Here is a 55,330-nt window from a genome sequence, read left to right as displayed (position 1 = left end):
ATGTGTAAGGAATGCGGGTATGAGTCTCCTAAGTGGATGGGGAAATGTCCCGGGTGCAATGCTTGGAATACAATGGTGGAGGAACTGGAAGAGTCCAGGACACCACGACGTGGAGGTTTTACGACGTCCTCATCTACACTGGCAAGAAAAGCAGAATCCATCACAAAAGTGGAAAATATAAAGCAGTCAAGGATTTATACAGATATGGAAGAGTGCAATAGAGTGCTTGGCGGCGGATTGGTCCAAGGATCACTTGTTCTGATCGGGGGTGACCCTGGCATTGGAAAGTCAACTTTATTGCTGCAGGTGTGCAGTCAATTGGCATTAAAAAAACACCGTGTCTTATACATATCAGGGGAAGAATCTGTTCAGCAAACAAAGCTGCGGGCAGATCGTTTAGGCGTACAGGCAGAAGAATTGTTTGTCTTATCAGAAACGGATTTTGAGCTTGTTGCAAAAGCAGTAGAAGATGTACAACCGACTTTGCTTGTTGTCGATTCCATACAAACTGTTTATCATCCTGCAGTTACTTCCGCTCCGGGGAGTGTGTCCCAGGTTAGAGAATGTACGGCTGAGTTGATGCGAATTGCTAAGACGAAGAATATTGCTGTCTTTATCGTAGGTCATGTAACAAAAGAAGGATCTATTGCAGGACCGCGCCTTTTAGAGCATATGGTAGACACAGTGTTGTATTTTGAAGGAGAAAGACACCACACATATCGTATCTTACGTTCGGTGAAAAATAGATTCGGCTCCACGAACGAGATTGGTATTTTTGAAATGAAGGAAGAGGGATTGACGGAAGTAAAGAATCCGTCAGAAATCTTTTTAGAAGAACGGTCAAAAGGAGCGGCAGGTTCCACAGTTGTAGCATCAATGGAAGGTACAAGGCCCGTATTGGTGGAAATCCAGGCTTTGATCTCTCCAACAGGTTATGGAAATCCTAGAAGAATGGCAACAGGTATTGACCATAACAGAGTATCACTCATCATGGCAGTACTTGAAAAAAGAGTCGGACTGTTGCTTCAGAACCAGGATGCCTACTTGAAAGTTGCAGGAGGGGTTAAACTCGATGAACCAGCCATTGACCTTGCAGTAGCGGTCAGCATTGCCTCCAGCTTCCGTAACCAAACATCTGAACCAACAGATGTGGTAATAGGGGAAGTGGGGCTGACAGGAGAAATCAGACGGGTATCCCGTATTGAACAACGTGTGCAAGAAGCAGCAAAGCTAGGTTTCAAACGAGTGATTATACCTGCGAAAAATTTGGGAGGATGGACCATCCCAAAAGAGATTAATGTGATTGGCGTGAACACCATTGAACAGGCTCTTCAATATACTCTAGGGGGATAGAGATGGAAGAACAACGGCAGAAAGAAAAAATCATGGCAGATACGTTACAGTTTATCGCACCCGGAACACCTATTCGGGAAGGAATCAACAATATTTTAAGATCCCAAACCGGCGGACTTGTGGTCGTGGGATTCAACGATAAAGTAAAAGACATGGTAGACGGCGGATTTTCTATCAATTGTTCATTCAGCCCTGCTTATGTCTATGAATTGGCCAAGATGGATGGTGCCATTATCCTGAATGAAAAAGGGACGAAAATCCTTTATGCCAATGCGCAATTGACACCTAACTCCACCATTATTTCAACCGAAACAGGTATGAGACACCGAACAGCAGAGCGCGTGGCTAAGCAGACAGGCTGTCTTGTGGTAGCGATATCTCAGCGCCGCAATGTCATTACATTGTATAAAGGCGATTTTCGTTATGCATTGCGTGATATCGGGGTTATTTTTACGAAAGCAAACCAAGCGATTCAAACGTTAGAAAAATATAAAACAGTGCTTGATCAAGGTATTACCAATTTAGGTGCCTTAGAATTTGAAGAGCAAGTATCATTATCAGAACTCTTACAGGTGATCCACCGCATAGAAATGGTACTCCGCATAAAAAATGAAATATTAAGCTATATAAATGAGCTTGGAACGGAAGGCAGACTTATTCGGTTACAAATGACAGAACTGCTGGCTCATATTGAAGAAGAAGCGATTCTACTTATAAAAGATTATTGTCTGGATAAAGAGATGGATGCATTTCTAATATTAAGAAGATTGCAGGAGTTGGCAAATACAGAACTATTGGACGATGCTGTTATCCTGAAGATGCTAGGGTATTCTGGGTTTATGAATCCGGACGAAATTGTTCTGCCTAGAGGATATAGAGTATTACATAAGATCCCGAGACTACCGCCTCTTGTCATTGAAAACCTTGTCTGCAAGTTCTGGAATTTAAAGCATATTCTTCATGCAACCGTGGAGGAACTGGATGAAGTGGACGGGATTGGTGAGGTGCGGGCCAGAAAAATCAAAGAGGGATTAAAACGAATACAGGATCAACTATTAATAGACCGTCAAATGTAAACTGTAATATCAGTTATGTGACAAAAACCTTACAAAAGTAAATTAAAAGTTTTTTCGACGTTTTATTTAATGGAAACTGTTTATAATGATTAAAGGGAGGTGAGGCAATGTTAAGGCGTATGGTTCAATTATTCTTTTTAATTCTTGGAGGAACATTGGGGATCTTTTTCATTCCCGAGCTGTTTTCACTCTTGGATTTAGGGGATATCCCTTTTCTTACGAAGCCTTATACTGTTGCTATTTTAGGAGCAATTATATTTTTTATCCTTACTTTTTGGTTAGTGGATTATGTTGTAGGATTCATTAAATGGATAGAGGAATCTTTAGTGAAAGCGCCTGTTACCGATGTGTTATTTGGTAGTCTAGGACTTATTTTTGGACTGATTGTTGCGTATCTGGCAGTTATTCCTTTGGAGAGAATCCCTTTTGTCAGCGCCATTTTCCCTATTTTCATTACCATTTTATTAGGATACCTTGGTTTTCAAGTAGGCTTTAAGAAGCGAGATGAATTGGTAAGTTTATTTTCCATTTCTTCAAAGTTTGGAAAGAAAAAATCAGTAGAAGATGATGAGTTAGATTTATCCTCAAAGAAGCTGAAAATCCTGGATACGAGCGTTATAATTGATGGCAGGGTGGCGGATATTTGCCAAACCGGTTTTCTAGAAGGAACGATCGTCATTCCACGATTTGTTCTAGAAGAACTTCAGCATATTGCCGATTCATCCGATGTATTAAAACGAAATCGTGGTCGACGTGGATTAGATATACTAAACAGGATCCAAAAAGAATTAGCTATAAAAGTAGAGATATATGAAGGCAATTTTGAAGATATCCAGGAAGTGGATTCTAAGCTTGTGAAGCTAGCAAAGTTGACCTCTGGTGTAGTCGTTACAAATGATTTTAACTTAAACAAAGTATGTGAGCTCCAAAATGTCGAAGTGTTAAATATCAACGATCTTGCCAATGCAGTAAAGCCTGTCGTTCTTCCTGGCGAAGAGCTGACTGTACAAGTCATTAAAGACGGAAAAGAACATAATCAGGGTGTCGCATACTTAGATGACGGTACGATGATTGTAGTGGAAGAAGGCCGTGATTACATCGGCAAGCACATACAGGTCTTGGTCACAAGCGTCCTCCAGACATCTGCCGGACGAATGATCTTTGCCAAGCCCAAACAACTAGAACGGGCAGCGTTATAAGTAAATAGTAGTAACCCTTACCCTCTTAAGCTATGCTTGGAGGGTATAAGTTATTTTGTGAAAAAAACAACACCCACGGGAGAGTAAAACAATGAACTACCAAGTAATCGTACTAGCAGCAGGACAAGGAAAGCGGATGAAAGCAGGGAAAAACAAGCAGTTCATCGAGCTTGAGGGGAAACCTGTCATCATACATACCCTCTCCGTCTTTGAAGCGGACCCATGGTGTAAAGAAATTAAACTAGTCATCAATGAAAAAGAAAAAGATATATTCAAAGAACTTCTTACCCAATACCCGGTACCTAAAATAAAAGAAATGGTCCTTGGTGGAGAAGAGCGGCAGGATAGCGTGTATAATGGGCTTACATCGCTTCAAACAGCAGAAATTGTTCTTGTTCATGATGGAGCAAGGCCTTTTATTTCTCGCGACGTCATTCACAATCTGGTAGAAAAAGCGTCCAAAGAGGGAGCTGCTATTGTAGGGGTGCCTGTTAAAGATACGATAAAACGTGTTAGCGTGGCGGGAATAGTGGAAGAAACGGTGGAACGCTCCAGCTTATGGTCCATCCAAACGCCTCAAGCTTTCCGGTATCCAATCCTGAAAGCCGCGCACGAAAAAGCAAAAACAGAAAACTATTTAGGAACCGATGAAGCAAGTCTCGTAGAACGTATCCAAGTACCAGTACACATAGTACAAGGCGAATACGAAAACTTCAAACTGACCACACCAGAAGATCTAATCCTTGCAAAAGCTTTTTTACAAAAATAATTAATATTAAACCGTAAACCCCTTGAGGTTGGAGTGCAAGGTGTGAGACTCCGAAGGGAGGTAGCGGTAGGTTGAGACCCCTGAAGCGTTGTGAGGAGGCTCAAGCACCGACCCTCGGAAAGAAAACACCTGAAACGGAAATCTAAAGGAGTTAAACGGACTATACTTTTTTAAATGGAGAGGTGCACTATGTTTCGAATTGGACAAGGTTTTGACGTACATCAGTTTGCAGAAGGCAGACCACTTATAATCGGGGGCATAACCATCCCTTACGAAAAAGGGCTGCTAGGACATTCCGATGCCGACGTATTATTACATACAATCTCAGATGCATGCTTAGGCGCAATTGGAGAAGGAGATATCGGAAAACACTTCCCAGACACAGACCCGGCATTCAAAAATGCTGATTCCGCTGTTTTAATGGAACAGGTATGGGCAATAGTAAAAGAAAAAGGCTATACACTTGGAAATGTGGACTGTACCATTATTGCACAAAAACCAAAAATGGCTCCACATATCGAACCGATGCGCAAACGAATTGCAGAACTACTAGAAGCGGACGTGGAACAGGTCAATGTAAAAGCCACCACCACTGAAAAACTCGGCTTCACAGGCAGAGAAGAAGGAATCGCCGCTCAAGCAGCCGTCCTTCTAATAAAGAAATAGATTTTGGAAAACGTAATCTATAGCTGATGATTGGAGCAAATGGCGTAGACTCCAGCGGGAAAGTAGCGACATTGTTGAGACCCCCAAGCGTTGTGAGGAGGCTCAAGGTCGCCCCCAGAAAGCGAAGCCATTTGTGGAAATCATCAGCGGCGTAGTAGGAAGTCCATAGAAAGAAATAGCTACGTACTCCAGCATTTTTATGTTAAAATAATGCTTAGTTTTAAAAACCGTCCGGGCCCGAAAGCCGACGGAAAATGGAGGTAACAAAACATGACAGTTCGTGTACGATATGCCCCAAGTCCAACAGGGCACTTACATATAGGAAACGCCAGAACCGCACTATTCAACTACCTGTTTGCCCGCAGCCAAAATGGGAAGTTCATCATCCGTATTGAAGATACAGACAAAAAACGTAATATCGCAGGCGGAGAAGAAAGCCAGCTGAAATATTTGAAGTGGCTTGGAATGGATTGGGATGAAAGTGTCGATGTAGGCGGCGAATATGGCCCATACCGCCAATCAGAACGTAATGAAATCTATACTAAATTTTATAACGAGCTTTTAGAAAAAGGGCTTGCCTATAAATGTTATTGCACGGAAGAGGAACTAGAAGCCGAGCGCGAAGAGCAGATTGCCCGTGGAGAGAACCCTAGCTACTCTGGCAAGCACAGCAACTTAAGCCTTGAAGAGCAAAAAGCATTTGAAGAAGAAGGAAGAGAACCAAGCATTCGCTTCCGCGTGCCAAAAGGAAAAGAAATTAAGTTCCAAGACATGGTAAAAGGTGACGTATCTTTTGAGTCGGATGGCATTGGTGACTTTGTTATTGTGAAAAAGGATGGAACACCTACTTACAATTTCGCGGTGGCGGTCGATGATCACCTGATGCAGATTTCACACGTCCTTCGTGGTGACGATCATATCTCGAACACGCCAAAACAAATCATGATTTTTGAAGCATTAGGCTGGGATGTTCCTGTATTTGGTCATATGACGTTAATCGTGAACGAAAGCCGTAAAAAATTAAGTAAACGTGATGAGTCCATCATCCAGTTTATTGAGCAATATGAGGAGCTTGGCTATCTGCCTGAGGCTTTGTTCAACTTTATTGCCTTGCTTGGCTGGTCTCCAGTCGGTGAAGAGGAAGTCTACTCAAAGGATCAATTTATTGAGATTTTTGACACTGCTCGTTTATCCAAATCACCAGCGGTCTTTGATACAAACAAATTAATGTGGATGAATAACCAATACATCAAAACAATGGACCTGAATCGCCTTGTTGAGCTTTCCTTGCCGCACCTAGTAAAAGCAGGCCGTCTGGAAGAAACAATGACAGAGGATCAGAAGGATTGGGCGAAGGAACTTATTGGACTTTACCAAGAGCAGATGAGTTTTGGAGCGGAAATTGTGGAATTGACGGAGATGTTCTTCCAAACGCATATCGAATACGATGAAGAAGCAAAAGCTGTCCTGGCTGAAGAACAAGTACCAGAAGTAATGGTTGCCTTCCATAAGGAATTGGAAGAGATGGAGGACTTCTCTGTGGACAACATCAAAGCTGCAACGAAAGCTGTACAAAAAGCAACCGGTCATAAAGGGAAAAAGCTGTTCATGCCAATCCGTGTGGCAACAACGGGCCAAACACATGGTCGTGACCTGCCGCAAACGATTCATCTATTAGGAAAAGATACAGTTTTAGCGAGGTTGTCGAAGCTAATTGGTTAACATTTTACGTAAAACATAATATGATAGAACTAACATATTTTTAAACGAGATAACCATACTTGAATGTTGAAGAGGAGAGTAGAAAAGGTACATCCTTTCCAGAGAGAATCGCCATGGCTGCAAGCGATTCATGTGATGACTTTTTTGAAATGCACCTCGGAGTCTGTTACTAAAAGGCCCTAAAGCTTAGTAAGTGACAGCGGCAACCTCCCGTTACGAGGCTTAAGTGGGGATATGGGCCCTTTTAGTAGAAACCATATCCAAACAGAGTGGAACCGCGCCATAAGCGTCTCTGTGTCAATGACACGGAGGCGTTTTTATTTTTGATAAACACTTATGAACAGAAGAAAGGAGGTACTCCATGTTTCGCACACTAAAGGAAGACATAGAAGTGGTATTTGAACAAGACCCTGCTGCAAGAAATTACTTTGAAGTAATCCTAACATACTCCGGCCTTCATGCCGTTTGGGCACACCGGATTGCACATGCATTCTTTAAGCGAAAAATGTTTTTTATCGCAAGAGCTATCTCCCAAGTGAGCCGCTTCTTCACTGGAATTGAAATTCACCCAGGTGCCAAGATCGGCCACAGATTTTTTATTGACCACGGAATGGGAGTTGTCATAGGAGAAACCTGTGAAATTGGGAATAATGTAACTGTCTTCCAAGGAGTAACCCTCGGCGGTACAGGGAAAGAAAAAGGAAAACGACACCCTACTATACAGGACAACGCACTTATTGCGACAGGCGCCAAAGTGTTGGGATCCATCACAATCGGTGAAAACTCCAAAGTTGGAGCGGGGTCGGTCGTATTAAAAGACGTGCCTGCCAATTCTACAGTTGTCGGGATACCAGGGAAGATCGTTATACAAGATGGAGTAAAGGTGAAAAGAGATTTAAATCACCACGAAATGCCAGATCCGACAGGGGATAGGTTTGTAGAATTGGAAAATCAAATTGCCCGCTTGCAAAATGAGCTGCTACTTTTAAAAGAGAGGAAGAAAATAGATGACCATTCATCTTTATAATACATTAACACGTCAAAAGGAAAAGTTCGTCCCGCTTGAAGAGGGCAAGGTAAAAATGTATGTGTGCGGACCGACCGTATACAACTACATTCATATCGGGAATGCAAGACCGCCAATCGTATTTGATACCGTCAGAAGATACCTAGAATACCGCGGGTATGAAGTGAACTACGTTTCTAATTTTACGGATGTGGATGATAAGCTGATTAAGGCTGCAAACGAATTAGGAGAAGATGTGCCTACCATTGCAGAGCGTTTTATAGAAGCCTACCACGAAGATGTCTCTGCTCTGGGTTGCAAACAAGCAACTGTTCATCCAAGAGTAACGGAAAGCATGGACATTATTATTGAGTTTATTGAAGCATTGATTGAAAAAGGGTATGCCTATGAGTCTGGTGGAGATGTTTATTACAGAACCCGCGAGTTTAAAGAGTATGGAAAGCTTTCACACCAACCGATAGAGGACCTTCAGCTTGGAAATCGTATTGAAGTGGGAGATAAGAAACAAGATGCACTTGATTTTGTCCTATGGAAAGCGGCAAAAGAGGGAGAAATTTATTGGGAGAGTCCATGGGGCCAAGGTAGACCTGGTTGGCATATTGAGTGCTCGGCAATGGCTCGTAAATACCTAGGAGACACTATAGATATCCATGCCGGTGGACAAGACTTGTCCTTCCCGCATCATGAAAATGAAATTGCTCAATCCGAGGCGTTGACAGGAAAGACCTTTGCTAACTATTGGATGCACAATGGGTATATTAATATAGACAACGAAAAAATGTCCAAATCCCTTGGGAATTTCGTGTTGGTTCATGACATTATCAAAAAGCATGACCCGCAACTATTGCGTTTCTTTATGCTTTCTGTCCATTATCGTCATCCAATCAACTATAACGAGGAGCTGCTGCAAAGCACCAAAAACGGCTTGGACCGTATTCGGACAGCTTACGCTAACTTAAAGCATCGTTTGGACAATACGGCTAATCTTGCAACGGATGATACGGAATGGCTAGAAAAAGTAGAAGAATTTAAAAATGAATTCATTCGTGTAATGGATGATGATTTTAATACTGCCAATGCCATTTCTGTTTTGTTTGATATGGCAAAACAAGCTAACCTTTACTTAAACGGGAAAAATACTTCTGAAAAAGTGTTGCAGGCATTTATGGCCAATTTTGAAGAACTATTTTCTGTTATCGGTGTGTCCCTTACTGCTGAGGAAGAACTATTAGATGAGGAAATTGAAAGCTTGATCCAACAGCGAATCGATGCAAGGAAAAACCGTGATTTTGCAAGAGCGGATGAGATTCGTGACGAATTGAAATCGAAAAATATCATTCTCGAAGATACTGCACAAGGCACGCGTTGGAAAAGAGGCTAATATCTGAATGAGCAAAATACAAGTAGATGCTAAGCAATTAAATAGTCTAGCGCTTGCCTATATGGGGGATGCGGTGTATGAAGGATACATCCGCCATCACCTTTTGAAATCCGGAAAGATTCGCCCAAACCAGTTGCACAGGGCTGCAACAAACTATGTGTCTGCGAAATCGCAGGCACATCTGCTTCACCAACTGATGGAGCGTGAATTTTTTACCGAAGAAGAACAAGGTGTGATCAGAAGAGGAAGGAATGCAAAATCCGGTTCGGTACCAAAGAACACAGACGTGCAGACATACCGTTACTCTACCGCATTTGAAGCGCTGATTGGCTATCATTATTTAAGTGATAAAATAGACCGCATGGAAGAAATCGTGTTTACCTGCATAGAACTGGTAGACAGCAAGAGAGGTGAATAGAGATGACAAAAGAATTCATTATGGGAAGAAACCCAGTACTAGAGGCACTTAAATCTAATCGTGAAATTAACAAGCTATGGATTGCAGAAGGTGGTCAAAAAGGCTCTATCCAACAGGTCATTGCAATGGCGAAAGAAGCAAATGTTCTCGTGCAATTTGTTCCTCGTAAGAAAATTGATCAGATGGTAGAGGGAAATCATCAAGGAGTCGTCGCTTCCGTAGCTGCCTATGATTATGCGGAGCTTGATGATCTGTATAAGGCGGCAGAACAACGAAACGAAGATCCATTCTTTTTGATTCTTGATGAAATTGAAGATCCCCATAACCTAGGTTCCATCATGCGTACAGCAGATGCTGTAGGGGCACATGGCATCATCATTCCAAAACGGAGAGCGGTGGGATTGACTGCCACTGTGGCAAAAGCCTCCACAGGTGCCATTGAGCATATTCCGGTTGTGCGAGTAACCAATCTTGCCCGCACAGTGGACGAGCTGAAAGAGCGAGGACTTTGGATTTTTGGAACGGATGCGAAAGGAACGGTTGATTATACAAAAATGGATGGGTCTTTGCCACTTGGGCTTATCATCGGCAGTGAAGGAAAAGGAATGGCCAGACTTTTAAAAGAAAAATGCGATTTTCTTGTATCTTTACCGATGGTAGGAAAAGTTACGTCCCTAAATGCATCTGTAGCAGCAAGTTTATTAATGTATGAGGTTTTCCGCAAAAGATTGTCGGCAGGAGAGTAAGGGACAATGGATATTCTACTGGTAGATGGATATAACATTATCGGTGCGTGGCCGGAGCTTAGGGTCTTGAAAGATCAAGATCTCGCAATGGCCCGTGATATCCTTATTTCTAGAATGGCAGAGTACCAGGCATATACAGGCTACAAGGTAATTATTGTTTTTGACGCGCATATGTCACAGGGAATAGAGACGAAATACAAAAATCATCGCGTGGAAGTCATTTATACTCGCGAAAACGAGACTGCCGATGAAAGAATTGAAAAACTCGCTATCAGCTTAAGTGACATTCGCACACAAATCCATGTGGCAACTTCCGACTTTACAGAACAATGGGCCATTTTCGGTCAAGGTGCATTGCGGAAATCTGCTCGTGAACTGTTAAATGAGTCAAACGCTATTGAGGAAAGAATAAAAAAACGTGTAACAAAATTTACCAACGAAAAACCTTCAAAACGCATAGAATTGGACCATGAAATTTCAGCAATTTTCGAAAAATGGCGCCGAGGACAGCGATGAGTGGTTGACGGTCAATTTATGCCTACTGTATAATATTTCTATCTACTGATTCAGTCGGAGGGATAGGTGTGATAGTGAGCGATCCAAGAAATGCTAACAGGATATTAGAGCTTATGGAAGACGAACAGATGGTAGAACTTGTGCATTTAGGTGATAGTGAAGCGCTGGATTATTTAATCAACAAGTATAAGAACTTCGTTCGCGCGAAGGCTAGATCCTATTTTCTTATTGGTGCAGATCGCGAGGATATTGTGCAAGAAGGGATGATAGGTCTATACAAGGCAATCCGGGACTTTAAAGAGGACAAGTTGACTTCTTTCAAGGCGTTTGCCGAACTATGCATTACCAGACAAATCATTACTGCGATTAAAACTGCTACAAGACAGAAGCATATTCCATTGAATTCGTACGTATCTTTGGACAAGCCTATCTATGACGAAGAATCGGACCGCACATTAATGGATGTTATTTCGGGTGCTAAGGTCATGGACCCTGAAGAATTAATCATAAATCAAGAGGAATTTGATGATATAGAAGTTAAGATGGGAGAGTTGCTGAGCGACCTTGAGAGAAAGGTGCTTGCCCTTTACCTGGACGGACGTTCCTATCAGGAAATTTCAGAAGATTTAAACCGGCATGTAAAATCCATCGATAACGCATTACAAAGGGTAAAACGCAAGTTAGAAAGGTACTTGGAATTGAGAGAGATTACGCTATAAACCGTAACATCTTCCAAGTTAACGTACGGAATGGTGGCGCCTTCAAATCACATTGACTAATTATTACACCTATGTTACATTTTTAGGGACATCTATGTTTTGGTGGTGTAACACATGCAAAGTAAGGTAGCACTTGCTTGCGCTACATGCTCTTCCCGCAACTATTCAACAGTGAAAGGAAAATCACAAAGCGCAGAGCGATTAGAGATAAAGAAGTTTTGTAAAGTTTGTAATGCTCACACCGTTCATCGGGAGACAAAATAGATCACTATCTGGGGTTGGAGGTTACATGGATGGGACGTTTGACTAATTTTTTTCGTGATGTAGCTCGCGAAATGAAAAAAGTAAGCTGGCCAAAACGCCAGGAACTAACGCGCTACACAATTACAGTAGTAACAACAGTATTGTTTGTAGCAGTGTTTTTCTGGGTTATTGACTTAGGTATTTCTGAGTTGATCCGTGCTTTGATTAACTAATCATTTTAGAGCAAACAAAATTTTTTCCGTATTCCTTTTGCTCTTGAATAAGTAATGTTATATCATGGTATAATGTAAATAATACTTTCTGACAAAAAGCCCGTTCAACGGGTTTTTTCATTTGGAAAAAAACACCACGGTGTTTTAATAGTTTCACTGATTTTTATAAGGTGGTATTCTTGGCGATTAGCCTAACTTCCCCTGTTGATTGTAGTGAAGGGTGTGAGACTCCTCGAAAATGCTAGCGCATTTTCTTCGTGCGATGAATCGCTGCCTAAGCGTTCCTTGTCCTGAGGGAGGTAGCGGTAGCTTGAGACCCCTGAAGCGTTGTGAGGAGGCTCAAGCACCGCCCAAAGGATAAGCGAACACCCATAACGGAAATCAACAGGGAGTCCAACGGAATACTAATATTTATAGTCTCAAAAATAAAATGCTAGAAAAGGGAGGGACGGACACAAGTCCTAAACAATGGAGAAAAACTGGTACGTTGTTCATACTTATTCCGGATACGAGAATAAAGTAAAAGCGAACTTAGAAAAACGAGTAGAATCAATGGGGATGCAAGACAAGATCTTCCGTGTCGTAGTTCCTGAAGAAGAAGAAACAGACATTAAAAACGGCAAAAAGAAAGTAACCAAGAAAAAAGTTTTCCCAGGTTACGTTCTAGTAGAAATCGTTATGACAGACGACTCTTGGTATGTTGTACGTAACACCCCTGGCGTAACAGGTTTCGTAGGGTCAAGCGGATCCGGCTCCAAGCCAACACCTCTTTTGGATGATGAAATTGCATTTATCCTGAAGAGAATGGGTATGATGGAAAAGCAAGTAGAAGTAGACTTCGATCTGAAAGAATCCGTAAAAGTAACAGAAGGACCATTTGCAAACTTCACAGGTCACATCGTAGAGCTGGATAAAGACAAGCATAAAGTGAAAGTTTTAGTAAATATGTTCGGCCGTGAAACCCCTGTGGAGCTTGACTTTACACAGATTGAAAAATTATAATGTAAAAAAACTTGAAATAGTTTCGTAAAAATGATATTATTTCAAAGGTCAGTATGTCTCTGAAATAGAGACTATTAATAAAAAAATATTCTTTATTAAATATATAAAGAATGAGTTGAGTGGGAGGGAGAAATCCCAGATACCACATCACGGACTTAAGGAGGTGTGTCTCGTGGCTAAAAAAGTAATTAAAATGGTAAAGCTACAAATTCCGGCAGCGAAAGCTAACCCAGCACCACCAGTTGGACCAGCACTAGGTCAAGCAGGTGTTAACATCATGGGTTTCTGTAAAGAGTTTAACGCTCGTACAGCAGATCAAGCTGGATTGATTATCCCTGTTGAAATCACGGTTTTTGAAGACCGTTCATTTACATTTATTACGAAAACTCCACCTGCTGCAGTTTTACTTAAAAAAGCAGCTGGTATTGAGTCTGGTTCTGGTGAACCAAACCGTAATAAAGTTGCAACAGTTAAGCGTGATAAAGTACGCGAAATTGCGGAGACGAAAATGCCAGATCTAAACGCTGCAAGCGTAGAAGCTGCAATGCGCATGGTTGAAGGTACTGCTCGTAGCATGGGTATCGTCATCGAAGACTAATCCCATTGCTTTTGATTTAACTGCTGTTCAGGGTTGCGGATTTTGGTTTAAGGCCAATTCGCAACCTTTATTCGTGGGAGGTTATTCCGCTAAAACCACATAAGGAGGACGTTTAAAATGGCTAAAAGAGGTAAAAAGTACATCGAAGCTGCGAAACTTGTAGACCGTCAAACGGCTTACTCTGTTAACGAAGCTATCGAATTAGTTAAGAAAACAAACACTGCGAAGTTCGACGCTACTGTGGAAGTTGCATTCCGTCTTGGAGTTGACCCTCGTAAAAATGACCAACAGATCCGTGGAGCAGTAGTGCTTCCTCATGGAACTGGTAAAACTCAAAAAGTCCTAGTTTTCGCTAAAGGCGAAAAAGCGAAAGAAGCAGAAGCTGCTGGAGCTGACTATGTTGGGGATGCTGACATGATCGCGAAAATCAACCAAGGTTGGTTCGATTTCGACGTAATCGTTGCTACACCAGACATGATGGGTGAAGTTGGTAAACTAGGTCGCGTATTGGGACCTAAAGGCTTAATGCCAAACCCTAAAACTGGTACAGTTACATTTGATGTAACAAAAGCTGTTAACGAGATCAAAGCAGGTAAAGTTGAATACCGTCTTGATAAATCCGGTAACATCCACGTACCAGTAGGTAAAATCTCTTTCGAAGATACGAAGCTTGTTGAAAACTTCACAACTATCTATGAGACTTTACTAAAAGCTAAACCGGCTGCTGCAAAAGGTACATTCATGAAGAACGTTGCTGTTACTTCTACAATGGGCCCTGGAGTAAAAGTTGACGCTTCTACTTTCGTAGCTACCAAAAACTAACATATTGACACAAGATAACTAGACGGTTATAATAATCGTTGTGTTTATAAAATGATATTGTTTGTACCGTAGACAGTAGGTGCCAATTGGCTTAATTTCCTACCGAGGTGTGAATTTTTACGATATAAAGCATTGCGCTTTTAACGATAAAACTTCTGCCTCCACCTGCGTGGAGGCATTCTTTATGTACACCGGTCGGTATAAGTGGTAACCAACTTTTTAGGAGGTGTAACGATGAGCAAAGCAGTTGAAGTAAAAAAACAAGCTGTTGGAGAAATCGCTGACAAGTTTAAAGGTTCTGTATCTACTATCGTAGTTGACTACCGTGGACTTAACGTTTCGGAAGTAACTGAACTTCGTAAACAACTTCGTGAAGCAGGTGTTGAGTTCAAGGTTTACAAAAACTCTTTAACTCGCCGTGCGGCTGAAGCAGCAGACATCAACGGACTTAACGACGCATTAACAGGACCTAACGCTATCGCATTCTCTACTGAAGATGTAGTAGCTCCTGCTAAGATCCTTAATGACTTCGCGAAAAAGCACGAAGCATTAGAAATCAAAGCTGGTGTAATCGAAGGAAATGTTGCAACGGTTGAAGAAGTGAAAGCTCTTGCTGAACTTCCATCCCGCGAAGGTCTTCTTTCCATGTTGCTTAGCGTCCTTCAAGCTCCAATCCGCAACTTGGCTCTTGTTACGAAAGCAGTTGCAGAACAAAAAGAAGAGCAAGGCGCTTAATTTCAATCTAGCAAGTTAAGTAAGAAAAACAAAAAACTTATAATATCTAAGGAGGAAATTAACAATGACACACGAACAAATCATTGAAGCGGTTAAAAATATGACTGTTTTAGAATTAAACGACCTAGTAAAAGCAATCGAAGAAGAATTTGGTGTAACTGCTGCTGCTCCTGTAGCTGTAGCTGGTGGCGGAGCTGCTGAAGCTGCTGCTGAGCAAACTGAATTCGACGTAATCCTAGCTAACGCTGGCGGACAAAAAATCAAGGTTATCAAAGTAGTACGTGAAATCACTGGCCTTGGTCTTAAAGAAGCTAAAGAAGTTGTAGACAACGCTCCTAAAGCTCTTAAAGAAGGTATTGCTAAAGAAGAAGCTGAAGAAATCAAAGCTAAACTTGAAGAAGTTGGAGCTTCTGTAGAAGTTAAGTAATTACAGGCTCTTAAAAAGGAAAGCTCGCTACGTGTTAGCGAGCTTTTTTTAAACGGTGCCACACTTGATGTAAGGATCGTTTGGTTACTGTCTTTTTCAAGGGTGCTAATATATGAAGTTGATTTGGTGAAAAGTTTACTGATAGCTTTTCAGATAAGGAGACTAAATATGACGAATCATTATTATACAAACAAGCCTTCTGTGGAAAGCGACCGTCAACAATGGAAATTTGATTTGAAAGGTAACAACTTTTCTTTCATAACGGATAGCGGTGTTTTTTCAAAAAAAGAAGTGGACTTTGGGTCGAGAGTGCTAATTGAGGCTTTTGAAGAACCGGAAGTAGAAGGTCGCATTCTGGATGTTGGCTGTGGATATGGTCCGATTGGATTGTCTCTTGCTAAATTTTATCCACATCGTCACGTGGACATGATTGATGTCAATGAACGGGCTGTAGAGCTTGCGAAAGAAAACGGTTCTGTTAACAAAGTGGAAAACATCACGGTTTTCACTAGTGATATCTATGAAAATGTCACATCCACCGACTATGCAGCAATACTTTCTAATCCTCCGATTCGCGCCGGGAAAAAAGTAGTTCATGAAATTTTAGAAAAAGCATGGACGCATTTGGCCTCAAAAGGTGAACTGTGGATTGTAATCCAAAAGAAACAGGGAGCTCCTTCTGCAATGGAAAAATTAGAATCATTGTTTGAGGAAGTAGAAGTTGTAACAAAGAAAAAAGGCTACTGGATCATCAAATCAAAAAAGGGTTGACTTGGTTTTTTTGTTATGGTAGCATTGTTTAATGCCAATATGTATTTTTCTGAGCACTGATAATTTTATGTATTTTGTATGTATAAAATTAGTATGCTTGGAAAAGATAGTAAAATCAATAGAGCGATTGTAAAAACGTGGTTTTCTGTATTGAAACCATTTTTTATTTTTAACATGGATTCGTTTAAGTAGTACTGTTTCCATGTTGAATGTTTTTTTATGTTTGGCTTTGAGTGGTTTATATTTTTTAAACTACTATTAATAACGCTTGATACGAGGGGTGAATCAGTTGACAGGTCAACTAGTTCAATACGGACGACACCGCCAACGCAGAAGTTATGCTCGCATTAGTGAAGTATTAGATTTACCAAATCTAATAGAGATTCAAACATCTTCTTATCAATGGTTCCTTGATGAGGGGTTAAGAGAAATGTTTCATGACATTTCTCCAATTGAAGACTTCACAGGAAATCTATCTTTAGAATTCATCGACTATAGCTTAGGGGAACCTAAATATTCTGTTGAAGAATCAAAGGAAAGAGATGTTACATACTCAGCTCCTTTACGTGTGAAGGTTCGTCTCATTAACAAAGAAACTGGTGAAGTAAAAGACCAGGATGTATTTATGGGTGATTTCCCGTTGATGACGGATACTGGTACGTTCGTTATTAATGGTGCAGAACGTGTTATTGTATCTCAGTTAGTGCGTTCTCCAAGTGTGTATTACAGCGGAAAAGTAGATAAAAATGGTAAAAAAGGCTTTTCAGCTACTGTTATTCCAAACCGTGGTGCATGGTTAGAATACGAGACTGACGCTAAAGATGTTGTATATGTTCGTATAGATCGTACTCGTAAACTACCAGTAACGGTTCTTTTGCGTGCTCTTGGATTCGGTTCCGACCAGGAAATCATTGATCTTCTTGGCGAAAACGAGTACCTTCGCAATACTTTAGATAAGGATAACACAGAAAGCACAGAAAAGGCATTACTAGAAATATATGAGCGTCTACGCCCTGGTGAACCACCAACGGTTGAAAACGCGAAAAGTTTATTAGAGTCTAGATTTTTCGATCCTAAACGCTATGATTTGGCAAGTGTTGGAAGATACAAGATTAATAAAAAGCTTCATATCAAGAACAGACTTTTCAATCAACGTATCGCTGAAACACTTGTAGACCCGGAAACTGGGGAAATCATTGTAGAAAAAGGTACACTGTTAGATCGTAGAACTTTAGACCGCATTCTACCTAACATTGAAGATGGCATCGGCCTGACTTCTTTCCATCCGCATGGTGGAGTAGTAGAAGATGAAGTGCCTATGCAATCTATTAAGATATATGCACCAAATGATGCAGAAGGTGAAAAAGAAATCGTCGTTTTAGGCAACGGTTTTATTGAAGAAAAAGTAAAGCATATCGCTCCTGCGGATATCATTGCTTCTATCAGTTACTTCTTTGACCTTTTACATGGTGTAGGCGATACAGATGATATTGATCACCTTGGTAACCGTCGTTTACGTTCTGTTGGAGAACTTCTTCAAAACCAGTTCCGTATCGGTCTATCAAGAATGGAGCGTGTCGTTCGTGAGAGAATGTCCATTCAAGACACGAACACCATTACTCCGCAACAATTGATCAACATCAGACCTGTTATTGCATCTATAAAAGAGTTCTTCGGAAGCTCCCAGTTATCTCAGTTCATGGATCAAACGAATCCATTAGCTGAATTAACACATAAACGTAGATTGTCTGCGCTTGGACCTGGTGGTTTGACGCGTGAGCGTGCCGGCTTTGAAGTACGTGACGTTCACTACTCTCACTATGGCCGTATGTGTCCGATCGAGACTCCTGAGGGACCAAACATCGGTTTGATTAACTCCCTTTCTTCTTTTGCGAAAGTGAATAAATTCGGTTTTATCGAAACGCCATACAGAAGAGTTGACCCTGAAACGGGCCGCGTAACAGACCAAATTGATTACTTGACTGCAGACGAAGAAGATAACTATGTAGTAGCCCAAGCAAATGCCCGTCTTGGTGAAGATGGCACTTTCTTGGACCAAAATGTTGTATCCCGTTTCCGTGGGGAAAATACGGTTGTTGTAAGTGAGAGAATCGACTACATGGACGTTTCTCCTAAGCAGGTTGTATCTGCTGCGACAGCTTGTATTCCTTTCTTAGAAAACGATGACTCCAACCGTGCCCTAATGGGAGCGAACATGCAACGTCAAGCTGTACCTCTATTGCAACCGGAATCCCCGATTGTTGGTACAGGGATGGAGCACGTTTCCGCAAAAGACTCCGGTGCTGCCGTTATCTGTAAACACCCTGGTGTTGTAGAACGTGTAGAAGCCCGCGAAGTTTGGGTGCGTCGTATGGAAGAAGTCGACGGACAACAAGTAAAAGGTAACCTTGATAAGTACAGAATGCTTAAATTCATTCGTTCTAACCAAGGAACTTGCTATAACCAACGTCCAATCGTTTCCGTTGGTGACGTTGTAACAAAAGGAGAAATCCTTGCAGACGGTCCATCCATGGAAAAAGGTGAATTGGCACTTGGCCGTAATGTAATGGTCGGTTTCATGACATGGGACGGTTATAACTATGAGGATGCTATCATCATGAGTGAGCGTCTGGTAAAAGATGATGTGTACACTTCTATTCATATTGAAGAATATGAGTCAGAAGCACGTGACACAAAGCTTGGACCAGAAGAAATCACCCGTGATATCCCGAACGTTGGGGAAGAGGCACTTAAAAACCTTGACGACCGCGGAATCATCCGAGTGGGTGCGGAAGTAAAAGACGGAGACCTATTAGTAGGAAAAGTAACACCTAAAGGGGTTACAGAACTTACTGCAGAAGAACGTCTATTACACGCAATTTTCGGTGAGAAAGCTAGAGAAGTACGTGATACATCACTAAGAGTTCCACATGGTGGTGGCGGTATCGTACTTGATGTAAAAGTATTCAACCGTGAAGACGGAGACGAATTGCCACCAGGCGTTAACCAATTGGTTCGTGCATACATCGTTCAGAAACGTAAAATCTCTGAAGGTGATAAAATGGCCGGACGACATGGTAACAAAGGGGTAATCTCTCGTATCTTACCGGAAGAAGATATGCCTTACTTGCCAGATGGAACACCAATTGACATCATGTTAAACCCACTAGGGGTACCTTCTCGTATGAACATCGGGCAGGTATTGGAGCTTCACCTAGGAATGGCAGCAAGAACACTGGGTATCCACGTTGCTTCCGCCGTATTTGATGGCGCGCGTGAAGAAGACGTTTGGAGCACACTTGAAGAGGCTGGCATGGCAAGAGATGCGAAAACAGTATTGTATGACGGAAGAACAGGTGAGCCGTTCGATAGCCGTGTATCCGTAGGGATCATGTATATGATCAAACTTGCGCACATGGTTGATGATAAGCTTCACGCACGTTCTACTGGACCTTACTCACTTGTTACACAACAACCACTTGGCGGTAAAGCTCAATTTGGTGGACAACGTTTCGGTGAGATGGAGGTATGGGCACTTGAGGCTTATGGTGCCGCATATACACTACAAGAAATTCTTACAGTTAAATCCGATGACGTAGTAGGACGTGTGAAAACGTACGAGGCGATCGTAAAAGGTGAAAATGTACCTGAACCTGGTGTACCTGAATCCTTCAAAGTATTGATCAAAGAACTTCAAAGTTTAGGTATGGATGTAAAAATCCTGTCAGGCGATGAAGAAGAGATAGAAATGAGAGATCTTGAGGAAGATGAAGAACAAGCTTCCGAAGGTATTTCCCTTGATTCAGATCAAGTAGAAGAAGTAAAAGAAACTGTCGCTAAAGACTGATGGCCAACAGTACTTTAAAGATAAGCATTTGGGTAGAACCTGTAGATTATAAGGGAGGTAGGCCCCTTGCTAGATGTTAATAATTTTGAATATATGAAAATAGGCCTTGCTTCACCCGACAAGATCAGATCCTGGTCTTTCGGGGAAGTCAAGAAGCCTGAGACAATTAACTATCGTACATTAAAGCCAGAAAAAGATGGGTTATTCTGCGAAAGAATTTTCGGTCCTACAAAGGACTGGGAATGTCACTGTGGTAAATACAAGCGCGTCCGTTATAAGGGTGTTGTCTGTGACCGCTGTGGTGTAGAAGTAACAAGAGCAAAAGTACGTCGTGAACGCATGGGTCACATCGAGCTTGCTGCTCCTGTATCCCACATCTGGTACTTCAAAGGAATCCCGAGTCGCATGGGTCTTGTTCTTGACATGTCCCCACGTGCGCTAGAGGAAGTCATTTACTTTGCATCTTACGTGGTAACAGAAACAGGCGATACTCCTTTGGAGAAGAAGCAACTGCTTTCTGAAAAGGAATTCCGTGCATACCGTGAAAAGTATGGTCAAACATTCCAAGCAGCCATGGGTGCAGAGGCAATCAAGAAACTTCTTTTTGATATCGACTTAGAAAAAGAAGTAGATACACTGAAAGAAGAGCTGAAAACTGCTCAAGGCCAACGCCGTACTAGAGCAATTAAGCGTCTGGAAGTATTGGAATCCTTCAGAGGATCCGGCAACGAACCATCTTGGATGATCCTTGATGTACTTCCTGTCATCCCTCCTGAATTACGTCCAATGGTTCAATTGGATGGTGGTCGTTTCGCGACTTCCGACTTGAATGACTTGTATCGCCGTGTAATCAACCGTAACAACCGTTTAAAACGTCTTCTTGACCTTGGTGCTCCAAGCATCATCGTACAGAACGAAAAACGTATGTTACAAGAAGCAGTTGACGCACTTATCGACAATGGTCGCCGTGGCCGTCCGGTAACAGGACCTGGTAACCGTCCATTGAAATCTCTTTCTCACATGCTGAAAGGGAAGCAAGGTCGTTTCCGTCAGAACTTACTAGGAAAACGTGTTGACTACTCTGGTCGTTCCGTTATCGTAGTAGGACCTAACCTGAAAATGTACCAATGTGGATTACCAAAAGAAATGGCCCTTGAGCTATTCAAGCCTTTCGTCATGAAAGAACTTGTAGAACGCGGGCTTGCACATAACATTAAGAGTGCGAAGCGTAAGATTGAACGCGTACAACCAGAGGTTTGGGACGTATTGGAATCCGTTATCAAGGAACATCCAGTATTACTAAACCGCGCACCAACTCTACACAGACTAGGTATTCAAGCATTTGAACCTACACTTGTAGAAGGCCGTGCTATCCGTCTTCACCCACTTGTATGTACTGCATACAACGCGGACTTTGACGGTGACCAAATGGCTGTTCACGTACCTCTTTCTGCTGAAGCACAGGCTGAAGCACGCATCTTGATGCTTGCTGCACAAAACATCCTTAACCCTAAGGATGGAAAACCAGTAGTAACACCTTCCCAGGATATGGTGCTTGGTAACTACTACTTAACGCTAGAGCGTGAAAATGCTGTAGGTGAAGGAATGGTATTCAAGGATACGAATGAAGCGCTTATCGCTTATTCAAACGGCTATGTACATCTACACACTCGTGTAGCAGTATACGCAGGTTCCTTAAATAACGAAACATTTACCGAAGAGCAAAAACAAAAGCTTCTAATTACGACAGTAGGAAAGTTGATCTTCAACGAAATTCTGCCGCCGTCATTCCCATACATTAACGAACCTACAAAGGTCAACTTAGAAGTGAACACTCCTGATAAATACTTTGTAGAAAAAGGTGCGAATGTAAAAGAAGCAATCCAAGCACAAGAATTAATCGATCCATTTAAGAAAAAAATCCTTGGTAACATCATTGCAGAAGTGTTTAAACGCTTCAAGATCACGCAAACATCTGAAATGCTTGACCGTATGAAGAACCTTGGATTCCGTTACTCTACTAAAGCTGGTATCACGGTTGGTGTAGCAGATATCGTAGTTCTTAAAGAGAAAGATGAAATCTTGGTGGAAGCACAAACAAAAGTAGATACGGTTCTTAAGCAGTTCCGCCGTGGTTTAATCACAGAGGAAGAACGTTATGACCGCGTTATCTCCATTTGGAGTGCTGCGAAGGATAAGATCCAAGGGTTACTAATGGAGTCCTTGCCACGCCTAAACCATATCTTCATGATGAGTGATTCCGGTGCCCGTGGTAACGCATCTAACTTTACACAGTTAGCTGGTATGCGTGGACTAATGGCCAATCCGTCTGGACGTATCATTGAATTACCGATCAAATCCAGTTTCCGTGAAGGTCTTACGGTATTGGAATACTTTATCTCTACTCACGGTGCGCGTAAAGGTCTTGCCGATACAGCCCTGAAAACTGCCGATTCCGGTTACTTGACTCGTCGTCTGGTAGACGTGGCGCAGGATGTTATTGTTCGTGAGATGGATTGTGGAACAGACCGCGGTCTACACATTACTGCTCTGAAAGATGGTACAGAAGTAGTAGAAAAGCTAGAAGAGCGTTTAGTCGGCCGATATGCAAGAAAAGCTGTCAAGCATCCTGAAACTGGGGAAGTTCTTGTTGCATCGAACGATCTAATAACAGAAGACCTTGCAACAACCATTGTAGAAGCAGGTGTGGAAGATGTTTGGATCCGCTCTGTATTCACATGTGACACTCGTCATGGTGTATGTAAAAAATGTTACGGCCGCAACCTTGCGACTGGCTTAGAAGTAGAAGTGGGAGAAGCAGTAGGTATCATCGCTGCCCAATCTATCGGTGAGCCGGGAACTCAGTTGACGATGCGTACATTCCATACAGGTGGGGTTGCAGGAGACGATATCACTCAAGGTTTACCGCGTATCCAAGAGATCTTCGAAGCGCGTAATCCTAAAGGTCAAGCGGTCATCTCTGAAATTGATGGTGTAGTTACTTCCATCAACGAAGGTCGCGATCGCCAGCAAGAAATCACTGTCCAAGGTGAAGTGGAAACGAGAAACTACACAGTACCGTACACTGGCCGCCTTAAAGTCGGCGTAAATTCAGAAGTATCTCGTGGTCAGGAACTAACAGAAGGTTCCATCGATCCGAAAGAACTACTGAAAGTGAAAGATATGGTATCTGTACAGGAGTATCTATTGCTTGAAGTTCAAAAAGTATACCGTATGCAAGGGGTAGAAATCGGTGACAAGCACGTAGAGGTTATGGTTCGCCAGATGCTACGTAAAGTACGTGTTATTGATGCTGGTGATACAGATGTACTACCAGGAACACTGCTTGATGTTCACCAATTCACTGATGCAAACGAACGTGTACTTCTTGAAGGTAGAACACCTGCAACTGGACGTCCGGTATTACTAGGAATCACGAAAGCTTCTCTTGAAACAGATTCCTTCCTATCTGCAGCTTCCTTCCAGGAAACGACTAGAGTCCTGACAGACGCTGCAATTAAAGGAAAACGAGACGAATTACTAGGTCTTAAAGAGAATGTTATCATCGGTAAACTAGTTCCAGCTGGTACAGGTATGAACCGTTACCGCAAATTCGATCTAACGAAAGAAGTGGGCCAGGAAGAACCTGTAACAGTAGAATAAAAGGAAGATTGTCGGGCAGCCCCCGACAATCTTTTCAATGTTATTCGATAAAGTGTTGACATTCAAAAATAGAGATGGTAATATAGCAAAGGTGCTTATATAACCTGTTGCTTTGGAGGATATGTTAATGTCTTATGAAAAAGTGATGCAGGCAAACACCTTCATTGTTGGTACCAAACAAACAGTGAAGGCGCTGAAATCCGGAACAGTAAAAGAGGTTGTCATTGCAGAGGATGCTGATGTGATTGTCACACAGAAAGTTGTCCAAACTGCTAATGAGCACAACATACCAGTCTTAAAAGTAGATTCGATGAAAAAACTCGGAAAAGCTTGCGGGATTGAAGTGGGTGCCTCCGCTGTTGCGATCATTCATTAAAAACTGTTTTTGTGAGTGTAGATTCGCAAAGACTTTGTTTTTTACCTAAAAATGAACCACCTGGATATGTGGTCTTAAAACACTAGGAAGGAGGAAATATTAATGCCTACTATTAACCAGTTAGTCCGCAAAGGACGTACAAGTAAAGTTGTAAAGTCAAAATCTCCAGCTTTGAACAAAGGTTATAACAGTTTCAAGAAGGCGCAGACTGATGTGTCTTCACCTCAAAAACGTGGTGTATGTACTCGTGTTGGTACAATGACTCCGAAGAAACCGAACTCCGCATTACGTAAATATGCTCGTGTTCGTTTAACTAACCAAATTGAGGTAACTGCTTATATCCCAGGTATCGGTCACAACCTACAAGAGCACAGCGTAGTATTAATTCGCGGCGGTCGTGTAAAAGACTTACCAGGGGTACGTTACCACATCGTTCGTGGAGCACTTGATACTGCGGGAGTTAACAACCGTATGCAAGGTCGTTCTAAATATGGTACTAAGAGACCAAAAGCACCTAAGAAGTAATAAACTTCAAACTGCTTAACATTAAGTTACCCGAAAGGAGGAAAATAATATGCCACGTAAAGGCCCTGTTGCAAAAAGAGACGTATTACCAGATCCGTTATACAACTCTAAATTAGTAACTCGTCTTGTAAATAAATTAATGATCGATGGTAAGAGAGGAAAATCTCAAGCTATCATCTATAACGCATTCAAACTAGTTGGTGAGCGTTCCGGACAAGAACCTATGGAAGTGTTCGAACAAGCTATGAAAAACATCATGCCTGTTCTTGAAGTTAGAGCACGTCGTGTAGGTGGAGCAAACTACCAAGTACCTGTAGAGGTGCGCCCAGATCGTCGTACAACTCTTGGACTTCGTTATTTAGTTAACTACTCTCGTCTTCGTGGAGAGAAAACGATGGAAGAGCGTTTAGCTAATGAAATCCTTGATGCTGCTAACAACACTGGTGCTTCCGTTAAGAAACGTGAAGATATGCACAAAATGGCAGAAGCAAACAAAGCGTTTGCTCACTACCGCTGGTAAGATCACATATTATCTGGAGCTGTTAAGACAAGTACTTAACAGCTTTCGGTATAAATTAAATCTAGTTACTTAGGAAGGAGAAATACACTATGGCAAGAGAGTTCTCCTTAGATAAAACACGTAATATCGGTATCATGGCTCACATCGATGCTGGTAAAACAACAACAACTGAGCGTGTTTTGTTCTACACAGGACGTATTCACAAAATTGGTGAAACTCACGAAGGTGCTTCTCAAATGGACTGGATGGAGCAGGAGCAAGAGCGTGGAATCACGATCACATCTGCTGCGACAACAGCTCAATGGAAAGGTCACCGCGTAAACATTATCGATACACCTGGTCACGTAGACTTCACTGTTGAAGTAGAACGTTCCCTACGTGTACTTGATGGTGCGGTAGCAGTTCTTGATGCGCAATCTGGAGTTGAGCCTCAAACTGAAACAGTTTGGCGCCAAGCTACAACTTATGGTGTTCCACGTATCGTGTTTGTTAACAAAATGGACAAGATCGGTGCAGACTTCTTATATTCTGTAGGAACTATCCATGATCGCCTTCAAGCTAATGCTCATCCAATTCAACTTCCTATCGGAGCTGAAGATGAGTTTGAAGGAATCATCGACTTAGTAGAGATGAAAGCATTCTTCTACGAAGATGATTTAGGTACTCGTTCTGAAGCGAAAGATATTCCAGCTGAGTACAAAGACAAAGCTGACGAATATCGTCAACGCTTAGTGGAAGCAGTAGCAGAATTGGATGAAGAGTTAATGATGAAATACCTTGAAGGAGAAGAGCTTACTACTGAAGAGTTGAAAGCGACTATCCGTAAAGGTACTTGTGACGTTAACTTCTACCCAGTAATCTGTGGTTCTGCTTTCAAAAACAAAGGTGTACAGTTAATGCTTGACGCTGTTATCGATTACCTTCCAGCGCCAACAGACGTACCTGCAATCAAAGGTATCGTTCCTGACACTGAAGAAGAAGTAACTCGTGAATCTGGAGACGACAACCCGTTTGCCGCTCTTGCATTCAAAGTTATGACGGATCCTTATGTAGGTAAATTAACGTTCTTCCGTGTGTACTCTGGTACATTAAACTCCGGATCTTACGTAATCAACTCTACAAAAGGTAAGCGTGAGCGTGTAGGACGTATCCTGCAAATGCACGCAAACAGCCGTGAAGAGATTCCTGTTGTTTATTCTGGAGATATCGCTGCTGCAGTTGGTCTTAAAGACACAACTACTGGTGACACGCTATGTGACGACAAAAACCAAGTTATCTTGGAGTCCATGGAATTCCCAGAGCCGGTTATCCAATTGTCTGTTGAACCTAAATCTAAGGCTGACCAAGACAAAATGACAACTGCTCTTCAAAAGCTACAAGAAGAAGATCCTACTTTCCGTGCACATACAGATCAGGAAACTGGTCAAACAATCATCGCAGGTATGGGTGAGCTTCACCTTGATATCCTAGTTGATCGTATGAAGCGTGAATTCAAAGTAGAAGCAAACGTTGGTGCACCTCAGGTTGCTTACCGTGAAACGTTCCGCGGATCTGCTAAGGTTGAAGGTAAATTTGCTCGTCAATCTGGTGGACGTGGACAATTCGGACACGTTTGGATCGAATTCGAACCAAACGAAGAAGGAAAAGGCTTCGAATTTGAAAACAAAATCGTAGGTGGGGTAGTACCTCGTGAATACGTACCTGCAGTTCAAGCTGGTCTTGAAGATTCTATGAAAAACGGTGTACTAGCTGGTTACCCTCTAATCGATGTTAAAGCAGCATTGGTTGATGGTTCTTACCATGACGTTGACTCCTCTGAGATGGCGTTTAAAGTAGCTGCATCTTTAGCTCTTAAAAATGCAGTATCCAAATGTAACCCTGTAATCCTTGAGCCAGTCATGAAAGTTGAAGTAGTGACACCTGAAGAGTACATGGGAGACATCATGGGTGGTATCACTTCCCGTCGTGGTCGTGTAGAAGGTATGGAAGCTCGCGGTAACGCTCAAGTAGTTCGTGCGATGGTTCCACTATCTGAAATGTTTGGTTATGCAACATCCCTACGTTCTAACACACAAGGACGTGGAGTGTTCACAATGCATTTCGATCACTATGAAGAAGTACCAAAATCGATTTCTGAAGAAATCATCAAAAAAAATAAAGGTGAATAATTGATTTTCACCTAATCTTGTTTTATAAATAGTATGTAGGTTAATAAGTGGAAATCACTTGTTAATAACATATAAAATAAAAACTAATGAAATTCTAAGGAGGATATAACAATGGGTAAAGAGAAATTCGATAGATCCAAGACTCATGCAAATATCGGTACAATCGGTCACGTTGACCACGGTAAAACAACTTTAACAGCTGCAATCACTACTGTTCTTGCTAAGAAGAGCGGTAAAGGTGCTGCAATGGCATACGACATGATCGATGCTGCTCCAGAAGAAAGAGAGCGTGGAATCACAATTTCTACAGCTCACGTTGAGTACGAAACTGACAACCGTCACTATGCACACGTTGACTGCCCAGGACATGCTGACTATGTTAAAAACATGATCACTGGTGCTGCGCAAATGGACGGCGGAATCCTAGTAGTATCTGCTGCTGACGGCCCAATGCCACAAACTCGTGAGCACATCCTTCTTTCTCGTCAAGTAGGTGTACCTTACCTAGTAGTATTCTTAAACAAATGCGACATGGTAGACGACGAAGAATTATTAGAACTAGTTGAAATGGAAGTTCGTGACCTTCTTTCTGAGTACGATTTCCCTGGAGACGATGTTCCTGTAATCAAAGGTTCTGCTCTTAAAGCTCTTGAAGGAGACGCTGAGTGGGAAGAAAGAATCGTTGAGCTTATGGCTGCAGTTGATGACTACATCCCAACACCAGCTCGTGACACTGAAAAGCCATTCATGATGCCAGTTGAGGACGTATTCTCTATCACTGGTCGTGGAACAGTTGCTACTGGACGTGTTGAGCGTGGACAAGTTAAAGTTGGTGACACTATCGAAATCATCGGTTTAACTGAAGAGCCTAAATCTACTACTGTAACTGGAGTAGAAATGTTCCGTAAGCTTCTTGACTATGCTGAAGCTGGAGACAACATCGGTGCACTTCTTCGTGGAGTTGCTCGTGACGACATCCAACGTGGACAAGTATTAGCTAAGCCTGGTACAATCACTCCACACACAAAGTTCAAAGCTGAAGTTTACGTATTATCTAAAGAAGAGGGTGGACGTCACACTCCATTCTTCACAAACTACCGTCCTCAGTTCTACTTCCGTACAACTGACGTAACTGGTATTTGTAACCTACCTGAAGGCATCGAAATGGTTATGCCTGGCGACAACGTTGAGATGACTGTTGAACTTATCTCTCCAATCGCTATCGAAGAAGGAACTAAGTTCTCTATTCGTGAAGGTGGACGTACAGTAGGCGCTGGCGTTGTAGCGACTATCCAAGAGTAATCTTTGGATCTATCATAGATCTTTTATAGACCGGCATCCCAATTGAGGGGTGCCGGTTTTTTTGGTTTTGTTTTTAAGAGAGCGTGGGAGGGTGAGGTGCTGTTTGGAATACTGGTAATGTTATATACCGAATGAAAAGTAGTCATAAAACAAAAAACTTTTAATAATAGTTAGATATTTATAAATAACACCTCGTTTTATGTGCTGCAAAAATCGTTCGGTCACTTTTCGCTTTCCTTCGGACAAATACTACTAACTTAAAGGGGAGGTTCGGTCAATCTATAAATCTGTTCAGACAACTCTTACTAGAGGTTCGGTCAATTTAATTTTTGATTCGGTCAAATTCTGAAAAACTTCGGTCAACTATCGGATTTCTTCGGTCAATTTCAAAGAAACTTCGGCCATCTTTACGAAAACTTCGGACAATTGACATTAGCAGCCCTCATCGGCCACTAATAATGATTATCCAACTACATCCGCCAGTACCCTCCGGTCCAATCGTCGATCACACCGAATCACGCCCCATACAACATCAATGATAATACTCAAAATAACCTCTTTCTTCTATATAAATAACAACCATCTTCCACTGGAAAAAACTGAAACGAATAAATCTCTTGCCCACTTGTTGCAATAAACCTCACTTCTCGTTATAATATGAAAAGTGCTCAGAGATTTATTTGAAATATAGTTGCATTGTCTATTAACACCATGTATAATAGGTAATGTTGGTCTTTGACTGCGATGATGTGAAAGGTTGCTGGCACACCCGGCCGCTTTGCCATGGCGAGTGTGACAGGTTAATTTTCACGGAGAATGTCTATCAATAATATAGGCGAAAAAAGGAGGGAAAAATAATGGCAAAAGAAAAGATTCGCATTCGTTTAAAAGCTTATGATCACAGAATTCTAGATCAATCTTCTGAGAAGATCGTTGAAACTGCAAAACGTTCAGGTGCAACTGTTTCTGGTCCTATTCCGTTACCAACGGAAAGATCTGTATACACAATCTTACGTGCGGTACACAAATATAAAGATTCTCGTGAGCAATTCGAAATGCGCACTCATAAGCGCTTAATCGACATCATTAATCCAACACCACAAACGGTTGACAGCTTAATGCGTTTAGACCTACCATCTGGTGTAGATATCGAAATCAAGCTTTAATCAATAAATTACTTAATTAATCTAGGAGGTGTGACTGATGACCAAAGGAATCTTAGGAAGAAAAGTTGGTATGACTCAAGTTTTTGCTGAAAACGGCGATCTTATCCCTGTAACAGTAATTGAAGCTACACCAAACGTTGTACTTCAAGTTAAAACTGTTGAAACAGACGGATACGAAGCGGTTCAGATTGGTTTTGCTGACAAGCGCGATAAATTAGCGAACAAGCCATTAAAAGGCCATGTTGCTAAAGCGAACACAGCACCTAAGCGCTTCATTCGTGAAATCAGTGGAGCTAGCTTAGAAGTTGGTCAAGAAGTCAAAGTTGATATTTTCGCAGAAGGCGATGTAGTAGATGTAACAGGAATTTCAAAGGGTAAAGGTTTCCAAGGCTCTATCAAGCGCCACGGACAATCTCGCGGCCCTATGAGTCACGGTTCCCGTTATCACCGTCGTCCTGGTTCTATGGGACCTGTTGCTCCAAACCGTGTATTCAAAGGTAAACTATTACCTGGACGTATGGGTGGAGAGCGCATCACTATCCAGAACCTTGAGATCGTGAAAGTAGACGCAGAACGTAACCTATTACTTGTAAAAGGTAACGTACCTGGTCCAAAAAAATCTTTAATCACAATTAAAAGTGCTATAAAAGCAAACTAATTGTTTAGGAAAGGAGGAACTACAAATGCCTAAAGTAGCATTATACAACCAAACTGGCGCAAACGTTGGTGAAGTTGAATTAGCAGATGCTGTATTCGGTATTGAGCCAAATAACAGCGTATTGTTCGATGCGATCGTAATGCAAAGAGCATCTCAACGTCAAGGTACTGCAAAAGTAAAAGGACGTTCTGAAGTAGCAGGTGGTGGACGCAAACCATGGCGTCAAAAGGGTACTGGTCGTGCTCGTCAAGGATCTATCCGCTCTCCACAATGGCGTGGTGGTGGTATCGTATTCGGTCCTACACCAAGAAGCTACAGCTACAAACTTCCTAAAAAAGTTCGTCGCTTAGCTATCAAGTCTGCACTATCATCTAAGGTATTAGAAAACGAACTATTAGTATTAGAAGGATTAGCTTTTGATGCACCAAAAACAAAAGAAATGACTTCTGTATTAAAAGGTTTAGAAATCAATCGTAAAGCGTTGATCGTAACAGCTGACGCTGACGAAAACGTTGCTTTATCTGCTCGTAACATCCCTGGAGTAACAGTTGTTACAGTAACTGGTGTGAACGTATTAGACGTTGTAAACCACGATAAAGTAATCTTTACGAAAGACGCTGTTCAAAAATTAGAGGAGGTGCTTGCATAATGAGAGATCATCGTGATGTTCTTAAGCGCCCCGTGATTACTGAGCGTTCTACAGATTTAATGACTGAAAAGAAATATACTTTTGAAGTAGATGTTAGAGCTAATAAAACTGAAGTTAAAGATGCTGTTGAAGCGATCTTTGGCGTAGATGTTGAAAAAGTAAACATCATGAACTACAAAGGTAAATTCCGTCGTGTAGGTCGTCATAGCGGATTAACTAACCGTCGTAGAAAAGCTATCGTAACTTTAAAAGCTGATAGCAAAGAAATCGAATTCTTCGAGGTTTAATACAAAAATAAAAACATCATCGAAAAGGAGGGAACATGATGGCGATTAAAAAATACAAACCAACCTCTAATGGACGTCGTGGCATGACAGTTTCTGATTTTGCTGAGATCACTACAGACAAACCAGAAAAAAGCTTGCTTGCACCGTTACACAGAAAAGGTGGTCGTAATAACCAAGGTAAATTGACTGTACGTCACCAAGGTGGTGGACACAAACGTCAATACCGCGTCATCGACTTTAAACGTGATAAAGATGGTATACCAGGACGCGTTGCTACAATCGAGTACGATCCTAACCGTTCCGCTAATATCGCGTTAATCAACTATGCAGATGGGGAAAAGCGTTACATCCTAGCTCCTAAGAACTTAGAAGTAGGAATGACTGTAATGGCTGGTCCTGAAGCAGACATCAAAGTAGGGAATGCATTACCACTAATCAACATTCCAGTAGGTACTGTAATCCACAACATCGAGTTAAAACCAGGTAAAGGTGGACAATTAGTTCGCTCTGCAGGAACTTCTGCTCAAGTACTTGGTAAAGAAGGTAAATACGTACTTGTACGTTTAACTTCTGGTGAGACTCGTATGATCCTATCCACTTGCCGCGCTACTGTAGGTCAAGTTGGTAACGAACAACACGAACTTATCAACATTGGTAAAGCAGGACGTTCTCGTTGGATGGGTATTCGCCCAACTGTACGTGGTTCTGTAATGAACCCTAACGATCACCCACACGGTGGTGGTGAAGGACGTTCTCCAATCGGACGTAAGTCACCTATGACTCCTTGGGGCAAACCGACTCTTGGATTCAAAACTCGTAAGAAAAAGAACAAGTCTGACAAATTTATCGTTCGTCGTCGTAAAAAATAACGGGGTTGTACTACGGTTCAACGGAGCCGTAGAGCAATCACGAAGGGAGGTTTCCACATGGGTCGCAGCTTGAAAAAAGGGCCTTTTGTAGATGATCATTTAATGAACAAGATTGAAAAGTTAAATGAAACTGAGGGTAAACAAGTTGTTAAAACTTGGTCTCGTCGTTCTACTATTTTCCCACAATTTATCGGACATACAATCGCTGTATATGATGGCCGTAAACACGTACCTGTATATGTGACAGAAGACATGGTAGGTCACAAGCTTGGAGAATTCGCTCCATCTCGTGCTTACAAAGGTCACGGAAATGATGATAAGAAAACAAAACGCTAATTAGAGAGGAGGCTTTTACATGCAAGCTAAAGCTGTTGCAAGAACAGTTCGTATTGCTCCTCGTAAAGCTCGTCTAGTTATGGATTTAATTCGAGGCAAGCAAGTAGGCGAAGCGGTAGCTATTTTGGCATTAACTCCAAAAGCTGCTTCACCAGTAATCGAAAAGGTTCTAAAGTCCGCTATTGCAAATGCAGAGCACAATTTTGAAATGGACGCAAACTCATTAGTTGTAACTGAGGCATACGTTAACGAAGGTCCAACTTTAAAACGTTTCCGCCCTCGTGCAATGGGTCGTGCGAGCCAAATTAACAAACGTACTAGCCACATTACAATCGTGGTATCAGAAAAGAAGGAGGGATAACCAGTGGGTCAAAAGGTAAATCCGATCGGTCTTCGTGTAGGAGTCATTCGTGACTGGGAGTCCAAATGGTACGCAGGCAAAGATTATGCTAACCTGCTACATGAAGACATCAAAGTTCGCGAATACATCGCAAAACGTCTAAATGACGCATCTGTTTCTAAAGTAGAAATCGAACGTGCTGCAAACCGTCTGAACGTTACTGTTCACACTGCTAAGCCAGGTATGGTTATTGGTAAAGGTGGTACGGAAGTTGAAGCATTACGTAAAGCACTTAACCAATTAACTGGTAAACGTGTACACATCAACATTTTAGAGGTTAAGAGAGCAGATCTTGATGCTAAATTAGTAGCTGAAAACATCGCTCGTCAATTAGAAAACCGCGTATCTTTCCGTCGTGCTCAAAAGCAATCACTTCAACGTGCAATGCGCGCTGGTGCGAAAGGTATTAAAACGATGGTTTCTGGTCGCTTAGGCGGAGCAGATATCGCTCGTTCTGAACATTATAGTGAGGGTACAGTTCCACTTCATACTCTTCGCGCTGATATTGACTATGGTACAGCAGAAGCTGATACAACTTACGGTAAATTAGGTGTGAAAGTATGGATCTACCGTGGAGAGGTCCTTCCTACGAAGAAGAAAACTGAGGAAGGAGGAAAATAATTATGTTATTACCAAAACGCGTAAAATATCGCCGCGAACATCGTGGAAAAATGCGTGGTAAAGCGAAAGGCGGTACAGAAGTACATTTCGGAGAGTTCGGATTACAATCTCTTGAAGCTTCTTGGATCACAAACCGTCAAATCGAAGCTGCGCGTCGTGCGATGACTCGTTATATGAAACGTGGCGGTAAAGTTTGGATTAAAATTTTCCCTTCAAAACCATACACTGCAAAACCTCTAGAGGTCCGAATGGGTTCCGGTAAAGGTGCTCCAGAAGGATGGGTAGCAGTTGTTAAACCTGGAAAGGTTATGTTTGAAATTTCAGGTGTATCGGAAGAAGTAGCTCGTGAAGCTCTACGTTTAGCTATGCACAAGTTGCCAGTTAAATGTAAGTTCGTAAAACGTGAAGAAATTGGTGGTGAATCTAATGAAAGCTAATGAACTACGCGACTTAACCACTGCCGAGATTGAACAAAAAGTGAAATCTTTAAAAGAAGAGTTATTTAACCTACGCTTTCAATTAGCGACTGGTCAATTAGAAAACACTGCTCGTATTCGCGAAGTACGTAAGTCAATCGCTCGTATGAAAACAGTAGTTCGCGAGAGAGAGATCGCTTCTAACAAATAATCAAGAGGAGGTTCGCGAAAATGAGTGAACGTAACCAACGTAAAGTTTACACTGGTCGTGTTGTTTCCGATAAAATGGATAAAACAATCACTGTACTAGTTGAAACTTACAAAACTCACCCACTCTACGGCAAACGTGTTAAGTACTCTAAAAAGTACAAAGCGCATGATGAGAATAGCACAGCAAAAACTGGCGACATCGTAAAAATCATGGAGACTCGTCCATTATCTTCTACGAAGCGTTTCCGTTTGCTAGAGGTTGTAGAGAAAGCTGTAATTATCTAATATATAAGTTCGGATATTTAATTCCGAAGGGAGGTACCATGCATGATTCAACAAGAATCTCGTTTGAAAGTTGCTGATAACTCAGGTGCTCGCGAAGTGCTTGCTATTAAAGTACTAGGTGGATCTGGTCGTCGCTACGCTAACATTGGTGATGTAATTGTTTGTACAGTGAAACAAGCAACACCAGGAGGCGTTGTTAAAAAAGGTGACGTAGTGAAAGCTGTTGTAGTACGTACAAAGCGCGGAGTTCGTCGTAATGACGGTTCATACATCCGTTTCGATGAGAACGCATGCGTAATCATCAAGGATGATAAGAGCCCTCGTGGAACTCGTATCTTCGGCCCAGTTGCACGTGAACTACGTGATAACAACTACATGAAGATTGTATCTTTAGCTCCAGAAGTTCTGTAATAAATCGAAAAGATGTTTGTCAAGGAGGTGCGAAAGGATGCATGTCAAAAAAGGTGATAAAGTTGTAGTTATCTCTGGTAAGGATAAAGGGAAACAAGGAGTTATCCTTGAATCTTATCCTAAGAAAGACCGTGTTCTTGTAGAAGGAATCAACGTGATCAAAAAGCACGCTAAACCATCTCAAGAAAATCCTCAAGGTGGAATCATCAACCGTGAGGCACCTATTCATGTATCAAACGTTATGCCTTTAGATCCTAAGTCCGGTGAACCGACTCGTGTAGGATACAAGGTAGTAGACGGTAAAAAAGTACGTGTTGCAACAAAATCAGGTGAACAATTAGATAAATAGAACGTTTAAGAAAGGAGGTACTTTTGATGAACCGCCTAAAAGAAAAGTATCAAAGCGAAATTATTCCTGCTCTAATGGGCAAGTTTAACTATAAATCTGTGATGCAAGCTCCAAAGCTTGAGAAAATCGTTATCAACATGGGTGTTGGTGATGCAGTAGCAAACTCCAAGGCTTTAGACGCAGCTGTTGAAGAGTTATCTTCAATCACTGGTCAAAAACCTGTTGTAACAAGAGCTAAAAAATCTATCGCTGGTTTCCGTCTTCGTGAAGGAATGCCTATCGGTGCGAAAGTTACATTACGCGGTGAGCGTATGTACGAATTCCTAGATAAGTTAGTATCTGTTTCCCTACCACGTGTTCGTGACTTCCGTGGAATCTCTAAAAAGTCTTTCGACGGTCGTGGAAACTACACTCTTGGAGTGAAAGAACAACTTATCTTCCCTGAAATTGATTACGATAAAGTTAGCAAGGTTCGTGGTATGGATATCGTTATCGTTACTACTGCTAACACTGATGAAGAAGCTCGTGAGCTTTTAACATCATTCGGAATGCCATTCCAAAAATAATACCAGCGTGTGGTAGAGGGAGGCGAAAATGTGGCTAAAAAATCAATGATTGCGAAACAAAAGCGCACACCAAAATATAACGTGCAGGCTTACACTCGTTGTGAACGTTGTGGACGTCCCCACTCTGTAATCCGTAAGTTTAAGCTTTGCCGTATTTGTTTCCGTGAATTAGCTTATAAAGGCCAAATTCCTGGCGTTAAAAAAGCAAGTTGGTAAAACCCGATAATTGGGAAGGAGGTAAATTAAATGGTTATGACAGATCCTATTGCAGATATGCTTACTCGCATCCGCAATGCGAACATGGTACGTCACGAGAAGCTTGAACTTCCTGCTTCTAAAATCAAAAAAGAAGTTGCTGAAATCTTAAAGCGTGAAGGTTTCGTACGTGACGTAGAATTTATCGAAGACAACAAACAAGGTATCATTCGTATTTTCTTGAAATACGGTGCAAACAACGAGCGTGTTATTACTGGTCTTAAGCGTATCAGTAAGCCTGGTCTTCGTGTTTATGCAAAAGCAAATGAAGTACCTCGTGTATTAAACGGTTTAGGTATTGCGATCATCTCTACTTCTCAAGGTGTTATCACTGATAAAGAAGCTCGTCAAAAACAAGCTGGTGGAGAAGTATTAGCATACGTTTGGTAATAAATTTCTTTAAATGAACGGAGGTGTAACTATGTCACGTGTAGGTAAAAAACCTATTGAAATCCCAACTGGGGTTACAATTACAAACGACAACAACACAGTTACCGTAAAAGGTCCTAAAGGTGAATTAACTCGTACATTCAGCCAAGATATGGCTATTACAGTTGAAGAGAACGTATTAACAGTAGTACGTCCTTCTGAAAGCAAAGAACACCGTACAATCCACGGAACAACTCGTGCACTTTTAAACAACATGGTTCAAGGTGTTACAACTGGTTTCGAAAGAGGATTGGAACTTATCGGGGTAGGTTACCGTGCATCTAAGCAAGGTAACAAACTAGTTCTTAACGTTGGTTACTCTCATCCAGTTGAGATCACTCCTGAACAGGGGATCGAAGTGGAAGTACCGGCAAACACAAAGATCGTTATTAAAGGTATTGATAAAGAGCGCGTAGGTGCTTTAGCAGCTAACATTCGTGACGTTCGCCCACCAGAGCCTTACAAAGGTAAAGGTATTCGTTATGAAGGTGAACAAGTACGTCGTAAAGAAGGTAAAACTGCTAAGTAATACGGCATAAGCAGATAGAAAGGAGTGACTGCACGATGATTACAAAACCTGATAAGAATTCTACTCGTAAGAAAAGACACACTCGTGTTCGTGCTAAGTTATCAGGAACTGCAACTCGTCCACGTTTAAATGTGTTCCGTTCCAACCAACACATTTACGCTCAAGTGATCGACGATACTAACGCTGTAACAATCGCAAGTGCTTCTACACTTGACAAAGATGTAACAGCAAACGGTAGCAACGTTGAGTCCGCTAAAGCAGTTGGAGAACTTGTTGCAAAGCGCGCAATTGAAAAAGGAATCAAATCAGTAGTATTCGACCGCGGTGGATACTTATATCACGGCCGTGTGAAAGCATTAGCAGATGCTGCACGTGAGGCTGGTCTAGAATTTTAATCGACAAAGGAGGGACACTGATGCGTCGTATTGATCCAAACAAATTAGAACTTGAAGAACGCGTTGTTACGGTTAACCGCGTTGCGAAAGTAGTAAAAGGTGGACGTCGTTTCCGCTTTGCTGCTCTTGTAGTAGTAGGAGATAAAAACGGTAATGTTGGTTTTGGTACTGGTAAAGCTCAAGAGGTACCTGAAGCAATCCGTAAAGCAATTGAAGATGCGAAAAAGAACTTGGTTGCTGTACCTATCGTTGGTACAACAATTCCTCACCAAGTACTTGGTGAGTTCGGTTCTGGTGAAATCCTATTGAAACCTGCTTCTGAAGGTACTGGGGTTATCGCTGGAGGACCAGTTCGTGCGGTACTTGAGTTAGCGGGTGTTCAAGACATCCTTTCTAAATCTTTAGGATCTAACACACCAATCAACATGATCCGTGCAACACTTAACGGATTAAAGCAATTGAAACGTGCAGAGGACGTTGCTAAATTGCGTGGTAAAACGGTAGAAGAACTGTTAGGATAAGGAGGGAAACAAAATGGCGAACAAATTAGCAATCACCCTCACTCGCAGTGTAATCGGTCGTCCACAAGATCAACGTGCGACTGTTCAAACTCTTGGTTTGAAAAAGATGCACCAAACAGTTGTCCATGAGGATAACGCAGCTATCCGTGGAATGATTAACAAGGTATCTCACCTTGTTACTGTGAAAGAGCAATAAATAGAAACGGTTTTTTAAATAAGGAGGTGCCACAATGAAACTTCATGAGTTAAAACCTAACGAAGGATCTCGTAAAGAGCGCAACCGTGTAGGTCGCGGAACTGGTTCTGGTAACGGAAAAACTTCTGGTAAAGGTCATAAAGGTCAAAATGCACGCTCTGGCGGTGGCGTTCGTCCTGGATTCGAAGGTGGTCAAACACCTCTATTCCAACGCTTACCTAAGCGCGGATTCACGAACATCAATCGCAAAGAGTACGCAATCATCAACCTTGACGCTTTAAACCGCTTTGACGAAGGAACTGAAGTTACTCCTGAATTACTTGTTGAAACAGGTTTAGTTAGCAAATTAAACGCTGGTCTAAAAGTATTGGGTAATGGTTCAATCGAGAAAAAGCTTACAGTTCGTGCTCATAAATTCTCCTCAGCAGCTAAGGAAGCTATCGAAGCAGCTGGCGGTTCAGTTGAGGTGATTTAATGTTCCAGACATTCTCCAATTTTATGCGCGTGGGTGATATAAGAAAGAAAATTGTCTTCACCCTATTAATGTTAGTCATTTTCCGTATCGGTACGTTTATCCCAGTACCAGGGGTGAACTCTGACATTTTGAAATTCCAGGATGAACTTAGTGTATTTGGTATCCTGAATACTTTTGGTGGTGGAGCTCTTCAGAACTTCTCTATTCTTGCCATGGGTGTAATGCCATACATCACAGCGTCCATCATCGTGCAATTATTGCAAATGGATGTTGTTCCGAAATTTACGGAGTGGTCAAAACAAGGAGAAGCTGGACGTCGCAAATTAGCTCAATTCACTAGGTATTTCACCATTGTACTTGGTTTTATCCAGGCAATTGGTATGTCGATCGGTTTCAATACAATGGCCAATGGTCAATTGATTATGAATCCGACTTTCACTACTTATCTGCTTATAGCATTAGTGTTAACAGCAGGAACTGCATTCTTGATGTGGCTTGGTGAGCAAATCACGGCACATGGCGTAGGAAACGGAATATCCATTCTTATCTTCGCTGGTATCGTATCTGCAATTCCGACCGGCGCAAATCAGATTTACGCATCTTTAATCCAGGATGCTGGTGATCAGTTGTTCTTAAATCTTGTTATTGTTGCACTCATCATCCTTGCAATCTTGGCTGTAATCGTAGGTGTAATCTTCATTCAGCAAGCGTTACGTAAAATTCCGATTCAGTATGCGAAGAAGACTGCAGGTCGCGCTCCTACTGGTGGAGGACACACTACACACTTACCTTTAAAGGTGAATGCAGCAGGGGTAATTCCGGTTATCTTTGCAGTATCCTTTATCATTACACCACCGACAATCGCTTCATTCTTTAACGAGAATGCTGTGACAAGATGGATTATTAGTACATTTGACTATACGAATCCAATCGGTATGGTCGTATATGTAGCTCTTATAATTGCCTTCACTTACTTTTACACATTTGTTCAGTCTAATCCTGAACAAATGGCAGAAAACTTAAAGAAACAAGGCGGATATATTCCAGGAATTCGTCCTGGTTTAAATACACAGGAATATTTGACAAAGATTATTTACCGACTTACATTTGTTGGTGCATTATTCTTAGCAGCTATTTCTATCCTACCTATAATCTTTATGAGCTTTGCCGGTCTTCCTGCAGCAGTGCAGATTGGCGGTACTAGTCTACTAATCGTCGTAGGTGTAGCACTTGAGACGATGAAGCAACTAGAAAGCCAGTTAGTGAAGCGTCATTATAAAGGGTTTATCAAGTAATGAAGTAATTGGGATAACATTATCCCAATATACTTCACAAGATACTGAGGGGGCAAAAAGATGAATTTAGTTCTAATGGGACTTCCGGGTGCCGGTAAAGGTACTCAAGCAGAACGAATTGTCGAAAAGTACAATATCCCTCATATCTCTACTGGAGATATGTTTCGTGCTGCTATGAAGGAAGAAACTGAACTAGGCATGAAAGCCAAGTCTTTCATGGATCAAGGTCAGCTTGTTCCGGATGAAGTGACGATCGGTATCGTTCGTGAAAGATTAGAAAAAGAAGATTGCAAAGACGGCTTTCTATTAGACGGTTTCCCAAGAACGGTTCCCCAAGCAGATGCTCTTGAGCAGATGTTAGAAGAACTAGGTCGTAAAATTGACTTTGTCATCAACGTCAATGTGGACCAAAGCATTCTTATGGAACGTTTAACAGGGCGTCGTATCTGTAAAGATTGCGGAGCTACTTACCACTTGGTTTTCAACCCACCTGCAAAGGATGGCGTTTGTGACAAATGTGGAGGAGAGCTTTATCAACGTGCTGATGACAACGAAGAGACAGTTGGTAACCGTCTTGAAGTTAACGTGAAACAATCTAAGCCATTGCTAGACTTTTATGAGTCCAAAGGCTATCTTCGCAACATTAATGGCCAACAAGCGATCGATAAAGTATTCGCTGATATAGAAGAACTTCTTGGAGGTCGTGCGTAATGATTATCTGTAAAACTCCTCGTGAACTTGAGATCATGAGAGAAGCAGGTAGAATTGTCGCTCTGACACACCAAGAATTAAAAAAGCACATTGTACCTGGTGTAACAACGAAGCAATTGGATGATATTGCTGAGAAATTCATCCGCAAACATAATGCAATTCCTTCGTTTAAGGGGTATAATGGTTTTCGCGGAAGCATCTGCGCTTCTGTTAATGAAGAACTTGTTCATGGTATTCCCGGCGATCGTGTCTTGAAAGACGGAGATATCATTAGCATAGATATTGGTGCTAAGTATAATGGATACCACGGTGACTCCGCTTGGACGTATGCTGTTGGTAACATATCCGATGAAACAAAGCGATTACTTGAAGTCACGGAACAATCATTGTATGAAGGCATCAAGGAAGTAAAACCGGGCGCTCGTCTCTCTGATGTATCGCATGCGATTCAAACGTATGCAGAAGCACACGATTTTTCAATTGTGAGAGAGTATGTAGGGCATGGAATTGGTCAAGACTTACATGAAGACCCACAAATTCCTCATTATGGACCTCCTAATAAAGGTCCACGGTTAAAACCTGGTATGGTTCTTGCAATTGAACCAATGGTCAATGCAGGCACCCGCTACGTAAAAACGCTAGCAGATGACTGGACTGTTGTTACTGTTGACGGTAAAATGTGTGCTCATTTTGAACATACGGTCGCTATTACAGAAACAGGCTACGAGATCTTAACAAAAGCCTAAGAGGTGATATTGCTTGATCGAATCTGATTCGACTTTGCAAGTAGGCCAAATTGTTTCGATTACTCAAGGCAGAGATGCCGGACAGTATGCCGTAATTATTAAAATTCTTGATGAGCGTTTTGTCGTCCTAGCGGATGGAGACAAGCGGAAGTTTGACCGCCCAAAGAAAAAGAACATTCATCATCTTGAATTTTTTGATTACGTGTCTCCAGAAGTTCAGAACAGTATGAAGGAAACAGGCCGTGTGACAAATGGGAAGCTGCGTTTTGCACTAACCAAGTATGTCAATGAGCTTGTTACTGATTTGAAGAAGGGAGAACTTAATTAATGGCGAAAGACGATGTAATTGAAGTAGAAGGTACGGTCGTTGAGACTTTACCAAATGCTATGTTTAAAGTAGAATTGGAAAATGGTCATACTGTGTTGGCTCATGTATCTGGGAAAATACGTATGCACTTTATTCGAATCCTACCAGGAGATAAAGTAACGGTGGAGCTTTCTCCATACGATTTAACACGCGGTAGAATTACGTATCGTTTTAAATAAACCTATTTTAGCACTCCGTACTATCAGGGAGGTAATATAAGATGAAAGTGAGACCATCTGTTAAGCCAATCTGCGAAAAATGTAAAGTTATTCGTAGAAAAGGTAAAGTCATGGTTATTTGTGAAAACCCGAAACACAAACAAAAACAAGGATAACTTGAGGGAGGTGCGCATATATGGCACGTATTGCTGGTGTTGATGTTCCTCGCGACAAGCGCGTTGTAATTTCATTAACATACATTTTCGGTATTGGTCGCTCTACAGCTGAGAAAGTATTAGCTGAAGCTGGTGTTTCTGAAGAAACTCGCGTACGCGACTTAACGGAAGAAGAATTAGGAAAGATTCGTGACATCGTAGACAAAATTAAAGTTGAGGGAGACCTTCGTCGTGAAGTATCTCTAAACATTAAACGTCTAATCGAGATCGGTTGCTACCGTGGTCTTCGTCACCGTCGTGGTTTACCGGTTCGCGGTCAAAACACTAAAAACAATGCTCGTACACGTAAAGGACCTCGTCGTACTGTAGCAAACAAAAAGAAATAATTTTAAGTAAGTAAGGAGGTAAGTTAAATATGGCACGCAAAACTAATACACGTAAACGCCGTGTGAAAAAGAATATTGAAACTGGTATCGCGCATATCCGTTCTACATTCAATAACACAATCGTAACGATTACTGACTCTCACGGAAATGCAATTGGGTGGTCTAGTGCAGGTGCTCTTGGCTTCAGAGGTTCTCGTAAATCTACTCCATTCGCAGCACAAATGGCAGCTGAAACAGCAGCTAAAGCTTGCATGGAGCACGGTTTAAAAACTCTTGAAGTTACAGTTAAAGGCCCTGGAGCTGGTCGTGAAGCAGCAATTCGTGCTCTACAAGCAGCTGGTCTTGAAGTAACTGCGATCAGAGACGTAACCCCAGTACCTCATAACGGTTGCCGTCCACCAAAACGTCGCCGTGTTTAATTTGTCTGTATAGATTTTGTATACATGTCAATAATGGCTGATGATACAGTTTAAAAATATACAGAGATAATTAAATGTTGTTGTTGTGCACAATCGGGACATACCTATGGGGAATTTCGGTAAGACATTATATGTCTTTCCGGGGTTTCGACGTTTTGAAGGAGGGTTATGAATGTTAGAAATCGAAAAACCAAAAATCGAAACGGTTGAAATCAGCGATGACGCCAACTATGGTAAATTCGTCGTCGAGCCACTTGAGCGTGGATATGGAACAACTTTGGGTAACTCCTTACGTCGTATTCTTTTATCCTCACTTCCTGGTGCCGCTGTAACATCTATCCAAATAGATGGTGTACTGCATGAGTTCTCAACAATTGAAGGCGTCGTTGAAGATGTTACAACAGTTATTTTGAACGTTAAGAAGCTAGCATTAAAAATCTATTCAGATGATGAGAAGACGTTAGAGATTGATGTGCAAGGTGAAGGTGTTGTAACAGCTGCTGACATTACACATGACAGCGATGTTGAAATCCTTAACCCTGACCTTCATATCGCAACGTTAGCGAAGGACGCTCACCTGCGTATCCGTTTCACTGCAAAACGCGGTCGTGGATATGTACCAGCAGACGGAAACAAACGTGAAGACCAACCGATCGGTGTTATTCCGATTGATTCCATTTTCACACCAGTTTCTCGCGTTTCTTATTATGTTGAAAATACACGTGTAGGCCAAGTCTCCAACTATGACAAGCTTACATTAGATGTATGGACAGATGGTAGTAACGGTCCACAAGAAGCAGTAGCACTTGGGGCGAAGATTTTAACTGAACACTTAAATATATTTGTAGGTCTAACAGATGAAGCGCAAAACGCTGAAATCATGGTAGAAAAAGAAGAAGATCAGAAAGAAAAAGTTCTTGAGATGACTATCGAAGAATTAGATCTATCTGTTCGTTCTTACAACTGCCTGAAGCGTGCTGGCATCAATACTGTTCAGGAACTTGCAAATAAGACAGAAGAAGATATGATGAAAGTTCGTAACTTAGGCCGTAAATCTTTAGAAGAAGTCAAGCACAAATTAGAAGAGCTTGGTCTTGGCCTGCGTAAAGATGACTAGTTTTTACTTGGAAAACTAGGCATCTTTATGTGTTTGAACGTTTCATGACTTTCTACAGAAGGAGGGAACATCAACATGGGATACAGAAAATTAGGTCGTACTAGCGCACAGCGTAAAGCAATGTTACGTGACTTGACTACTGACTTGATCATCAGCGAGCGCATTGAAACTACTGAAGCACGTGCGAAAGAATTACGTTCTTTAGTAGAAAAAATGATTACTCTTGGTAAGCGTGGTGACTTACACGCTCGTCGTCAAGCAGCTTCTTACGTTCGTCACGAAGTAGCGAACGCAGAAACTGGTCAAGACGCAGTTCAAAAGTTATTCGCTGATATCGCTCCACGTTATGAAGAGCGTCAAGGTGGATACACTCGTATCATGAAACTTGGACCTCGTCGTGGAGACGGAGCTCCAATGGTTATCATTGAACTTGTATAATATATATTAGATGATAGTGGTTTAAAGAGGAGGAAACGATTCTTTGAACTTACTATAGTCAGTCATAAATAAGGGCGGACAGTTGTAATGACTGATCTAAGCCCTTTATTTTTTTGTCTTGATTTATGGATTTGGTTTAACGCCCTTGTTGCTTTGCGTTCCAGGTGTTCGCTTTCCGCGGGAAGGTGCTTGAGCCTCCTCACTTCGTTGCGGGGTCTCAACCAACCTTTTCTCCCCCGCAGGAGTCTCACACCTTGCACTCCAAGCAACAGGGGGTTACTGGTTTCACTATATTCAAGTTTAAGTATTTTTCCTAAAGTTTCGAGATGAAGTGGAATCTTTCAACCAATATTCTATAAAATTTATAGCTGTTGATTGGAGCAAAAGGCGTAGACTCCTGAGGGAGGTAGCGCTAGGTGGAGACCCCGCAGGCTTGCCGAGGAGGCTCCAGCAGCGCCCCTAGGAAAGCGAAGCCATTTGCGGAAATCAACAGCGGTGTTAGTAGAGTTCTTTTGAGTTGAAAGGCTATAATAGAGAGAGTCAGTTAAGCGGAGAAGAGAGGAGTTGTATTTTCGATGGCCATCTTAGAAGTGAAGGATTTGTCCTTCCGCTACGCGAACCAAGAAGAGAGTACATTAAAGAATATTAACCTGACAGTAGAACAAGGAGAATGGACCGCCATCGTTGGACATAATGGCTCAGGAAAATCTACATTGGCTAGAATCCTAAATGGCTTGCAGCTTCCGACAGAAGGTTCTGTTACAGTGCAGGGAACAAAGTTAGAAGAGGATACGATTTGGGATATTAGAAGGCAGGTAGGAATGGTCTTTCAGAACCCCGATAATCAATTTGTAGGCTCGACGGTAGAGGACGATGTTGCGTTTGGTTTAGAAAATATTGGCGTCACCCGTGAAGAAATGATTTCCCGCGTGGCAGAGGGGATTGAAAAAGTAGGGATGGAATCTTTTTTAACCCAAGAGCCACATCAGCTCTCTGGAGGCCAAAAGCAGCGGGTGGCCATTGCAGGCTTGATTGCACTGCGACCTTCCATCATCATTTTGGATGAAGCTACAAGCATGCTCGACCCTATCGGACGGAAAGAAGTAATTGACACCATTGAAGAGCTTAGACAACAGGTGGGAGTAACGGTGATATCCATTACTCATGATCTGGAAGAGGCAGCAAGAGCTGACAGAATCATTGTATTAAACGCAGGAGAAGTGTATGGCGAAGGAACCCCCGAGGAAGTTTTCCGAATGGGAGATAAGCTTGTGGAGATAGGCCTTGACTTGCCTTTTCCTATCATCTTGGCGAATAAACTGCAACAGTTGGGTGTGGAGTTTGATACAGATCCGACCAATAGGGAAAGGCTGATGAATGAGTTATGCAAATTACAATCAAAGATTTAGAGCATCGGTATCAGCTGAATACTCCCTTTGAAAGGGTTGCGCTTTATGATGTAGATATGATAATTCCTGAGAATTCCTATACCGCCGTTATTGGACATACAGGTTCCGGGAAGTCTACATTGCTGCAACATCTTAATGGACTGTTAAGACCTACAAGTGGAAGCATTCAGGTTGGAGATATAACTTTGCATGCGAATAAAAAGGAAAAGAATATTAAAGCCCTGCGTAAAAAGGTAGGCATTGTTTTTCAATTCCCGGAGCACCAGTTGTTTGATGAAACCGTGGAGAAGGATGTTTGTTTTGGTCCGCTTAATTTCGGTGTTCCTGAAGAGGAAGCAAAAAGACGGGCCAGAGAGGCACTTAAGCTTGTCGGTCTGCCAGATAGATATCTAGAGTCTTCTCCTTTTGATTTAAGTGGGGGGCAGATGCGCCGTGTTGCCATTGCCGGGGTGCTTGCGATGCAACCGGAAGTTCTCGTACTGGACGAGCCGACAGCTGGTCTCGATCCACGAGGACGTAAAGAGATTATGGACCTGTTTTATAAACTGCATAAAGAACAGAACCTTACCACCATCCTAGTCACACACAGCATGGAGGATGCGGCAAAGTATGCAGACTCGATTGTGGTTATGAATAAAGGGACGGTTGGGCTAAAAGGTACACCAAGGGAAATATTCAGCCAGGCAGAGGAGATTAAGAAACTTGGCTTGGACGTTCCCGAGACGGTTATGTTCATGAAAGAGTTTGAATCTCGTTCTAATATAGAATTCAGTGAAGTGTGTTTGACAGTAGAAGAAGTGGCAGAAGCAATTGCCTCCCGATTACAAAAGGGGGGTGAGGGTGATGAATAATTTAATAATTGGACGTTATGTGCCGGGTACCTCTCTTATTCACCGGATGGACCCGAGAGCAAAACTGCTGCTTGTCTTTATTTTCGTCATGGTTGTGTTTCTAGCCAATAATGTCTGGGGCTATGCCATGCTTGCTGCCTTTACCTTGACCATCGTATTGCTTACTAGAATACCGGTTTCCTTTATATTAAAAGGACTGAAGCCGATTCTCTGGATCATTATCTTTACCATGCTTTTTCATGTTTTTTTAACAAAAGAGGGCAACCTGCTTTTTGAAGTAGGATTTATTGAAGTGTACGAAGAAGGCATCATACAAGCTATCTTTATATCCTTGCGTTTTTTATTCTTGATTACGATCACCACCATTCTTACCTTGACCACTACACCAATTGAGGTGACGGACGGCATGGAGACGTTATTTGGTCCGTTTAAAAAAGTAGGAGTTCCTGTTCATGAACTAGCCCTGATGATGTCAATATCCTTGCGATTCATCCCAACCTTGATGCAGGAAACGGACAAGATCATGAAGGCGCAGAGTGCGAGAGGTGCAGACTTCACTGTAGGACCTCTGAAAGAGCGTGTAAAGGCGTTGGTTCCTTTGCTTGTCCCATTGTTCATTAGTGCGTTTAAACGCGCAGAGGAGCTTGCTACGGCGATGGAAGCAAGAGGGTATAGAGGCGGCGAAGGAAGAACGAAATTTCGTCTGCTAGAATGGCAGTGGAAAGACACCTTGTTGTTGGTGACCTTGGCTGTTCTTACGTTTATCTTAGTTCTTATCCGAACATAATGGAGTTAGATATGATGAATAGATTGAAATGTACCCTTACCTATGACGGTGCACAGTTTGAAGGCTATCAGATTCAAAAGGAGAAGCGTACGGTTCAGCTGGAGGTCCAGAAGGCCTTGTCCCGCATCCATAAGGGGAAAGAGATAAAGGTTTCCGCATCTGGCCGTACCGACGCAGGTGTTCATGCGGTAGGTCAAGTACTACACTATGACTCGCCTTTAACAATTCCTGAGCCAGCTTGGCAGAAGGCGCTGAATGCCCATTTACCTAAGGATATTTGGGTAAAAAGGGTGGAGTCTGTCTCAGGGGCCTTCCATGCTCGTTTTGACGTGGTAAAAAAGGAGTACCGGTACAAGGTGAGCCTTGCAAAAGACTTTAATGTATTTGATAGAGACCAGGTGTTCCACTATCCTTTTCCTTTGGACTTGAAAGCTGTAAAGGAAGCATGTGGACATTTTATCGGAGAACACGACTTTACCAGCTTCTGTTCTGCAAAAACGGAAGTGGAGGATAAAGTAAGGTTTATTTACTCACTTGATGTAGAGTTAAATGGGGAAGAGCTTGAGTTCCGCATTGTCGGCAACGGTTTTTTATATAACATGGTCCGTATCATCGTAGGTACCTTACTGGAAATAGGACAAGGTAAAAAATTACCAGAAGATATTTTTTCGATCCTGGAAGCAAAGAATCGGGGAGCGGCAGGAAAAACGGCACCAGCACACGGTTTATACCTTTGGGACGTGGTTTATGATGACAACTAATCCTGGTGTAACATTTTCTTGACAATATCGTAAAAAAGATATAAGATATCACATGGTATGTATTTTAACCCCACGATCAAGCCCCGGAAGAGTTTCATCGTGTTGAATAAAATATATGAAGAAATGAAAAATAAAAGGTTTATTTTTTTTAGGAGGGAAATTTAATGCGTACAACGTTTATGGCGAAAGCTAGCGAAGTAAATCGTAAATGGTACGTGGTTGACGCTGAAGGTCAAACTTTAGGTCGTCTTGCAAGTGAAGTTGCATCCATTTTACGTGGTAAACATAAACCAACTTTTACTCCAAACGTAGACACTGGAGATCATGTAATCATCATCAATGCAGAAAAAATCCACTTAACTGGTAACAAGTTGAACGGTAAGATCTACTACCGTCACACAATGCACCCAGGTGGACTTAAACAAAGAACGGCTTTAGAAATGCGTACTAACTATCCTACAAAGATGTTAGAACTAGCAATCAAAGGCATGCTTCCAAAAGGAAGTCTTGGACGTCAGCAAGCTAAAAAATTGAATGTGTATGCTGGAAGCGAGCATCCACACCAAGCACAACAACCTGAAGTTTACGAACTTCGCGGTTAATTAATAAGGAGGGTATAACTTTGGCACAAGTACAATACTACGGCACAGGTCGTCGTAAAAGCTCCGTTGCACGTGTACGTCTAGTTCCTGGTAACGGACAAATCGTGATCAACGATCGTGATATCGAAAACTACATCCCATTCGAAGCTCTACGTAACGTTGTTAAACAACCATTGGCAGTTACTGAAACAGAAGGTAACTACGATGTATTAGTAAACGTTGACGGTGGAGGATACACTGGTCAAGCTGGTGCGATCCGTCACGGAATCGCTCGTGCATTATTACAAGCTGATCCTGAGTTCCGTGCTTCTTTAAAGCGTGCAGGTCTTCTGACTCGTGACGCGCGTATGAAAGAGCGTAAAAAATACGGACTTAAGGGCGCTCGTCGTGCACCTCAGTTCTCAAAACGTTAATCTTCGGATTCCATTTTGGAAACCCCCGACCCTTTGTGGTTGGGGGTTTTTTGATGTTTTTGCGGAACTTTATGATTCAGGTGGTGTTGTAAAAACCTGTTGCGCAGTGGTGATACTGTCGGAGAGGTCATTAGGAGGGGGATAAAGACTTGTGCGTCGAGAAGATTCTGTCGGAGAGGTCATTAGGAGTGGTGTAAAGACTTGTGCGCGCGAGAAGATACTGTCGGAGAGGTCTTTAGGTGGGGGATAAAGACTTGTGCGCGGTAGTCATTCTACCGTAGAGGTCATTAGAGGTGCAATCAAGACCTAAGCTGGTGAAATTTCAAGTGAAAAGGTCTTTATAAAAGATGAAAACCTTCTTTTAAAAGATAATGCATTAAACCGACAGCTCCCAATATTCCTTAGAAAACCCAATTTGAGCAATATCTCGGAAAATCATTAGAGAAAGGAAAGGCCAATCTTAATTAAAGCTTATCCACTCCAATTCCATACTTGGAAAAACGTACTCATTCTTTTCACGCATGAAAGCCCTCGCCCATTAGGAAACTAATTGGGAAAGGGTGTGAAAGAGATGACTGTAGTAACAACCTTCAAGGAAAAACGCCGGGAAAAGCAGATGAAATATGAGCGCAAAATGCTGCGTGAAATATCACTCGAGGTTTTGCGGACAAAGGTGAAGGATTTTTTCTCGCCATACTTAAAAAATAAAAAGCAGGTTACTGCCATTGAAGAGGGCTGTCTTGATGTAGCGATAGAAGCTTATCTTCTTGGTGCTTCATATAGCAAATTTGGGTATTATGGTGAAAACGCAGAGCAGGTGAAAACACGCTGCCATGTGGAGGAGAAATATTTAATTGATACCTTGTACGACTATTTCTTGTATTGGGGTTCAATCGGTGATAATGATATGGTTCATGAATCCTTTTATATGACTTGTGATGCCTTTGTTGATTATTGGTGGCGTGAAGGCTTCCATAAAGGTGAAAAAAGGTACCGCATGAGATTGCACTAATTATCATAAACTTCCCCCTTGTCCCATATAGTGTATAGAGTGGACATGCGGGAGGGGTACATATGCAAAGGTGGAAATTCTGGGCTTTCCTTACGGTAATCTTAACGGTGACCGCCGTTTTTCAATATCAACTATTTTCAAAAGATACCTGGGAGCAGTGGAGTCTCCCGTTGAGCGGGAAAATTATCATCCTTGATCCTGGACACGGCGGGCCTGATGGAGGGGCGGTCGGGGGCGATGTCTTAGAAAAAGACGTGGCCCTTGAAGTGTCGCGTTATGTGAAGGATTACCTTCAGGAGCAAGGGGCATTGGTACTCATGACTAGGGAAGAGGATGTTGATCTTGCAGATCCTTCGACTAAAGGCTATAGCCGCAGAAAAGTAGAGGATTTGCGGAAGCGGATTGAGATGATCAACGAATCAGATGCAGATCTTTTTCTCAGCATTCACTTAAATGCCATCCCGTCACCAAGATGGAGAGGGGCCCAAACCTTCTATCATGGAACGAAGCATAAGGAAAATGAACGTTTAGCAAAGTTCATTCAAGAAGAGTTCAGGGTCAATCTTGAAAATACCGACCGTTATGCTAAATCGATGAACACGCTTTTTATCTTAAAAAACGCTGAAATACCTGGTGCTCTAGTAGAAGTTGGATTCTTGTCCAATCCCTCCGAGCGGGCATTATTGAATACAGAAGAATACCAAAAATCCTTAGCTGCATCCATTTATAATGGAGTGATGCGTCATTATACAAATGAACAAGAGCTACCCGACCCCCCTCAGTAATAAAAAGGGGGATTTTTTATAGGCACATAACAATAAATTCAAGCTGCCAATATGTTATACTAAAATTGTAAACGAATTCAATTCTGAAAATAGACTATTATCACATAAGGGTGGGGTCACTATGTTAACAGAAGCTAAAGTAGTACAGATACTAAAAGATCTACATGATCCGTTTTTACATAAAACTTTTGAAGAAACAAACGCGATACAAGAAATTTCTATCAAGGAAGAAAAAAACCATGTAAGTGTAAAGGTGGCGCTTGCCAAAACCGGAACAGCAGAGCAGATGCAATTGCAAGGCACCATCGTTAATCTGTTAAAAGAAGCAGGAGCGGCAACAGTTGGCCTGCGTTTTATGGAACTTCCACAAGAGGTTGTCGCCCGTTTTGGGGTAGAAGCTCCTAAAGAAGAAGAAACACTTCTATCCAGTAACAAAACTACCTTCCTAGCCATAGCTTCCGGAAAAGGCGGCGTTGGAAAGTCCACTGTATCTGTCAACCTGGCAGTTTCATTAGCGCGTCTTGGAAAAAAAGTCGGCTTAATTGATGCAGATATTTATGGATTTAGTGTGCCTGATATGATGGGAATTACGAAACGTCCGGTAGTGCGCGGCGAAAAAATCATTCCAGTGGAACGTTTTGGTGTGCAAGTAATCTCGATGGGATTCTTTGTAGAGGACAACTCCCCAGTTATCTGGAGAGGCCCGATGCTTGGCAAAATGTTGAACAGCTTCTTTAACGAAGTAGAGTGGGGAGACTTAGACTACCTGTTGCTAGACTTGCCTCCTGGAACAGGGGATGTGGCACTTGATGTGCACTCCATGCTTCCGTCCTGTAAAGAATTAATCGTCACAACTCCTCATCCGACAGCAGCATTTGTTGCAGCGAGAGCAGGGGCAATGGCGATTAAAACGGATCATGAAGTAATTGGTGTCATTGAAAACATGGCTTACTTTGAAAGCAAGAAGACAGGTGAAAAAGAATATGTATTTGGAAAAGGTGGAGGAGACAAGCTGGCAGAAGAGTTGCAGGCTCCACTGCTCGGACAACTTCCACTACAACAGCCGGACTGGAATGACGATGATTTTGCTCCATCCATTTACCAAGAAGACCACGATTTAGGAAAAATTTATTTAAGCATCGCTTCAAGAGTGGTGGAATTAACGTAAATAATAAAGCAGACCCCGTTATGTGGGTCTGCTTGTTTTTTATTCACCTTCTGAACCACCGCCGGATTCCTGTCCACCTTCTGAGCCGCCACCTTCTCCACCTTGTCCACCGCCCCCTTGTCCTTCTCCACCTTGCATTTCAGTAGCGGCTTTTAACAATAGGTCTTGTAGTTTGGCCTTAAACAATGGACTCTCGAAAGTCTCGGTGATTACTTTTTGCAGATGCTTTTTGTATTCCTGTCCACTCATTACCGTGATCATTTGCTTTTCCATCTCAGGGTCCTGCAAAATTTGAACCATCATAGCCTGATACTCAGGATCTTTCATTAAATCTTTAATAAGTTTCTCATGTTCTTTTTGCATACTCTTTGCAAAAGTTTCTGCAAATTTAGGGTCCTCAAAGGCCTTTTTCCAGAATTCCACGCCTTTTTCACTGTCTAATGTCTGTTCAATCGATTTTGTGACGACTTCCTGATCCAAAACAAAGTTAGCCTTCATCTTATCGTCAGCCATGATTTCTTCAATCGCTTTTTTTCCATCGTCTGTTTTTAATATATCTACAACCATTTTTTTGGTTTCGTCGTAATCCATTTGACCGCCTTTTTCACTCTCAGCGCAACCAGTAAGAAGGAGGGAAAGAAGGAGAGGCGGCAAAAGGTAGCTTTTCATCAAAAAAACTCCTTCCAACATGTATTTCATACGATTAATATGTGACAAAGTTAATCAAATATACAAATTTGCATGCAGAGGATAATGGATTTTTACTGGTTACATTGGTAAAATGGGAACTAGTGTCTTTAATCTGTGTTAAATGGAGGAAAAGAAAGTGAACAGTCGTAATTGGGTTCGATTATTTCTTTCCACGCTACTAGTCGGAGCAGTAACTACCGTTATTGTTGCGTTCATAGTCCGTTGGGATCAACATACAGCACAATTTGCAAATGGAGAATACCTTCAATTTCTATCTATCATTGCTTGGTATATTGGAGTAGGGTTAATATTTAGTATCATTAGTCAGATGGGCTTCTTTGCCTACTTGACGATCCACCGGTTCGGCTTGGGTATTTTCAAATCCCTATGGAGTGCCGTACAAGTGGTGCTCATTATTTTCGTATTATTTGATCTTGTGTATTTCCGTTACATATCTTTTGCAAATGAAGGAGCTTCTTTACTTCCTTATTTCGCCTTTCCGATAGTTCTCTTAGTATACGGCTTGTTAGTTGCCTATGTGAAAAAGACGCAGACCAATAAACACGCATTTATTCCTGCGTTGTTCTTTATGGTTGTGGTAACAACAATTGAATGGTTTCCTGCCCTTAGAGAAAATGAACCAGGATGGCTGCTATTTATGCTCTTTCCTTTATTAGCATGTAACTCCTATCAGCTTCTGTTGTTACACAGGTTGAATAAAGCATCTGCAACAAAATAAAAAATGGCGTTTCTCTGTTACAGAGAGACGCCATTTTTAGGTTTATTGTACTTCCTTGCTTTTCGCTTTCGTGTTATTGATCAATTCGGTTACGCTGCTGATTTCGTAGCCTTTATCTTTAATGAACTGAATAATCTCCGGTAAGGCGTCCTCTGTTTGTTTGGCAGAATCAGATGCATGAAGAAGGATGATATCCCCATTGCTCAAATTCTTAGTGACATTATCCACAATTATTTCTTTCCCAGGGTTAATCAGGTCATGTGAATCCACACTCCAATGCACCACGGTAAAACCAAGGGAATTCGCAATCTCTAGTACCCGCTTATCAAATGCACCTTTAGGTGGGCGTAGTAAGTTAACTTTCTTGACCTCTAGTTTCTCGAATACATCTAAGGATTTTAGAATATCCCTCTTAACTTTTAAGTCTTCAAGGTCCCGATAATTTTCATACGCATACCCCATGCTGCCAATCTCATGTCCATCCTCCACGATCCTTTTTACAATATCGGGGTGCCTCTCTGCCCAAGAAGCGGATAAGAAGAATGTCACACCGGTTACGCCGTTTTGTTTCAATAAATCCAAGATGGGAAGTGCCTTTTCATCGCCCCAGCTAATATCAAAGGACAACGCAACTTCCTTATTACTGCCTTCCCCCTTATAGATAGCCCGCGGTCCATCCTTAGTCGAAAACACCGGCTGGTTCGAAAAGTTCTCTATATATAAAATCCCTGCAGTGAAGAATGCCGCCAAAATGATGATGGATAATTGCTTAAGCTTTCTTCCGTTAATTACATAGAAATTAGTCATGCTTAGCCCCCTTGTCCACAGTATCTATTCTCATAAATATTCAGTAGGACAAATCTTATGCAAAAAATATTTAGGAAAATGTTTCATAAAAACCAGTTTGGTGGAAAAAATACACTATAAAGTAATTTTTAGAGGTGAAGAAATGTTAGGGATGCTGTTAAACAATAAAGAAGTAAAAGAAATGGAATACTTATTAAAAAGAGAACTAGAAGAACTTTTACATGATTTTGAAGATCATCGCATCGATAGAGTGGTAAAGCATGCCATGGAAGAACGCTATCAGATTCTCTACAAAATGTTCACCCGTATCGCGCCGCCTACAGAGTGTATGAAATATATTCGAACAAAAGCAGTTTTCAGGGAAAGAGAATCCTATTAAAGCCAAACGAGAACAGCCGCAAATTGCGGCTTTTTTACTTTTAAGAAAGAACATGAATTCATAGGGTAGAATCTTTATTGAAAACAAAATAAAAAAACTTTATAAAAGTAGTTGACGGAAAAAGAAAATCCGTGGTATATTATTATTCGTCGCTGCGAGATACATAAAAGCTTGCAAGACAAAAAAATAAAAAACATGTTGACATCAACTTGGTCGATATGATACATTAGAAAAGTCGCTTCTGAGCGACGAACTGATGAAAATGAT

71 protein-coding genes and 2 other annotated features (1 of these 73 cut by a window edge) are annotated in these 55,330 nt (G+C 41.8%); of the genes, 69 read left to right on the top strand and 2 right to left on the bottom strand.

What is annotated here, in order from left to right; translation table 11 throughout:
• The 67 genes from radA to AAV98_RS16135 form a co-directional block, all read left to right on the top strand.
• Positions 1-1,353, top strand: partial view of a DNA repair protein RadA gene (radA, locus tag AAV98_RS16460; protein ID WP_060666627.1) — the 3' portion only. 24 nt of this gene lie to the left of the window's left edge; 1,353 of the gene's 1,377 nt are visible here — the last part of the coding sequence; its start codon lies beyond the left edge, outside the window; it ends in the stop codon at positions 1,351-1,353.
• A gap of 2 nt (positions 1,354-1,355) precedes the next feature.
• Positions 1,356-2,429, top strand: coding sequence for a DNA integrity scanning diadenylate cyclase DisA (disA, locus tag AAV98_RS16455; RefSeq protein ID WP_060666626.1), 1,074 nt, complete (start codon positions 1,356-1,358; stop codon positions 2,427-2,429).
• Positions 2,430-2,536: 107 nt separating this feature from the next.
• Positions 2,537-3,628, top strand: coding sequence for a PIN/TRAM domain-containing protein (locus tag AAV98_RS16450; RefSeq protein ID WP_060666625.1), 1,092 nt, complete (start codon positions 2,537-2,539; stop codon positions 3,626-3,628).
• A gap of 91 nt (positions 3,629-3,719) precedes the next feature.
• Positions 3,720-4,397, top strand: a complete 678-nt coding sequence (gene ispD / locus AAV98_RS16445; RefSeq protein WP_060666624.1) for a 2-C-methyl-D-erythritol 4-phosphate cytidylyltransferase — start codon at positions 3,720-3,722, stop codon at positions 4,395-4,397.
• 189 nt (positions 4,398-4,586) lie between these two features.
• The gene (gene ispF / locus AAV98_RS16440) at positions 4,587-5,063 is read left to right on the top strand and encodes a 2-C-methyl-D-erythritol 2,4-cyclodiphosphate synthase (protein WP_060666623.1); all 477 of its coding nucleotides are present in this window, start codon (positions 4,587-4,589) and stop codon (positions 5,061-5,063) included.
• Positions 5,064-5,333: 270 nt separating this feature from the next.
• Positions 5,334-6,785 carry a glutamate--tRNA ligase gene (gene gltX / locus AAV98_RS16435; protein ID WP_060666622.1) on the top strand — a complete coding sequence of 484 codons (1,452 nt, stop codon included), beginning with the start codon at positions 5,334-5,336 and terminating at the stop codon, positions 6,783-6,785.
• A gap of 57 nt (positions 6,786-6,842) precedes the next feature.
• Positions 6,843-7,082, top strand: a binding site (T-box leader).
• Between the two features lie 64 nt (positions 7,083-7,146).
• Positions 7,147-7,812 carry a serine O-acetyltransferase gene (gene cysE / locus AAV98_RS16430; protein WP_060666621.1) on the top strand — a complete coding sequence of 222 codons (666 nt, stop codon included), beginning with the start codon at positions 7,147-7,149 and terminating at the stop codon, positions 7,810-7,812.
• Complete coding sequence (gene cysS, locus AAV98_RS16425) at positions 7,793-9,193, top strand: cysteine--tRNA ligase (protein ID WP_060666620.1); 1,401 nt, start codon at positions 7,793-7,795, stop codon at positions 9,191-9,193. Before cysE ends, cysS begins: the two co-directional genes overlap by 20 nt.
• 7 nt (positions 9,194-9,200) lie before the next feature.
• Positions 9,201-9,611: a Mini-ribonuclease 3 gene (locus AAV98_RS16420; protein ID WP_060666619.1), complete on the top strand. Its 411-nt coding sequence runs from the start codon at positions 9,201-9,203 to the stop codon at positions 9,609-9,611.
• Positions 9,612-9,613: 2 nt separating this feature from the next.
• A complete protein-coding gene (gene rlmB, locus AAV98_RS16415) occupies positions 9,614-10,357 on the top strand; it encodes a 23S rRNA (guanosine(2251)-2'-O)-methyltransferase RlmB (protein WP_060666618.1) in 744 nt (247 codons plus the stop codon).
• A gap of 6 nt (positions 10,358-10,363) precedes the next feature.
• Positions 10,364-10,873: an NYN domain-containing protein gene (locus AAV98_RS16410; RefSeq protein ID WP_060666617.1), complete on the top strand. Its 510-nt coding sequence runs from the start codon at positions 10,364-10,366 to the stop codon at positions 10,871-10,873.
• A gap of 113 nt (positions 10,874-10,986) precedes the next feature.
• Positions 10,987-11,592 (top strand): RNA polymerase sporulation sigma factor SigH, encoded by a 606-nt coding sequence (gene sigH, locus AAV98_RS16405; RefSeq protein ID WP_087942026.1) that lies wholly within the window; start codon positions 10,987-10,989, stop codon positions 11,590-11,592.
• 114 nt (positions 11,593-11,706) lie between these two features.
• The gene (rpmG, locus tag AAV98_RS20050; protein WP_010191464.1) at positions 11,707-11,856 is read left to right on the top strand and encodes a 50S ribosomal protein L33; all 150 of its coding nucleotides are present in this window, start codon (positions 11,707-11,709) and stop codon (positions 11,854-11,856) included.
• 29 nt (positions 11,857-11,885) lie between these two features.
• Positions 11,886-12,068, top strand: a complete 183-nt coding sequence (secE, locus tag AAV98_RS16400; protein WP_010191465.1) for a preprotein translocase subunit SecE — start codon at positions 11,886-11,888, stop codon at positions 12,066-12,068.
• Between the two features lie 468 nt (positions 12,069-12,536).
• The gene (nusG, locus tag AAV98_RS16395; protein WP_060666616.1) at positions 12,537-13,070 is read left to right on the top strand and encodes a transcription termination/antitermination protein NusG; all 534 of its coding nucleotides are present in this window, start codon (positions 12,537-12,539) and stop codon (positions 13,068-13,070) included.
• A 172-nt stretch (positions 13,071-13,242) separates the two neighbouring features.
• Entirely contained in the window at positions 13,243-13,668 is a 426-nt protein-coding gene (gene rplK, locus AAV98_RS16390; RefSeq protein WP_148990097.1) for a 50S ribosomal protein L11, read from the top strand.
• A 117-nt stretch (positions 13,669-13,785) separates the two neighbouring features.
• The gene (gene rplA / locus AAV98_RS16385) at positions 13,786-14,490 is read left to right on the top strand and encodes a 50S ribosomal protein L1 (RefSeq protein ID WP_060666614.1); all 705 of its coding nucleotides are present in this window, start codon (positions 13,786-13,788) and stop codon (positions 14,488-14,490) included.
• 48 nt (positions 14,491-14,538) lie between these two features.
• Positions 14,539-14,684, top strand: a sequence feature (ribosomal protein L10 leader region).
• Between the two features lie 40 nt (positions 14,685-14,724).
• Entirely contained in the window at positions 14,725-15,225 is a 501-nt protein-coding gene (gene rplJ / locus AAV98_RS16380; RefSeq protein WP_060666613.1) for a 50S ribosomal protein L10, read from the top strand.
• Between the two features lie 64 nt (positions 15,226-15,289).
• A complete protein-coding gene (gene rplL, locus AAV98_RS16375; protein ID WP_060666612.1) occupies positions 15,290-15,652 on the top strand; it encodes a 50S ribosomal protein L7/L12 in 363 nt (120 codons plus the stop codon).
• 168 nt (positions 15,653-15,820) lie between these two features.
• Positions 15,821-16,423, top strand: a complete 603-nt coding sequence (locus AAV98_RS16370) for a class I SAM-dependent methyltransferase (protein WP_060666611.1) — start codon at positions 15,821-15,823, stop codon at positions 16,421-16,423.
• A gap of 289 nt (positions 16,424-16,712) precedes the next feature.
• Positions 16,713-20,270: a DNA-directed RNA polymerase subunit beta gene (gene rpoB / locus AAV98_RS16365; RefSeq protein WP_060666610.1), complete on the top strand. Its 3,558-nt coding sequence runs from the start codon at positions 16,713-16,715 to the stop codon at positions 20,268-20,270.
• A 66-nt stretch (positions 20,271-20,336) separates the two neighbouring features.
• Complete coding sequence (rpoC, locus tag AAV98_RS16360; RefSeq protein ID WP_060666609.1) at positions 20,337-23,933, top strand: DNA-directed RNA polymerase subunit beta'; 3,597 nt, start codon at positions 20,337-20,339, stop codon at positions 23,931-23,933.
• Positions 23,934-24,060: 127 nt separating this feature from the next.
• On the top strand, positions 24,061-24,309 hold the full coding sequence (locus AAV98_RS16355; RefSeq protein WP_010191478.1) for a 50S ribosomal protein L7ae-like protein: 249 nt from the start codon (positions 24,061-24,063) through the stop codon (positions 24,307-24,309).
• Between the two features lie 102 nt (positions 24,310-24,411).
• Positions 24,412-24,834 (top strand): 30S ribosomal protein S12, encoded by a 423-nt coding sequence (gene rpsL, locus AAV98_RS16350; RefSeq protein WP_010191479.1) that lies wholly within the window; start codon positions 24,412-24,414, stop codon positions 24,832-24,834.
• A 49-nt stretch (positions 24,835-24,883) separates the two neighbouring features.
• Positions 24,884-25,354 carry a 30S ribosomal protein S7 gene (rpsG, locus tag AAV98_RS16345; protein WP_010191480.1) on the top strand — a complete coding sequence of 157 codons (471 nt, stop codon included), beginning with the start codon at positions 24,884-24,886 and terminating at the stop codon, positions 25,352-25,354.
• An 89-nt stretch (positions 25,355-25,443) separates the two neighbouring features.
• A complete protein-coding gene (fusA, locus tag AAV98_RS16340) occupies positions 25,444-27,522 on the top strand; it encodes an elongation factor G (protein ID WP_060666608.1) in 2,079 nt (692 codons plus the stop codon).
• A gap of 111 nt (positions 27,523-27,633) precedes the next feature.
• A complete protein-coding gene (gene tuf, locus AAV98_RS16335; protein WP_010191482.1) occupies positions 27,634-28,824 on the top strand; it encodes an elongation factor Tu in 1,191 nt (396 codons plus the stop codon).
• 857 nt (positions 28,825-29,681) lie between these two features.
• Positions 29,682-29,990, top strand: coding sequence for a 30S ribosomal protein S10 (gene rpsJ, locus AAV98_RS16330; RefSeq protein WP_010191483.1), 309 nt, complete (start codon positions 29,682-29,684; stop codon positions 29,988-29,990).
• 37 nt (positions 29,991-30,027) lie between these two features.
• Complete coding sequence (gene rplC / locus AAV98_RS16325) at positions 30,028-30,648, top strand: 50S ribosomal protein L3 (RefSeq protein ID WP_060666607.1); 621 nt, start codon at positions 30,028-30,030, stop codon at positions 30,646-30,648.
• 25 nt (positions 30,649-30,673) lie between these two features.
• Entirely contained in the window at positions 30,674-31,297 is a 624-nt protein-coding gene (rplD, locus tag AAV98_RS16320; protein ID WP_060666606.1) for a 50S ribosomal protein L4, read from the top strand.
• Positions 31,297-31,584: a 50S ribosomal protein L23 gene (gene rplW, locus AAV98_RS16315; RefSeq protein ID WP_010191491.1), complete on the top strand. Its 288-nt coding sequence runs from the start codon at positions 31,297-31,299 to the stop codon at positions 31,582-31,584. The genes rplD and rplW overlap by 1 nt, the downstream gene beginning before the upstream one ends.
• 38 nt (positions 31,585-31,622) lie before the next feature.
• Positions 31,623-32,453 (top strand): 50S ribosomal protein L2, encoded by an 831-nt coding sequence (gene rplB / locus AAV98_RS16310; protein WP_060666605.1) that lies wholly within the window; start codon positions 31,623-31,625, stop codon positions 32,451-32,453.
• A gap of 57 nt (positions 32,454-32,510) precedes the next feature.
• Positions 32,511-32,789 carry a 30S ribosomal protein S19 gene (gene rpsS, locus AAV98_RS16305; protein ID WP_060666604.1) on the top strand — a complete coding sequence of 93 codons (279 nt, stop codon included), beginning with the start codon at positions 32,511-32,513 and terminating at the stop codon, positions 32,787-32,789.
• A 19-nt stretch (positions 32,790-32,808) separates the two neighbouring features.
• Positions 32,809-33,150: a 50S ribosomal protein L22 gene (gene rplV / locus AAV98_RS16300; RefSeq protein WP_010191496.1), complete on the top strand. Its 342-nt coding sequence runs from the start codon at positions 32,809-32,811 to the stop codon at positions 33,148-33,150.
• Between the two features lie 3 nt (positions 33,151-33,153).
• A complete protein-coding gene (gene rpsC, locus AAV98_RS16295) occupies positions 33,154-33,810 on the top strand; it encodes a 30S ribosomal protein S3 (RefSeq protein WP_060666603.1) in 657 nt (218 codons plus the stop codon).
• A gap of 2 nt (positions 33,811-33,812) precedes the next feature.
• Complete coding sequence (gene rplP, locus AAV98_RS16290; RefSeq protein ID WP_010191498.1) at positions 33,813-34,247, top strand: 50S ribosomal protein L16; 435 nt, start codon at positions 33,813-33,815, stop codon at positions 34,245-34,247.
• The gene (rpmC, locus tag AAV98_RS16285) at positions 34,237-34,437 is read left to right on the top strand and encodes a 50S ribosomal protein L29 (protein WP_010191499.1); all 201 of its coding nucleotides are present in this window, start codon (positions 34,237-34,239) and stop codon (positions 34,435-34,437) included. Before rplP ends, rpmC begins: the two co-directional genes overlap by 11 nt.
• A 20-nt stretch (positions 34,438-34,457) precedes the next feature.
• Positions 34,458-34,721, top strand: coding sequence for a 30S ribosomal protein S17 (gene rpsQ / locus AAV98_RS16280; protein WP_060666602.1), 264 nt, complete (start codon positions 34,458-34,460; stop codon positions 34,719-34,721).
• Between the two features lie 42 nt (positions 34,722-34,763).
• Positions 34,764-35,132, top strand: a complete 369-nt coding sequence (gene rplN / locus AAV98_RS16275) for a 50S ribosomal protein L14 (RefSeq protein WP_010191501.1) — start codon at positions 34,764-34,766, stop codon at positions 35,130-35,132.
• Positions 35,133-35,169: 37 nt separating this feature from the next.
• Positions 35,170-35,481, top strand: a complete 312-nt coding sequence (gene rplX, locus AAV98_RS16270) for a 50S ribosomal protein L24 (RefSeq protein ID WP_010191502.1) — start codon at positions 35,170-35,172, stop codon at positions 35,479-35,481.
• Positions 35,482-35,507: 26 nt separating this feature from the next.
• Positions 35,508-36,047, top strand: coding sequence for a 50S ribosomal protein L5 (gene rplE / locus AAV98_RS16265; protein WP_060666601.1), 540 nt, complete (start codon positions 35,508-35,510; stop codon positions 36,045-36,047).
• Positions 36,048-36,077: 30 nt separating this feature from the next.
• On the top strand, positions 36,078-36,263 hold the full coding sequence (locus AAV98_RS16260; protein ID WP_060666600.1) for a type Z 30S ribosomal protein S14: 186 nt from the start codon (positions 36,078-36,080) through the stop codon (positions 36,261-36,263).
• A 30-nt stretch (positions 36,264-36,293) separates the two neighbouring features.
• Positions 36,294-36,692 carry a 30S ribosomal protein S8 gene (rpsH, locus tag AAV98_RS16255; RefSeq protein ID WP_010191507.1) on the top strand — a complete coding sequence of 133 codons (399 nt, stop codon included), beginning with the start codon at positions 36,294-36,296 and terminating at the stop codon, positions 36,690-36,692.
• 31 nt (positions 36,693-36,723) lie between these two features.
• Positions 36,724-37,260 (top strand): 50S ribosomal protein L6, encoded by a 537-nt coding sequence (gene rplF / locus AAV98_RS16250; protein ID WP_060666599.1) that lies wholly within the window; start codon positions 36,724-36,726, stop codon positions 37,258-37,260.
• Between the two features lie 35 nt (positions 37,261-37,295).
• Entirely contained in the window at positions 37,296-37,655 is a 360-nt protein-coding gene (gene rplR / locus AAV98_RS16245; protein WP_060666598.1) for a 50S ribosomal protein L18, read from the top strand.
• A gap of 20 nt (positions 37,656-37,675) precedes the next feature.
• Positions 37,676-38,176, top strand: a complete 501-nt coding sequence (rpsE, locus tag AAV98_RS16240) for a 30S ribosomal protein S5 (RefSeq protein ID WP_060666597.1) — start codon at positions 37,676-37,678, stop codon at positions 38,174-38,176.
• A 13-nt stretch (positions 38,177-38,189) separates the two neighbouring features.
• Positions 38,190-38,372, top strand: a complete 183-nt coding sequence (gene rpmD / locus AAV98_RS16235; RefSeq protein ID WP_060666596.1) for a 50S ribosomal protein L30 — start codon at positions 38,190-38,192, stop codon at positions 38,370-38,372.
• Between the two features lie 34 nt (positions 38,373-38,406).
• Complete coding sequence (rplO, locus tag AAV98_RS16230) at positions 38,407-38,847, top strand: 50S ribosomal protein L15 (RefSeq protein WP_060666595.1); 441 nt, start codon at positions 38,407-38,409, stop codon at positions 38,845-38,847.
• Positions 38,847-40,142, top strand: coding sequence for a preprotein translocase subunit SecY (secY, locus tag AAV98_RS16225; protein WP_060666594.1), 1,296 nt, complete (start codon positions 38,847-38,849; stop codon positions 40,140-40,142). The genes rplO and secY overlap by 1 nt, the downstream gene beginning before the upstream one ends.
• 60 nt (positions 40,143-40,202) lie before the next feature.
• Positions 40,203-40,853 (top strand): adenylate kinase, encoded by a 651-nt coding sequence (locus AAV98_RS16220; protein ID WP_060666593.1) that lies wholly within the window; start codon positions 40,203-40,205, stop codon positions 40,851-40,853.
• Complete coding sequence (gene map, locus AAV98_RS16215) at positions 40,853-41,599, top strand: type I methionyl aminopeptidase (protein WP_060666592.1); 747 nt, start codon at positions 40,853-40,855, stop codon at positions 41,597-41,599. The genes AAV98_RS16220 and map overlap by 1 nt, the downstream gene beginning before the upstream one ends.
• A 13-nt stretch (positions 41,600-41,612) precedes the next feature.
• Complete coding sequence (locus tag AAV98_RS16210; protein WP_060666591.1) at positions 41,613-41,927, top strand: KOW domain-containing RNA-binding protein; 315 nt, start codon at positions 41,613-41,615, stop codon at positions 41,925-41,927.
• A complete protein-coding gene (infA, locus tag AAV98_RS16205) occupies positions 41,927-42,145 on the top strand; it encodes a translation initiation factor IF-1 (protein WP_003348578.1) in 219 nt (72 codons plus the stop codon). The genes AAV98_RS16210 and infA overlap by 1 nt, the downstream gene beginning before the upstream one ends.
• A gap of 41 nt (positions 42,146-42,186) precedes the next feature.
• Entirely contained in the window at positions 42,187-42,300 is a 114-nt protein-coding gene (gene rpmJ, locus AAV98_RS16200) for a 50S ribosomal protein L36 (protein WP_003156543.1), read from the top strand.
• A 20-nt stretch (positions 42,301-42,320) separates the two neighbouring features.
• Positions 42,321-42,686, top strand: a complete 366-nt coding sequence (rpsM, locus tag AAV98_RS16195) for a 30S ribosomal protein S13 (RefSeq protein ID WP_060666590.1) — start codon at positions 42,321-42,323, stop codon at positions 42,684-42,686.
• Between the two features lie 29 nt (positions 42,687-42,715).
• Positions 42,716-43,105: a 30S ribosomal protein S11 gene (rpsK, locus tag AAV98_RS16190; RefSeq protein WP_060666589.1), complete on the top strand. Its 390-nt coding sequence runs from the start codon at positions 42,716-42,718 to the stop codon at positions 43,103-43,105.
• Between the two features lie 172 nt (positions 43,106-43,277).
• Positions 43,278-44,222, top strand: a complete 945-nt coding sequence (locus tag AAV98_RS16185; RefSeq protein WP_060666588.1) for a DNA-directed RNA polymerase subunit alpha — start codon at positions 43,278-43,280, stop codon at positions 44,220-44,222.
• A gap of 75 nt (positions 44,223-44,297) precedes the next feature.
• Positions 44,298-44,660 (top strand): 50S ribosomal protein L17, encoded by a 363-nt coding sequence (gene rplQ / locus AAV98_RS16180; RefSeq protein WP_010191541.1) that lies wholly within the window; start codon positions 44,298-44,300, stop codon positions 44,658-44,660.
• A 575-nt stretch (positions 44,661-45,235) separates the two neighbouring features.
• A complete protein-coding gene (locus AAV98_RS16175; protein ID WP_060666587.1) occupies positions 45,236-46,069 on the top strand; it encodes an energy-coupling factor ABC transporter ATP-binding protein in 834 nt (277 codons plus the stop codon).
• The gene (locus AAV98_RS16170) at positions 46,045-46,920 is read left to right on the top strand and encodes an energy-coupling factor ABC transporter ATP-binding protein (RefSeq protein ID WP_060666586.1); all 876 of its coding nucleotides are present in this window, start codon (positions 46,045-46,047) and stop codon (positions 46,918-46,920) included. The genes AAV98_RS16175 and AAV98_RS16170 overlap by 25 nt, the downstream gene beginning before the upstream one ends.
• On the top strand, positions 46,910-47,707 hold the full coding sequence (locus tag AAV98_RS16165) for an energy-coupling factor transporter transmembrane component T family protein (RefSeq protein ID WP_060666585.1): 798 nt from the start codon (positions 46,910-46,912) through the stop codon (positions 47,705-47,707). The genes AAV98_RS16170 and AAV98_RS16165 overlap by 11 nt, the downstream gene beginning before the upstream one ends.
• 14 nt (positions 47,708-47,721) lie before the next feature.
• Entirely contained in the window at positions 47,722-48,468 is a 747-nt protein-coding gene (gene truA / locus AAV98_RS16160) for a tRNA pseudouridine(38-40) synthase TruA (RefSeq protein WP_156317825.1), read from the top strand.
• A 164-nt stretch (positions 48,469-48,632) separates the two neighbouring features.
• Positions 48,633-49,070 carry a 50S ribosomal protein L13 gene (rplM, locus tag AAV98_RS16155; RefSeq protein WP_060666583.1) on the top strand — a complete coding sequence of 146 codons (438 nt, stop codon included), beginning with the start codon at positions 48,633-48,635 and terminating at the stop codon, positions 49,068-49,070.
• Positions 49,071-49,090: 20 nt separating this feature from the next.
• Complete coding sequence (rpsI, locus tag AAV98_RS16150) at positions 49,091-49,483, top strand: 30S ribosomal protein S9 (RefSeq protein WP_060666582.1); 393 nt, start codon at positions 49,091-49,093, stop codon at positions 49,481-49,483.
• Between the two features lie 571 nt (positions 49,484-50,054).
• Complete coding sequence (locus AAV98_RS16145) at positions 50,055-50,495, top strand: YbaK family protein (RefSeq protein ID WP_010191559.1); 441 nt, start codon at positions 50,055-50,057, stop codon at positions 50,493-50,495.
• Between the two features lie 62 nt (positions 50,496-50,557).
• Positions 50,558-51,280: an N-acetylmuramoyl-L-alanine amidase CwlD gene (cwlD, locus tag AAV98_RS16140; RefSeq protein ID WP_060666581.1), complete on the top strand. Its 723-nt coding sequence runs from the start codon at positions 50,558-50,560 to the stop codon at positions 51,278-51,280.
• Positions 51,281-51,401: 121 nt separating this feature from the next.
• Positions 51,402-52,448, top strand: coding sequence for an Mrp/NBP35 family ATP-binding protein (locus AAV98_RS16135; RefSeq protein WP_060666580.1), 1,047 nt, complete (start codon positions 51,402-51,404; stop codon positions 52,446-52,448).
• Between the two features lie 39 nt (positions 52,449-52,487).
• Here the strand turns inward: AAV98_RS16135 and gerD are convergent, their stop codons facing one another.
• Complete coding sequence (gene gerD / locus AAV98_RS16130; protein WP_060666579.1) at positions 52,488-53,117, bottom strand: spore germination lipoprotein GerD; 630 nt, start codon at positions 53,115-53,117, stop codon at positions 52,488-52,490.
• 157 nt (positions 53,118-53,274) lie between these two features.
• Here gerD and AAV98_RS16125 point away from each other — a divergent pair, with 157 nt between their 5' ends.
• A complete protein-coding gene (locus AAV98_RS16125; protein WP_060666578.1) occupies positions 53,275-53,877 on the top strand; it encodes a KinB-signaling pathway activation protein in 603 nt (200 codons plus the stop codon).
• Between the two features lie 42 nt (positions 53,878-53,919).
• Here AAV98_RS16125 and pdaB read toward each other — a convergent pair whose 3' ends face one another.
• A complete protein-coding gene (gene pdaB, locus AAV98_RS16120; RefSeq protein ID WP_060666577.1) occupies positions 53,920-54,684 on the bottom strand; it encodes a polysaccharide deacetylase family sporulation protein PdaB in 765 nt (254 codons plus the stop codon).
• A 142-nt stretch (positions 54,685-54,826) separates the two neighbouring features.
• Between pdaB and AAV98_RS16115 the strand changes: the two genes are divergently transcribed.
• The gene (locus AAV98_RS16115; RefSeq protein WP_060666576.1) at positions 54,827-55,063 is read left to right on the top strand and encodes a hypothetical protein; all 237 of its coding nucleotides are present in this window, start codon (positions 54,827-54,829) and stop codon (positions 55,061-55,063) included.
• The last annotated feature ends 267 nt before the right edge of the window (positions 55,064-55,330 follow it).

It is taken from the genome of Bacillus sp. CHD6a (genome assembly GCF_001293645.1).
GTDB lineage: Bacteria > Bacillota > Bacilli > Bacillales > Bacillaceae_I > Sutcliffiella_A.
The sequence above is the reverse complement of the archived record's forward strand: the minus strand, read 5'-3'. Positions and strand labels throughout refer to the sequence as shown.

Bases quoted from the DNA above. Each gene is read 5' to 3' on its own strand.
- disA (WP_060666626.1), top strand. From the start codon at position 1,356: ATGGAAGAACAACGGCAGAAAGAAAAAATCATGGCAGATACGTTACAG.
- AAV98_RS16450 (WP_060666625.1), top strand. From the start codon at position 2,537: ATGTTAAGGCGTATGGTTCAATTATTCTTTTTAATTCTTGGAGGAACA.
- ispD (WP_060666624.1), top strand. From the start codon at position 3,720: ATGAACTACCAAGTAATCGTACTAGCAGCAGGACAAGGAAAGCGGATG.
- ispF (WP_060666623.1), top strand. From the start codon at position 4,587: ATGTTTCGAATTGGACAAGGTTTTGACGTACATCAGTTTGCAGAAGGC.
- gltX (WP_060666622.1), top strand. From the start codon at position 5,334: ATGACAGTTCGTGTACGATATGCCCCAAGTCCAACAGGGCACTTACAT.
- cysE (WP_060666621.1), top strand. From the start codon at position 7,147: ATGTTTCGCACACTAAAGGAAGACATAGAAGTGGTATTTGAACAAGAC.
- cysS (WP_060666620.1), top strand. From the start codon at position 7,793: ATGACCATTCATCTTTATAATACATTAACACGTCAAAAGGAAAAGTTC.
- AAV98_RS16420 (WP_060666619.1), top strand. From the start codon at position 9,201: ATGAGCAAAATACAAGTAGATGCTAAGCAATTAAATAGTCTAGCGCTT.
- rlmB (WP_060666618.1), top strand. From the start codon at position 9,614: ATGACAAAAGAATTCATTATGGGAAGAAACCCAGTACTAGAGGCACTT.
- AAV98_RS16410 (WP_060666617.1), top strand. From the start codon at position 10,364: ATGGATATTCTACTGGTAGATGGATATAACATTATCGGTGCGTGGCCG.
- sigH (WP_087942026.1), top strand. From the start codon at position 10,987: ATGGAAGACGAACAGATGGTAGAACTTGTGCATTTAGGTGATAGTGAA.
- rpmG (WP_010191464.1), top strand. From the start codon at position 11,707: ATGCAAAGTAAGGTAGCACTTGCTTGCGCTACATGCTCTTCCCGCAAC.
- secE (WP_010191465.1), top strand. From the start codon at position 11,886: ATGGGACGTTTGACTAATTTTTTTCGTGATGTAGCTCGCGAAATGAAA.
- nusG (WP_060666616.1), top strand. From the start codon at position 12,537: ATGGAGAAAAACTGGTACGTTGTTCATACTTATTCCGGATACGAGAAT.
- rplA (WP_060666614.1), top strand. From the start codon at position 13,786: ATGGCTAAAAGAGGTAAAAAGTACATCGAAGCTGCGAAACTTGTAGAC.
- rplJ (WP_060666613.1), top strand. From the start codon at position 14,725: ATGAGCAAAGCAGTTGAAGTAAAAAAACAAGCTGTTGGAGAAATCGCT.
- rplL (WP_060666612.1), top strand. From the start codon at position 15,290: ATGACACACGAACAAATCATTGAAGCGGTTAAAAATATGACTGTTTTA.
- AAV98_RS16370 (WP_060666611.1), top strand. From the start codon at position 15,821: ATGACGAATCATTATTATACAAACAAGCCTTCTGTGGAAAGCGACCGT.
- AAV98_RS16355 (WP_010191478.1), top strand. From the start codon at position 24,061: ATGTCTTATGAAAAAGTGATGCAGGCAAACACCTTCATTGTTGGTACC.
- rpsL (WP_010191479.1), top strand. From the start codon at position 24,412: ATGCCTACTATTAACCAGTTAGTCCGCAAAGGACGTACAAGTAAAGTT.
- rpsG (WP_010191480.1), top strand. From the start codon at position 24,884: ATGCCACGTAAAGGCCCTGTTGCAAAAAGAGACGTATTACCAGATCCG.
- fusA (WP_060666608.1), top strand. From the start codon at position 25,444: ATGGCAAGAGAGTTCTCCTTAGATAAAACACGTAATATCGGTATCATG.
- tuf (WP_010191482.1), top strand. From the start codon at position 27,634: ATGGGTAAAGAGAAATTCGATAGATCCAAGACTCATGCAAATATCGGT.
- rpsJ (WP_010191483.1), top strand. From the start codon at position 29,682: ATGGCAAAAGAAAAGATTCGCATTCGTTTAAAAGCTTATGATCACAGA.
- rplC (WP_060666607.1), top strand. From the start codon at position 30,028: ATGACCAAAGGAATCTTAGGAAGAAAAGTTGGTATGACTCAAGTTTTT.
- rplD (WP_060666606.1), top strand. From the start codon at position 30,674: ATGCCTAAAGTAGCATTATACAACCAAACTGGCGCAAACGTTGGTGAA.
- rplW (WP_010191491.1), top strand. From the start codon at position 31,297: ATGAGAGATCATCGTGATGTTCTTAAGCGCCCCGTGATTACTGAGCGT.
- rplB (WP_060666605.1), top strand. From the start codon at position 31,623: ATGGCGATTAAAAAATACAAACCAACCTCTAATGGACGTCGTGGCATG.
- rpsS (WP_060666604.1), top strand. From the start codon at position 32,511: ATGGGTCGCAGCTTGAAAAAAGGGCCTTTTGTAGATGATCATTTAATG.
- rplV (WP_010191496.1), top strand. From the start codon at position 32,809: ATGCAAGCTAAAGCTGTTGCAAGAACAGTTCGTATTGCTCCTCGTAAA.
- rplP (WP_010191498.1), top strand. From the start codon at position 33,813: ATGTTATTACCAAAACGCGTAAAATATCGCCGCGAACATCGTGGAAAA.
- rpmC (WP_010191499.1), top strand. From the start codon at position 34,237: ATGAAAGCTAATGAACTACGCGACTTAACCACTGCCGAGATTGAACAA.
- rpsQ (WP_060666602.1), top strand. From the start codon at position 34,458: ATGAGTGAACGTAACCAACGTAAAGTTTACACTGGTCGTGTTGTTTCC.
- rplN (WP_010191501.1), top strand. From the start codon at position 34,764: ATGATTCAACAAGAATCTCGTTTGAAAGTTGCTGATAACTCAGGTGCT.
- rplX (WP_010191502.1), top strand. From the start codon at position 35,170: ATGCATGTCAAAAAAGGTGATAAAGTTGTAGTTATCTCTGGTAAGGAT.
- rplE (WP_060666601.1), top strand. From the start codon at position 35,508: ATGAACCGCCTAAAAGAAAAGTATCAAAGCGAAATTATTCCTGCTCTA.
- rpsH (WP_010191507.1), top strand. From the start codon at position 36,294: ATGGTTATGACAGATCCTATTGCAGATATGCTTACTCGCATCCGCAAT.
- rplF (WP_060666599.1), top strand. From the start codon at position 36,724: ATGTCACGTGTAGGTAAAAAACCTATTGAAATCCCAACTGGGGTTACA.
- rplR (WP_060666598.1), top strand. From the start codon at position 37,296: ATGATTACAAAACCTGATAAGAATTCTACTCGTAAGAAAAGACACACT.
- rpsE (WP_060666597.1), top strand. From the start codon at position 37,676: ATGCGTCGTATTGATCCAAACAAATTAGAACTTGAAGAACGCGTTGTT.
- rpmD (WP_060666596.1), top strand. From the start codon at position 38,190: ATGGCGAACAAATTAGCAATCACCCTCACTCGCAGTGTAATCGGTCGT.
- rplO (WP_060666595.1), top strand. From the start codon at position 38,407: ATGAAACTTCATGAGTTAAAACCTAACGAAGGATCTCGTAAAGAGCGC.
- secY (WP_060666594.1), top strand. From the start codon at position 38,847: ATGTTCCAGACATTCTCCAATTTTATGCGCGTGGGTGATATAAGAAAG.
- AAV98_RS16220 (WP_060666593.1), top strand. From the start codon at position 40,203: ATGAATTTAGTTCTAATGGGACTTCCGGGTGCCGGTAAAGGTACTCAA.
- map (WP_060666592.1), top strand. From the start codon at position 40,853: ATGATTATCTGTAAAACTCCTCGTGAACTTGAGATCATGAGAGAAGCA.
- infA (WP_003348578.1), top strand. From the start codon at position 41,927: ATGGCGAAAGACGATGTAATTGAAGTAGAAGGTACGGTCGTTGAGACT.
- rpmJ (WP_003156543.1), top strand. From the start codon at position 42,187: ATGAAAGTGAGACCATCTGTTAAGCCAATCTGCGAAAAATGTAAAGTT.
- rpsM (WP_060666590.1), top strand. From the start codon at position 42,321: ATGGCACGTATTGCTGGTGTTGATGTTCCTCGCGACAAGCGCGTTGTA.
- rpsK (WP_060666589.1), top strand. From the start codon at position 42,716: ATGGCACGCAAAACTAATACACGTAAACGCCGTGTGAAAAAGAATATT.
- AAV98_RS16185 (WP_060666588.1), top strand. From the start codon at position 43,278: ATGTTAGAAATCGAAAAACCAAAAATCGAAACGGTTGAAATCAGCGAT.
- rplQ (WP_010191541.1), top strand. From the start codon at position 44,298: ATGGGATACAGAAAATTAGGTCGTACTAGCGCACAGCGTAAAGCAATG.
- AAV98_RS16175 (WP_060666587.1), top strand. From the start codon at position 45,236: ATGGCCATCTTAGAAGTGAAGGATTTGTCCTTCCGCTACGCGAACCAA.
- AAV98_RS16170 (WP_060666586.1), top strand. From the start codon at position 46,045: ATGCAAATTACAATCAAAGATTTAGAGCATCGGTATCAGCTGAATACT.
- truA (WP_156317825.1), top strand. From the start codon at position 47,722: ATGAATAGATTGAAATGTACCCTTACCTATGACGGTGCACAGTTTGAA.
- rplM (WP_060666583.1), top strand. From the start codon at position 48,633: ATGCGTACAACGTTTATGGCGAAAGCTAGCGAAGTAAATCGTAAATGG.
- AAV98_RS16145 (WP_010191559.1), top strand. From the start codon at position 50,055: ATGACTGTAGTAACAACCTTCAAGGAAAAACGCCGGGAAAAGCAGATG.
- cwlD (WP_060666581.1), top strand. From the start codon at position 50,558: ATGCAAAGGTGGAAATTCTGGGCTTTCCTTACGGTAATCTTAACGGTG.
- AAV98_RS16135 (WP_060666580.1), top strand. From the start codon at position 51,402: ATGTTAACAGAAGCTAAAGTAGTACAGATACTAAAAGATCTACATGAT.
- gerD (WP_060666579.1), bottom strand. From the start codon at position 53,117: ATGAAAAGCTACCTTTTGCCGCCTCTCCTTCTTTCCCTCCTTCTTACT.
- pdaB (WP_060666577.1), bottom strand. From the start codon at position 54,684: ATGACTAATTTCTATGTAATTAACGGAAGAAAGCTTAAGCAATTATCC.
- AAV98_RS16115 (WP_060666576.1), top strand. From the start codon at position 54,827: ATGTTAGGGATGCTGTTAAACAATAAAGAAGTAAAAGAAATGGAATAC.